Origin of the sequence: Myxococcus sp. AB036A, from assembly GCF_006547355.1 — a bacterium.
Classification (GTDB): Bacteria; Myxococcota; Myxococcia; order Myxococcales; family Myxococcaceae; genus Myxococcus; species Myxococcus virescens.
Genome location: NZ_VHLC01000035.1, coordinates 1 through 56,671 on the forward strand (window position 1 = coordinate 1; position 56,671 = coordinate 56,671).

50 protein-coding genes (1 of these 50 cut by a window edge) are annotated in these 56,671 nt (G+C 69.5%); 27 read left to right on the plus strand and 23 right to left on the minus strand.

Translation table 11 applies throughout. The features are described from left to right. Together FL344_RS16475 and FL344_RS16480 are read left to right on the plus strand one after the other, a co-directional pair. Positions 1-632: GlsB/YeaQ/YmgE family stress response membrane protein (locus tag FL344_RS16475; RefSeq protein ID WP_141619198.1), on the plus strand; the 632-nt coding region annotated here is incomplete at its 5' end. Between the two features lie 227 nt (positions 633-859). Further along, on the plus strand, positions 860-1,540 hold the full coding sequence (locus FL344_RS16480; RefSeq protein WP_228565102.1) for a hypothetical protein: 681 nt from the start codon (positions 860-862) through the stop codon (positions 1,538-1,540). Here the strand turns inward: FL344_RS16480 and FL344_RS16485 are convergent. Both FL344_RS16485 and FL344_RS16490 read right to left on the minus strand, forming a co-directional pair. After that, the gene (locus FL344_RS16485; protein WP_141619200.1) at positions 1,537-3,066 is read right to left on the minus strand and encodes an MBL fold metallo-hydrolase; all 1,530 of its coding nucleotides are present in this window, start codon (positions 3,064-3,066) and stop codon (positions 1,537-1,539) included. The genes FL344_RS16480 and FL344_RS16485 overlap by 4 nt on opposite strands. Further along, the gene (locus tag FL344_RS16490) at positions 3,063-4,358 is read right to left on the minus strand and encodes an HD domain-containing protein (protein WP_141619201.1); all 1,296 of its coding nucleotides are present in this window, start codon (positions 4,356-4,358) and stop codon (positions 3,063-3,065) included. Before FL344_RS16490 ends, FL344_RS16485 begins: the two co-directional genes overlap by 4 nt. A 133-nt stretch (positions 4,359-4,491) precedes the next feature. On the opposite strand from FL344_RS16490, the gene FL344_RS16495 reads away from it, so the two are divergent. The 3 genes from FL344_RS16495 to FL344_RS16505 all read left to right on the plus strand — a co-directional run bounded on the left by FL344_RS16495 (position 4,492) and on the right by FL344_RS16505 (position 7,513). After that, positions 4,492-5,571, plus strand: a complete 1,080-nt coding sequence (locus FL344_RS16495) for an ATP-grasp domain-containing protein (RefSeq protein ID WP_141619242.1) — start codon at positions 4,492-4,494, stop codon at positions 5,569-5,571. Then, positions 5,483-5,950, plus strand: a complete 468-nt coding sequence (locus tag FL344_RS16500) for a GNAT family N-acetyltransferase (protein WP_011555903.1) — start codon at positions 5,483-5,485, stop codon at positions 5,948-5,950. Before FL344_RS16495 ends, FL344_RS16500 begins: the two co-directional genes overlap by 89 nt. A 63-nt stretch (positions 5,951-6,013) precedes the next feature. Continuing rightward, positions 6,014-7,513, plus strand: coding sequence for a transglutaminase family protein (locus FL344_RS16505; RefSeq protein ID WP_194863134.1), 1,500 nt, complete (start codon positions 6,014-6,016; stop codon positions 7,511-7,513). 22 nt (positions 7,514-7,535) lie between these two features. On the opposite strand, the gene FL344_RS16510 is transcribed toward FL344_RS16505, so the two are convergent. After that, the gene (locus FL344_RS16510) at positions 7,536-9,626 is read right to left on the minus strand and encodes a thioredoxin domain-containing protein (protein WP_141619203.1); all 2,091 of its coding nucleotides are present in this window, start codon (positions 9,624-9,626) and stop codon (positions 7,536-7,538) included. Between the two features lie 115 nt (positions 9,627-9,741). Between FL344_RS16510 and FL344_RS16515 the strand changes: the two genes are divergently transcribed. Beyond that, positions 9,742-11,109, plus strand: coding sequence for a glycosyltransferase family 39 protein (locus FL344_RS16515; protein ID WP_141619204.1), 1,368 nt, complete (start codon positions 9,742-9,744; stop codon positions 11,107-11,109). 178 nt (positions 11,110-11,287) lie between these two features. Continuing rightward, positions 11,288-12,367 (plus strand): aquaporin, encoded by a 1,080-nt coding sequence (locus FL344_RS16520; RefSeq protein WP_141619205.1) that lies wholly within the window; start codon positions 11,288-11,290, stop codon positions 12,365-12,367. On the opposite strand, the gene FL344_RS16525 is transcribed toward FL344_RS16520, so the two are convergent. The 3 genes from FL344_RS16525 to FL344_RS16535 are packed head-to-tail and all read right to left on the minus strand — an operon-like array spanning position 12,364 to position 14,947. Next, positions 12,364-13,071 (minus strand): TenA family transcriptional regulator, encoded by a 708-nt coding sequence (locus FL344_RS16525; RefSeq protein WP_141619206.1) that lies wholly within the window; start codon positions 13,069-13,071, stop codon positions 12,364-12,366. The genes FL344_RS16520 and FL344_RS16525 overlap by 4 nt on opposite strands. After that, entirely contained in the window at positions 13,041-13,961 is a 921-nt protein-coding gene (locus FL344_RS16530) for a GNAT family N-acetyltransferase (RefSeq protein WP_141619207.1), read from the minus strand. The genes FL344_RS16525 and FL344_RS16530 overlap by 31 nt, the downstream gene beginning before the upstream one ends. Next, positions 13,958-14,947, minus strand: a complete 990-nt coding sequence (locus FL344_RS16535) for a DUF3419 family protein (RefSeq protein WP_141619208.1) — start codon at positions 14,945-14,947, stop codon at positions 13,958-13,960. The genes FL344_RS16530 and FL344_RS16535 overlap by 4 nt, the downstream gene beginning before the upstream one ends. A gap of 26 nt (positions 14,948-14,973) precedes the next feature. Between FL344_RS16535 and FL344_RS16540 the strand changes: the two genes are divergently transcribed. Both FL344_RS16540 and FL344_RS16545 read left to right on the plus strand, forming a co-directional pair. Then, positions 14,974-15,906, plus strand: a complete 933-nt coding sequence (locus FL344_RS16540) for a fatty acid desaturase (protein WP_141619209.1) — start codon at positions 14,974-14,976, stop codon at positions 15,904-15,906. Further along, positions 15,899-16,789, plus strand: coding sequence for a phosphatase PAP2 family protein (locus FL344_RS16545; protein ID WP_141619210.1), 891 nt, complete (start codon positions 15,899-15,901; stop codon positions 16,787-16,789). The genes FL344_RS16540 and FL344_RS16545 overlap by 8 nt, the downstream gene beginning before the upstream one ends. A gap of 101 nt (positions 16,790-16,890) precedes the next feature. Here FL344_RS16545 and FL344_RS16550 read toward each other — a convergent pair whose 3' ends face one another. Next, positions 16,891-18,156: an MFS transporter gene (locus FL344_RS16550; protein WP_228565104.1), complete on the minus strand. Its 1,266-nt coding sequence runs from the start codon at positions 18,154-18,156 to the stop codon at positions 16,891-16,893. Positions 18,157-18,588: 432 nt separating this feature from the next. Between FL344_RS16550 and FL344_RS16555 the strand changes: the two genes are divergently transcribed. Genes FL344_RS16555 through FL344_RS16565 form a run of 3 tightly spaced genes read left to right on the plus strand, consistent with a single transcriptional unit; the run spans position 18,589 to position 20,657 of the window. After that, on the plus strand, positions 18,589-19,197 hold the full coding sequence (locus tag FL344_RS16555; RefSeq protein WP_228565105.1) for a CAP domain-containing protein: 609 nt from the start codon (positions 18,589-18,591) through the stop codon (positions 19,195-19,197). Between the two features lie 12 nt (positions 19,198-19,209). Further along, positions 19,210-19,800, plus strand: coding sequence for a DUF350 domain-containing protein (locus tag FL344_RS16560; protein ID WP_141590266.1), 591 nt, complete (start codon positions 19,210-19,212; stop codon positions 19,798-19,800). Next, positions 19,797-20,657: a hypothetical protein gene (locus tag FL344_RS16565; protein ID WP_141619212.1), complete on the plus strand. Its 861-nt coding sequence runs from the start codon at positions 19,797-19,799 to the stop codon at positions 20,655-20,657. The genes FL344_RS16560 and FL344_RS16565 overlap by 4 nt, the downstream gene beginning before the upstream one ends. 12 nt (positions 20,658-20,669) lie before the next feature. Here FL344_RS16565 and FL344_RS16570 read toward each other — a convergent pair whose 3' ends face one another. After that, positions 20,670-21,437 carry a tRNA(His) guanylyltransferase Thg1 family protein gene (locus tag FL344_RS16570; protein WP_141619213.1) on the minus strand — a complete coding sequence of 256 codons (768 nt, stop codon included), beginning with the start codon at positions 21,435-21,437 and terminating at the stop codon, positions 20,670-20,672. Next, positions 21,427-21,897, minus strand: coding sequence for an ATP-binding protein (locus FL344_RS16575; RefSeq protein WP_228565106.1), 471 nt, complete (start codon positions 21,895-21,897; stop codon positions 21,427-21,429). The genes FL344_RS16570 and FL344_RS16575 overlap by 11 nt, the downstream gene beginning before the upstream one ends. A gap of 267 nt (positions 21,898-22,164) precedes the next feature. Here FL344_RS16575 and FL344_RS16580 point away from each other — a divergent pair, with 267 nt between their 5' ends. Further along, the gene (locus FL344_RS16580) at positions 22,165-24,471 is read left to right on the plus strand and encodes a S8 family serine peptidase (protein WP_141619215.1); all 2,307 of its coding nucleotides are present in this window, start codon (positions 22,165-22,167) and stop codon (positions 24,469-24,471) included. Positions 24,472-24,550: 79 nt separating this feature from the next. Here the strand turns inward: FL344_RS16580 and FL344_RS16585 are convergent, their stop codons facing one another. Then, positions 24,551-25,597 (minus strand): DNA gyrase subunit B, encoded by a 1,047-nt coding sequence (locus tag FL344_RS16585; RefSeq protein WP_228565107.1) that lies wholly within the window; start codon positions 25,595-25,597, stop codon positions 24,551-24,553. Between the two features lie 140 nt (positions 25,598-25,737). Here FL344_RS16585 and FL344_RS16590 point away from each other — a divergent pair, with 140 nt between their 5' ends. The 5 genes from FL344_RS16590 to FL344_RS16610 all read left to right on the plus strand — a co-directional run bounded on the left by FL344_RS16590 (position 25,738) and on the right by FL344_RS16610 (position 33,536). Next, positions 25,738-27,657 (plus strand): AAA domain-containing protein, encoded by a 1,920-nt coding sequence (locus tag FL344_RS16590; RefSeq protein WP_141619217.1) that lies wholly within the window; start codon positions 25,738-25,740, stop codon positions 27,655-27,657. Between the two features lie 213 nt (positions 27,658-27,870). Beyond that, positions 27,871-28,050, plus strand: coding sequence for a hypothetical protein (locus FL344_RS16595; protein ID WP_225888111.1), 180 nt, complete (start codon positions 27,871-27,873; stop codon positions 28,048-28,050). A gap of 77 nt (positions 28,051-28,127) precedes the next feature. Continuing rightward, entirely contained in the window at positions 28,128-28,982 is an 855-nt protein-coding gene (locus tag FL344_RS16600; protein WP_141619218.1) for an alpha/beta fold hydrolase, read from the plus strand. Positions 28,983-29,212: 230 nt separating this feature from the next. Next, on the plus strand, positions 29,213-32,209 hold the full coding sequence (locus tag FL344_RS16605; RefSeq protein WP_141619219.1) for a choice-of-anchor D domain-containing protein: 2,997 nt from the start codon (positions 29,213-29,215) through the stop codon (positions 32,207-32,209). Between the two features lie 115 nt (positions 32,210-32,324). Continuing rightward, complete coding sequence (locus tag FL344_RS16610; protein WP_305021755.1) at positions 32,325-33,536, plus strand: serine/threonine-protein kinase; 1,212 nt, start codon at positions 32,325-32,327, stop codon at positions 33,534-33,536. Between the two features lie 8 nt (positions 33,537-33,544). On the opposite strand, the gene FL344_RS16615 is transcribed toward FL344_RS16610, so the two are convergent. The 4 genes from FL344_RS16615 to ttcA form a co-directional block, all read right to left on the minus strand. Beyond that, positions 33,545-33,907 (minus strand): GFA family protein, encoded by a 363-nt coding sequence (locus tag FL344_RS16615; RefSeq protein WP_194858554.1) that lies wholly within the window; start codon positions 33,905-33,907, stop codon positions 33,545-33,547. A 65-nt stretch (positions 33,908-33,972) separates the two neighbouring features. Then, entirely contained in the window at positions 33,973-34,797 is an 825-nt protein-coding gene (locus FL344_RS16620; protein ID WP_141592748.1) for a phosphate/phosphite/phosphonate ABC transporter substrate-binding protein, read from the minus strand. 12 nt (positions 34,798-34,809) lie between these two features. Further along, positions 34,810-35,634, minus strand: coding sequence for a TerB family tellurite resistance protein (locus tag FL344_RS16625; RefSeq protein ID WP_141592749.1), 825 nt, complete (start codon positions 35,632-35,634; stop codon positions 34,810-34,812). Then, positions 35,613-36,467: a tRNA 2-thiocytidine(32) synthetase TtcA gene (ttcA, locus tag FL344_RS16630; protein ID WP_011555929.1), complete on the minus strand. Its 855-nt coding sequence runs from the start codon at positions 36,465-36,467 to the stop codon at positions 35,613-35,615. The genes FL344_RS16625 and ttcA overlap by 22 nt, the downstream gene beginning before the upstream one ends. Before the next feature lie 65 nt (positions 36,468-36,532). Between ttcA and FL344_RS16635 the strand changes: the two genes are divergently transcribed. Together FL344_RS16635 and FL344_RS16640 are read left to right on the plus strand one after the other, a co-directional pair. Then, complete coding sequence (locus FL344_RS16635) at positions 36,533-37,702, plus strand: ribonuclease D (RefSeq protein WP_141592751.1); 1,170 nt, start codon at positions 36,533-36,535, stop codon at positions 37,700-37,702. Between the two features lie 88 nt (positions 37,703-37,790). Continuing rightward, complete coding sequence (locus FL344_RS16640; RefSeq protein ID WP_228565112.1) at positions 37,791-40,523, plus strand: M1 family metallopeptidase; 2,733 nt, start codon at positions 37,791-37,793, stop codon at positions 40,521-40,523. A 2-nt stretch (positions 40,524-40,525) separates the two neighbouring features. On the opposite strand, the gene FL344_RS16645 is transcribed toward FL344_RS16640, so the two are convergent. Continuing rightward, a complete protein-coding gene (locus FL344_RS16645) occupies positions 40,526-41,167 on the minus strand; it encodes an O-methyltransferase (protein ID WP_141619223.1) in 642 nt (213 codons plus the stop codon). 99 nt (positions 41,168-41,266) lie between these two features. Here FL344_RS16645 and FL344_RS16650 point away from each other — a divergent pair, with 99 nt between their 5' ends. After that, a complete protein-coding gene (locus FL344_RS16650; protein ID WP_225888113.1) occupies positions 41,267-41,620 on the plus strand; it encodes a hypothetical protein in 354 nt (117 codons plus the stop codon). A 1-nt stretch (position 41,621) separates the two neighbouring features. Here the strand turns inward: FL344_RS16650 and FL344_RS16655 are convergent, their stop codons facing one another. The 5 genes from FL344_RS16655 to FL344_RS16675 all read right to left on the minus strand — a co-directional run bounded on the left by FL344_RS16655 (position 41,622) and on the right by FL344_RS16675 (position 48,151). Then, positions 41,622-42,044: a hypothetical protein gene (locus tag FL344_RS16655; RefSeq protein WP_141592754.1), complete on the minus strand. Its 423-nt coding sequence runs from the start codon at positions 42,042-42,044 to the stop codon at positions 41,622-41,624. Between the two features lie 225 nt (positions 42,045-42,269). Further along, positions 42,270-44,522, minus strand: coding sequence for a tetratricopeptide repeat protein (locus FL344_RS16660; RefSeq protein WP_141619224.1), 2,253 nt, complete (start codon positions 44,520-44,522; stop codon positions 42,270-42,272). A 161-nt stretch (positions 44,523-44,683) separates the two neighbouring features. Beyond that, complete coding sequence (locus FL344_RS16665) at positions 44,684-45,760, minus strand: hypothetical protein (protein WP_228565108.1); 1,077 nt, start codon at positions 45,758-45,760, stop codon at positions 44,684-44,686. A 199-nt stretch (positions 45,761-45,959) separates the two neighbouring features. Beyond that, a complete protein-coding gene (locus FL344_RS16670; RefSeq protein ID WP_141619225.1) occupies positions 45,960-46,532 on the minus strand; it encodes a hypothetical protein in 573 nt (190 codons plus the stop codon). Between the two features lie 125 nt (positions 46,533-46,657). Further along, positions 46,658-48,151 (minus strand): carboxypeptidase M32, encoded by a 1,494-nt coding sequence (locus FL344_RS16675; protein WP_228565109.1) that lies wholly within the window; start codon positions 48,149-48,151, stop codon positions 46,658-46,660. A gap of 70 nt (positions 48,152-48,221) precedes the next feature. Here FL344_RS16675 and FL344_RS16680 point away from each other — a divergent pair, with 70 nt between their 5' ends. Beyond that, complete coding sequence (locus FL344_RS16680) at positions 48,222-48,764, plus strand: hypothetical protein (RefSeq protein ID WP_026114254.1); 543 nt, start codon at positions 48,222-48,224, stop codon at positions 48,762-48,764. A 10-nt stretch (positions 48,765-48,774) separates the two neighbouring features. Here the strand turns inward: FL344_RS16680 and FL344_RS16685 are convergent, their stop codons facing one another. The 3 genes from FL344_RS16685 to FL344_RS16695 all read right to left on the minus strand — a co-directional run bounded on the left by FL344_RS16685 (position 48,775) and on the right by FL344_RS16695 (position 52,252). Then, positions 48,775-50,109, minus strand: a complete 1,335-nt coding sequence (locus FL344_RS16685) for a cell wall metabolism sensor histidine kinase WalK (RefSeq protein WP_141619227.1) — start codon at positions 50,107-50,109, stop codon at positions 48,775-48,777. Next, complete coding sequence (locus tag FL344_RS16690; protein WP_228558320.1) at positions 50,106-50,489, minus strand: hypothetical protein; 384 nt, start codon at positions 50,487-50,489, stop codon at positions 50,106-50,108. Before FL344_RS16690 ends, FL344_RS16685 begins: the two co-directional genes overlap by 4 nt. Positions 50,490-50,626: 137 nt before the next feature. After that, a complete protein-coding gene (locus tag FL344_RS16695; RefSeq protein WP_141592761.1) occupies positions 50,627-52,252 on the minus strand; it encodes a peptide chain release factor 3 in 1,626 nt (541 codons plus the stop codon). Between the two features lie 113 nt (positions 52,253-52,365). On the opposite strand from FL344_RS16695, the gene FL344_RS16700 reads away from it, so the two are divergent. The 5 genes from FL344_RS16700 to FL344_RS16720 all read left to right on the plus strand — a co-directional run. Further along, positions 52,366-52,761, plus strand: a complete 396-nt coding sequence (locus FL344_RS16700) for a RidA family protein (RefSeq protein WP_141619228.1) — start codon at positions 52,366-52,368, stop codon at positions 52,759-52,761. 72 nt (positions 52,762-52,833) lie between these two features. After that, positions 52,834-53,796, plus strand: coding sequence for a hypothetical protein (locus FL344_RS16705; RefSeq protein WP_141619229.1), 963 nt, complete (start codon positions 52,834-52,836; stop codon positions 53,794-53,796). Positions 53,797-53,839: 43 nt separating this feature from the next. Next, positions 53,840-54,529, plus strand: coding sequence for a response regulator transcription factor (locus FL344_RS16710; RefSeq protein WP_043613108.1), 690 nt, complete (start codon positions 53,840-53,842; stop codon positions 54,527-54,529). After that, a complete protein-coding gene (locus tag FL344_RS16715) occupies positions 54,526-55,917 on the plus strand; it encodes a cell wall metabolism sensor histidine kinase WalK (protein ID WP_141619230.1) in 1,392 nt (463 codons plus the stop codon). Before FL344_RS16710 ends, FL344_RS16715 begins: the two co-directional genes overlap by 4 nt. Positions 55,918-56,046: 129 nt before the next feature. Beyond that, a protein-coding gene (locus FL344_RS16720; RefSeq protein ID WP_194863135.1) for a helix-hairpin-helix domain-containing protein crosses the window boundary here: on the plus strand, positions 56,047-56,671 show its 5' portion. 278 nt of this gene lie beyond the right edge of the window; the window shows 625 of its 903 coding nt (coding positions 1-625); it begins with the start codon at positions 56,047-56,049; the stop codon falls past the right edge of the window.

The window sequence follows — 56,671 nt, forward strand, 5'->3', positions numbered from 1 at the left end:
CCCTGGTTCCAGCCCCGGGCGGCTGGGACGCGCCGACGCGCCGCGACGACGACGCCGAGGACGACTCCCGCACGGGCCAGGAGACGGAGGGCACGACCTCCGTCAATGAACAGGCCCTTCCTGGCAGAGCCCACTCCCGCGCCACGGACCCCGTGCCACGGGTGGCCGTGGAGTTCCTGGGTGGCGCCGGTGGCGGCATCATCGCGGGCTCCCTGGGCCTCCTCACGGGCTTCTTCGTGGGTGCGTCCACGGTGGGCTGCGACGAGTGCAGCATCGTCGCGGGCGTCGGTGGATTGACGGGGGTCGTGGTGGGAATCCCGGCCGGGACCTGGCTGGGTGGAAAGCTCATGGGCGGCCGGGGCACCTTCCTCGCTACCGCGGGCGGCAGCCTCATCGGCTGGGGCGGCGCGCTGATCGGCTCCGCCCTGCTGGGCATCGGAGACAACGAACCCGGCGGCGCGGTGTTCCTGCTGCTGCTCCCCGTGGTGGGCGCCGTGGCGGGCTATGAGCTGTCATCGCCGGGGGAGGAACGCCCCGCGCTCACGCGCAAGGCCCCGAGCACGTTCCAGGTGGTCCCCGTCGCCGGGATGGGCGAACGCGGGCCTCGCCTGGGCCTCGCCGGGAGCTTCTGAGGCGAAGCACCCCAGGGCAGCTGCGCACCTCGGGAGCTCGCTGTTCGGAAATGTCGGGACTTTTCGCCGCGCCAAAGTCCCGACATTTCCGAACAGCGCCCCATGGAACTCGCCCCAGACCCGCGAAGCAGTCCTCCTGAGGCGCGCCGTCCGTTCAGCGCGAAACCCATCAGGGAGGCGATGGCATCCGTGCCCGCGCCGTGCTCTCACTCCGAGCACCAGCGCCCATGCACTCCCATCCGAACCGCCCCATCCTGCTGACGCTCCTGCTGCCCGCCCTCGCGCTCGCCCAGCCAATGGATGACGCGCCGCGGATGCCAGAGCCCGTGACGACCACGCAGCAGCGGCCCGCGGTGGGCCGTCCGTCACCGGCATCCAGGCCGCCGGCCTCTCCCCAGATGTATCCGTCCCAGGATGCACCGTTCCCGCTGGGCGCGCGCCTGGTGGGCGAAACGGTGGGCGGCGCGCTGATTGGCGCCTCTGGCCTCGCGGTGACCTTCCTCGGAGGCGTCCTCGTGTCGGACCAGGTGTCCTGCGGCTACAGCGAGTGCCGGTCCGGGAGGAACCTCAGCCTCATCAGCGCTTCGATTGGAATGGGGCTCGGCGCGGCGTCAGGCGTGTACCTTGGAGGCTCGCTGATGGATGCACGCGGCGGATTCCTGCCCACGCTGCTGAGCGGACTGGTGGGAACGGCCGCGCCATTGGCCGTCGTGGCGCTGTCGGACGAAGCGTCCTGGGCGGTCCTCACCGCCACCTTCGCCGTGCCCGTGGCGACGTCCATCCTCGCGTTCGAGCTGTCCCATGGCGCCTACGAGCGGCGACGCCAGCAGGAGCGCCCCGTGGTGCTGGTGCCCACGGTGAGCCTGGCCCCGGGGGGCGGGGCGATGGGGCTCGCCGGCCGCTTCTAGGCGCGGAAGTACTGGAGCGACTCCTCACGCACGAGGCCTTCCTCCACCAGCTTCTCCAGGGTGGCCAGCGCGCTGCGCTCCGCGAGGGGATGCAGCAGCGGCGGCGTGTCCGCGTAGGCCAGGGACACCACCTGCGCCAGCGTGGCGCCGTTGGGTGGCACGGACTGAAGGATGAGTGCCTCCCGCGCCGCCCGGTGGTCCAGGTACTCCTGGAGCTTCGCGGGCCCGTCCGGAATCGGTGAGCCGTGCGCCGGGTACAGCGTGCTCACGGGCCAGTCCCGCAGCCGCGCGAGCTGCGTCAGGTAGTCCCGCATGTGCCCCTCCGGCGGGTCGATGACGATGGTCCCCACACCGGCCACCATGTCCCCCACCACCGCCGAGCGGCTGCGCTCGTCCACGAGACACACGTGCCCCTGTGCATGCCCCGGCGTGTGCAGCACGCGCCAGCGCTGCGGCACCTCGCCCGCCAGCTCCAGCACGTCACCGTCCTCCAGCAGCCGCTCCACGGGGAAGTCCAGGCGGTCCGCCGTACGCGCGTGGCACCACAGCGGGATGCCCAAGCGTTCCTTCACCGCGCGCGCGCCGCCCACATGGTCACCGTGATGGTGGGTGAGCACCACCGCCACGGGCCGCAGCCCCTCCGCCTTCAGACCCGACACCAGTGACAGCAGCTTCGCGTACTGCTTCACGTCCGCGGCGCCCGGGTCCACGATGAGCAGCTCGCCGTTGCCCAGCACATACGCGTTGGTATGCGCGGCCGGCGGCAACGTGGGCGTCTCCAGCGCCACCACGCGCACGCCCTGCTGGAATTCGATGCGCTGCGAGACGTAACCCGGGCAGAACGGAGGCGACGCCAGGCGCGCCAGGACGTCGGACGCATCCGTGAAGGAGCCCAGCACCTGGAAGGCATGCACCGCGGGCGGGTGCAGCAGCGCCGTGCCATCTCCCCACCGCGCCAGGGCATCAGCGGGCGTCACCCAGGCGCCCTCCGCGAGCTCGCCGGGCCACCACTCCGCGCGCGCGTGGGCGGGCATCTCCACCAGGTAGAAGCGCGTATCGAAGCGCACGGGCAGCGCCGGCGGCGTCACCCACCGGCCCGCGGCCCGGAAGTCATCCGCGTGCAGCGACAACCCCTCCGCCTTCAACAGAGCGCCCCACCCCAGCGTCCCGTCCAGGAGCGCCTTGCGCAGCGACGCCACCTTCGCGGCGGATAGCGCCTCGGCGCCGTGGGCCACCAGCACGCCTGTCTCCTCGAAGAGCTCGCGCGCCGCGGCCGAGCGCAGCGCCGCCTCCTCTCCGCTGGCGCCCGCCACTGGCACGTCCGCGTCGGCCGCGTCCAGCTTGCCGCCGGGAAAGGCATAGAAGCCGCCCGCGAAGCGAAGCGCCTTGCCGCGCTTCACCCAGAAGACCTCCACGCCCTCCCCCGCGCGCCGGTACAGCAGCGCCACGGAAGAAGGGCGGGCCTCCACCGGACTGTGGGGCAGCAGGTCCAGGCCCAGGCCCAGACTGGGAAGACGCTCGCTCATGACTCCACCGCCTGGCCGAGTACCCGGCCCATCAACGCATGTGCCTTGTCCGCCTGGTCTGGCCGGACGTACAGCCGGACGAGCCGCACCGCTCCACTGTAGCGTTGATACAGCGGCGTGTAGCGCGCCACCTCGGTCAGCCGGCCGGTGGAGGCGTCGATGATGTACAGGCTCGGCCCTCGGCCAGATGGCCCGGAGGTGTACTTGCTGAGCACGTTCTGGGACTCGACGACGTAGTGGTCGAACTTGTGGGACACCAGCGCGCTGCGTAGCACGTCCAGGTCGTAGCCCGTGTCCCGCTCCGTGAACTGCGCCAGCAGCTTGTAGCCCTGCCGCTGGCTGATGCGCTGGGCCCACGGATTCTTGGAGCGGCGCAGCGTGTACCAGAGCGCCGAATCATCACAGAGCAGGAACTCTTCCGGATCCGAAGGAATCTCGAACTCGCCGGGCGACTCCTCGTAGTAGCGCCGCAGCATGTAGTCGAAGTTCACGGAGGTGTGGTGCAGGTACACCGACACGAACATGTGGTAGCGGCTGAGGAGGAAGTCCTCGAAGGCGAAGGCCGCCGCCCGGCTGAGGGCGAGGTAGGCCCGCCCGTCCTTCATCGCGGGATTGAGGTTGCTGACAATCCAATCCATGTCGTACCGGCCATAGTTGACGCCTGTGTAGAAGGAGTCGCGCAGCAGGTAGTCCATGCGGTCCGCGTCCAGCTCGCCGGAGACGATGGCGCGTAGCAGCGGCGTCCAGTCCACGCCCTGGTGCGTGAAGCCCGGGTCCTTCGGTGGCTTCGCGCCCGACACCAGCGCCACCGCCGCCATGGGCGTAATCCCCATGCCGCCGAAGTGCTTCTCGATGATGGGCGTCAGCGAGCTGTCGAGGAGGATTTTCGCCGTGTAGTCCTCGTGCGTGGCCAGCTCACCCTCCGCGGTGCCGTCCAGCCAGGATGGCAGGCGCAGGAGCGAGCGCTTCGGGGCGATGCGCTCCGAGGCATGCGACAGCGGCATGTGCCCCAGGTCATGGCAGAGGACCGCCAGACGCACCGCCGCGCAGAAGCGCTCCCGCACGTCCTCCGGCAGCGACGAGCGGGCGGCCACCGCGCCGAACACGCGCGAGGCGACATGCATGGCGCCCAGGGAATGGATGTGGCGCGTGTGCGTGGCCCCGGGAAAGGCCAGGTCCCCGAAGCCAAGCTGTCGGACATACCGCAGCCGCTGGTAGTGCCGGCTGTCGATGACGGCCTTCTCGGGGTCGCTGACCGAGATGGTGCCGTGGATGGGGTCACGGATGCGCATGATTCCCTTTCCATACTCCTGGATACCCCCTCGGGAGGCATCAAACGTACCGCGAACCTTTCCGGGGGGCAGCCGGCCTCACGTGCGGACTGTGATGGAGGCAGGGGACGTGGTAACCCTTCCGCACCACCGAATGCACATCATCCTGCTGCACAACCGCGACCACGACCTCCTCGAGGACGACCCTGGGCGGGAGGCCCGGGAGGATGTGGTCCGTGTCGTCTCCGCCATGGCGGATGCCCTCAACCGGGGCGACACCCTGGCCGAACCGCTCGCCATCGAAGGTGACCGGCTCGACTTCATGGACACCCTGCGCCGGTGCCAGCCGGACCTGGTCGTCAACCTCTGCGAGTCGTTGGCGGCCGACAGCCGGGGCGAGATGGCCATCCCCTGCCTGCTGGACGCGCTGGGGCTGGCCTACACGGGCTCGAGCGCGCTGTCCCTGGGGCTGGCGCTGCACAAGCCCAAGGCGAAGGAAGTCCTCACCGCGCGCGGCGTGTCCACGCCGCCCTTCCACGTGGTGGAGCGCCTGGAGGATGCATTGGCGGTGGACCTGCCCTGGCCGCTCATCGTCAAGCCCGCGCGGGAAGACGCCAGCATGGGCGTGACGTCGGAATCCGTGGTGCACGAGCGCGCCGCGCTGGTCCGCGCCTGTGACGCGGTGCTCCGTGAGTTTCATCAGCCGGCCCTGGTGGAGCAGTTCATCCCTGGGCGGGAAATCTATGTGCCGCTGCTCGGCAACCGGCCGCGCCAGGCGCTGCCCCTGACGGAAATCGTCTTCGGCCGTACGTTCGAGGACAGACCCAACATCGTCTCCTACAACGCCAAGTGGGAGGCGGCGTCGGCGGAGTACCGGGACACCACCAGCGGATTGTGCCGGCTGGACGCGAACCTGGAGTCCCGTTGCGTGCAGGTCGCGCTGGAAGCCTTTGCAGCACTGGACTGTCAGGACTATGGACGGGTCGACCTTCGGGTATCCCCAGAGGGCGTGCCCTACGTCATCGACATCAACCCCAACTGCGACCTTCATCCGAGCGCGGGGTTCGCCAAGGCCGCCCTGGCCGCCGGAATGGACTATCCGGCCCTGGCGTCCCGGCTCGTGGAGGTCGCGCTCGAGAGAGCACATGGACATCCGTCCCATCGAAGAAAAGGATCGGGCGCCAATCGCCGCCCTGATTCGAAAGATCGAAACCTTCTCGCCGCAGGAGGTTGAGGTCGCCATCGAGCTGGCGAACACCACGCTCACGCCGGGCAACACGGACTACGCCATCATCGTCGCGGACCGCGACGGCGAGCTCGTGGGCTACATCTGCTACGGCCCCACGCCGATGACGGAGGACACCTACGACCTGTACTGGATTGCGTCCGCACCGGAAGTTCGCGGTCAAGGCGTAGGCGCGGCGCTGGTGTCCGCCATGGAGGGCGACCTGCGCCGCCGCAACGGACGCCTCATCCGCGTGGAGACGAGCGCCACCGAGGCCTACGGCCCCACGCGCGGCTTCTACGCCTCCATGAAGTACGGCGAGGAGGCCCGCATCCGGGACTTCTACAAGGTGGGGGACGACCTCATCATCCTCACCAAGCGGCTGTAATCCCCACGCCGCGAGGCCGGGCGGGTGAAGACAACGGCCCCTTCACTCGTTAGAAGGGGCACGATGACTCGCACGCACCGACCGACCTTGCTGGCCCTCGTGCCCCTGTGTGCCCTGCTGGTGGGCGCACCGTCCGCGCTCGCGAGGGCGCCCGCCCCGGCGGCCAAGGCCACTGCCACACTGGCTCCCGTCTCCGACGTGGTGAAGGCCGCCCGGCCCAAGGGCGGCGAGTACTTCGGCCTGTACCTCATGGACAAGAAGGTCGGCTGGCTCTTCACCGACCTGGAAGTCCTGCCGGGCCAGCCCGCGCGGGTGAAGACGACCAACCAGCTCGTCTTCAAGGCCATGGTGGGCTCGCGCGTGTCGGAGCGCATGCATGACGAGGAGCGCATCTACGAGGCGAAGCCCGGTGGGCGCCTGCTGTCCTTCGTCGTGAAGCAGACCGGTGACGGCGGCACGCAGACGCTGGTGGGCACGGCCACCTCGGACGGCTTCCAGGTGGTGCGCAAGCGCCCGGGCCGCCCCGACGAGACGCTGCCCAAGCGGCCTCCGACGAAGGAGCGGGTGGAGGACGCCGACCCGCCGCGCGTGGCGCTGCTGCGCAAGGCGAAGGTGACGGGCTTCTCGTTGGATGGAATGGACCTGGAGTCCTACGGTCTCTCCACCACCGTGGAGCCCGAGGAGCAGCGGACCATCAACGGCGTGCAGGTGAAGCTGGGCAAGGCCATCACCGTGTCGGAGAAGGAGAAGGTCCCCGTCGTTTCGTACATCACCCAGCGCGGGGAGATGGTGCTGGTGGACTACGGCACGACGATGCAGGCCCGGAAGGAGACGGAGGCCGTCGCGAAGCGGCTGGACCTGGTGGAAGTCTTCGGCCTCACCCGCGTGGTGCTGCCCAAGCCGCTGCCCGAGTCCGCGCGCACCGTGCCCGGCCACGTCACGCTGGTGGTGCAGGGCCTGCCCGCGAAGTTCCAGGAGCAGACGTACCGCCAGCAGTTCAAGCCGCAGCCGGACGGCAGCGTGGAGGTGACGCTGTCCGCCGTCGCGCCCAAGACGCGCAAGCCCCTGCCGCTGAAGGACCCGGAGGGCGGGGAGAACCTCAAGTCCACGCTCATGGTGGAGAGCGACGCGCCGGCCATCCGCGAGCTGGCGAAGCAGCTCGTGGGGACGGAGAAGGACGCGTACCGCATCGCCCAGAAGGTGAACACCTGGGTGTACACCAACCTGGAGAAGGACTACGGCGCCAGCGCGGACCGGGCCACGGACGTGCTGAGCCAGAAGAAGGGCGACTGCACGGAGCACTCGCTCCTGTCCGTGGCGCTGCTGCGCGCGGCGGGCGTGCCCGCCCGCCGCGTGGACGGCGTCATCTACATGGTGAACCAGGACGGCGTGCCCGCCCTCTACTGGCACGAATGGGTGGAGGCCTTCGTGGGCGAGTGGACCCAGTTGGACCCCACCTTCAACCAGGTGGTGGCGGACGCCACGCACTTCGCCTTCGGCAAGGAAGGCAACGCCGAAATCACGCCGCTCATCGGCGCGCTGAAGGTGACGGCCGTCAAGTGACGCAGGCCGTGCCGGCCCCTGCTCAGGGGCCGGTGAGCGCCGCCAACCGCTGGGCCAACACGTCCGGCTCGGTGACGGGCAGCTCGCAGACGAAGCCCCGGCACAGGTAGGCGGCGGCCCGTCCCTTCACGGGCTCACGTCCTTCGAAAGTCCCTTGCAGCAACGCGGGCACGGGCTGCCCTGGCGCCTTCCAGGCCAGCGCCACCGTGGGCGCGAAGGCACGGTCCATGGCGGCCCGCAGCGGCGCCACGTCGTCGGGCGCGCCCGCGACGGTGACGGACGCCGCGCCCTCCAGCAGCGCATCCGCCGCCAGGCCCAGGTAGCCGTAGCCCATGGTGTTTCGCACGAGCCCGTCGTGCATCCGCGCCACGTAGCGCTCCGGCAACTCCAGGTGCCGCTTGTCACCCGTGAGCGCCGCCAGCTCCACCTGCGCCTCCGTCAGCGTGGAGGCGCCGGACGGGAAGGCGTTGTCGAAGAGGCCATACGTCGCCACCACCAGGTCCTTCTGTCCCCGGGGCGCGGTGAGGTACGCCGCCTTCTCCGCGTCCCAGAAGAGGTCCACGGCCTGGCGCACCAACGCGTCCGCCGCCTCCAGGTACTTCACGTCGAAGGTGGCCTGGTAGAGCGCGGTGAGGCCCGAGGCCAGGTCACCGTAGTCCTCCAGGAAGCCGTCGATGCGCACCTGTCCCTCCTGGTACGAGCGCGCCAGCCGCGTCCCGTCCCACGCCTTTTCCAGCACGAAGTCCGCGGCGTCCGCCGCCCACTTCGCCCACTCCGGCCGGCCGAAGACACGCGATGCCAACGCGAGCCCGCGAATCATGAGCCCGTTCCATCCCGACAGCAGCTTGTCGTCCCGGCCCGGCTTCACCCGCCGCTCCCGCGCGTCGAAGAGCGTCTGCTTCGCCGCGGCCAGCTCGCGCTCCACGGCGTCTTCGGAGACGCCGCGCTCCCGCGCCAGCTCCGACACGGGCACCACCACCTCCAGCACCGTCGCGCCATGCTCGAAGTTGCCGCCGGGCTTGATTCCGAAGTGACGCAGCACCAGCTCCGCCTGCGCTTCCGGCAAGGCCGCGCGGACCTCCTCTGGGCGCCAGACGAAGAACTTCCCCTCCTCGCCCTCGCTGTCCGCGTCCTGCGCCGCGTAGAAGCCGCCGCCCGCGTCGGTCATCTCGCGGCGCACGTAGGCCACCGTCTCCTCCACCACCTTGCGCCACAGCGGGCGCGGCTCCACCTGCTGCGCCTGCGCGTAGAGGTGCAGGAGCTGCGCGTTGTCGTAGAGCATCTTCTCGAAGTGGGGCACCAGCCAGCGCGCGTCCACCGAGTACCGGTGGAAGCCGCCTCCCAACTGGTCATAGATGCCGCCCAGGGCCATGCGCTCCAACGTCAGGAACACCGCGTCCTTCAACGGCGCGCCCCCGCCTCTTCGCCACGCGCGCAGCATCAGCGCGAAGTTCATCGGGTTGGGGAACTTGGGCGCGCCGCCGAAGCCCCCGTGGACCGCGTCCACCTGCTTCGCCATGCGCTGGCCCATGCCCACCACGTCCGCCGCCGTCAGCACCGCGGGCGCGGCCTCCAGCCCGTAGGTGGCCAGCTCTCCGAGCCCCTCCTCGAACTGGGCCGACTGCCGCTGCACCTCGTCCTGCTTGTTCTCCCACGCGTCCCGCAGCGCCATCAGCAACCGGGGGAAGCCCGGGCGGCCATAGCGGTCCTGCGGCGGGAAATAGGTGCCGCCGTAGAAGGGCTTCAGGTCTGGCGTGAGGAACACCGTGAGCGGCCAGCCGCCGCCCTGTCCCATGAGCTGCACCACGCCTTGATAAATCTGGTCCAGGTCTGGCCGCTCCTCGCGGTCCACCTTGATGTTGATGAAGCCCTCGTTCATCAGCCGGGCCGTCTCGGGTGACTCGAACGACTCGTGCGCCATGACGTGGCACCAGTGACAGGCGGAGTAGCCCACGGACAGCAGGATGGGCTTGTTCTCCGCCTTCGCCTTCGCGAGCGCCTCTTCCCCCCAGGGGAACCAGTCCACGGGGTTGTGTGCGTGTTGGCGCAGATACGGAGAGGGTTCCCGGGCCAGACGGTTGGAAGTGTCAGCTGACGGAGGGGGCGTGGCCATCGGGACTCCAGGAAGAGGAATGCCTGTCGAGATACGAACCCGCGCGAGGGCGGGCAAGCCGAAAGCACTGGAGGGATGGTGGTCAACAGAGGGGCGGACGGAGTAGGTCGCCGCCGTGTCTCCGCCGTCTCCCGCCTCGACGGGCCTCAGTCTGAAGACCTGCGTGGCGCTGCTCGGCGTGGCGATGGCGGCGCGGCTCGCCCTGGTGCTGGGCACGGACGTCTACTTCGACACCGCCTATTACTGGCAATGGGCCCGCCAGCTCGACTGGGGCTATTTCGACCATCCACCGTTGGTGGCCTGGCACATCGCCCTGCTGGGCATCGAGGGCACGGCGATGCTGTGCGGCGTGGGGACGGTGGCCGCGGTGTGGCGGCTGGCGCGCGACGTCCATGGCGACGCGGCGACGGCCTGGCGGGCGGCGGCGCTGTGGAGCGTCGTCCCCGCGGGCGCGGTGGCCGGCGTGTGGCCCACGCCCGACTCGCCCCTGCTCCTGTTCTGGACGCTGGCCCTGTGGGCCCTGTGGCGGGAGCGATGGGTCCTGGCGGGACTGGCCGGAGGGTGCGCCCTGCTGTCGAAGTACCCGGCCGTGCTGCTGGGCGTGGCGTTCCTCATCGCCACGGTGCGAGCGCGGCGCATGCCCTGGGGCGCGTGGCGCACGGCGACGCTGGCGGGCGCCTTCTTCGCGCCGGTGGTGTTCTGGAACGCGGGCCATGACTGGGTGGGCTTCGCCTTCCAGCTCAGCCATGGCCTGGGCCGCGACTGGCGCAGCGGTTGGAGCACCTTCGGCGAGTTCCTCGCGGGTCAGCTCGCCCTCGGAGGCCCCGTGCTCTTTCCCCTCGCGCTGGTGTACGGCGTGCGCGGTCCGCGCGAGCACTTCCTGCTGCGCATGGCGGCCTGCGTCCCCCTGCTCTTCTTCGGCTACGCGTCGCTGCGCACCCGAGGCGAGGCCAACTGGCCGTCCGCGGCGTACCTCGCGGCCTGCGTGGGCGTGGCGGGCATGCGGCCCGTCTGGCAGCGCGCGGCGGCGTTCAGCGGGCTGGCGGTGGTGCTGGTGGTGGGCTCGCACCTGCTCTTCCCCGTGCTCCACTTCCGCCGGGACAGGACGCTGTGGCGGACGCACGGCTGGAGCGTGCTGCGCGAGCTGGCCACGCCGCAGCGGTTGTTCCCGGAGCTGACGCCCGACAACGTGGCCGCTGTCTACGCGCCCAACTACCAACTGGCGTCCCAGGTAGCCTACTACGCGCGGCGACTCACGAAGACGGGGGCACCGGCCCGCTTCAGCCAGTATGACCTCTGGGCCGACCCGGCCGTGATGCCCGGGCAGGACGTGCTGTGGGTGAGCGAAGGCGGAGCGCAGCCCCCCGAGGCGCTGACCTCTCGCTTCACCACGGTGGAAGGCCCCGTGGAGCTCTTCGGTGACTTTCGTGGGCGGCGGTTGCACACCTTCCAGGTGTGGCGGCTGCGAGCGCGCAAGCCCTGAGCGGCGACAACGGGCGCAGCGCCTCCACGTCTGGTGAACCGGCCTTGTTCACCGACGGGCAGTCTGGCCCCCTGCCTTTGACGGTGCCACGGGTGAGCCCTAGGTTTCCGGTTCCAGGTGCGGTGGAGGAGCCGATCTCCCAGGGGCCCGCGGACCTGCTTCCAGGAGGGGCTTCGCCGTGACGCACGCATTCCAGTCCCCTGCCGCGCCGGATGACGTGGCCCGGATGAACCGCTCCCGGCGGCTCGTGGTGGAGGCCCTGGGCTGCGGACTGCTCGTGGTCGCGCTGGAAGGCGCCCACCACGGCGCCGAGCACCTGGGCGTGAGCGCCACGGATGGACGCCTCTTCATGTCCCTGGCGGCGGGCGCGGTGCTGGCATGTCTGGCCTACGTGCTTCAACCGCTCACGGGGGCGCACTTCAATCCCGCGCTCACCTTCGCGGATGCGCTCGAAGACGGCACACCGTGGCGCGACGTGCCGCTGTACGTGCTGGCGCAGGTGGGCGGCGCCGTCGCGGGCCGGTGGGTGGCCCACGTCATGTGTCATGAGCCGGTGCTCGTCGGCGCGAGTGAGCCCACGGCCAGCCTGGCGCAGTTCGTCACGGAGCTGGTGTCCACCTTCGGCTTGCTCGTCATGGTGCGCGGCTGCGTGCGGAATCGCCCTACCGCGATTCCGCTGGTCGTCGCCGGCTATCTGGCCGCCACCGTCTGGTTCACCGACTCCCGGGCCCTGGCGAACCCAGCGCTCATCCTCGCCCGGGCGTTCAGCACCCGCCCCAGTGCCATGCACTCCATGGACGTGGAGTCCATCATCGCCGCGCAACTGCTGGGCGCCGCGCTCGCGGTGCTGCTCTTCCGCTGGTTGCAGCGGACGCCGCGAATGAAGCAGGCCCGCGTCTGGTCCATCGTCTTCGAATGCTCGCGGCCAGAGGTCGCGCAGCAGGCCGTGGGCATCTTCAACCACCTGGCCTCGCCCCAGCGCGCGCGGGCCACGACGCAATGGCGCGCTGGTGATGACACGGACCTGCCGCCGCTCATCGTCCGGCTGGTGCTCGCGGGAGAACCCTCCGAGCCATCACACCCTGACGGTGTCTCCTGGCAGTTGCGGGTCCCAGCCGACGCGGTGGCCACCGAGGAGCCCCGGCTCCGCACGGAGCTCCGAGCCCCCATCCGCCAACTCCTCCGAAACCGGGGCTGGCTGCGGCTCCATGCCGTCGGAGACGCGGCGCGGGAAGGCCCCAGTGGGCCGCGGCCCTAACCCAGCCGGCGGTGACGCGCCCGGAACAGCGCGTCGTACAGCCTCAGGAAGAGGTGCCCGCCCAACGCCAGGCCCTGCTCAATCTCGGCGGCCCCCGCGTCCGTCTCGTAGGGTGCATCCAACTGCCGGTAGAAGCCTTCCGCGTGCTCCTCGTCGAGGTCCGCGTGCGTGGGGTAGTGCACCACCTCGCCGTGCTGGAGCCAGCCCCGCGCGACGATGCCGCGGCCCAGGTCCAGGGAGATGCCACTGAACAGGTCCTCGATGATGCCGAACACGGCGAGCCCCGTGAGCGGCCCCTCGAACGCGGCGATGCCGGTGAGCGCGACGTTGAAGGCACGCACCTCTGGCCAGGTCACATGTCGCTCCACGCGAGCTGTCTCAACGCCCAGGCGCGAGAGGAGCAGGTGGAACGTGCGCTCGTGGCCGTGAGCCAACGTGCCGCGTCCGTGCTCGTCGAAGATGTTCTCCACCAGCGGCAGCCGCTGGTGGGGCTGAGGCAGCCGGCTGGCGAGCATCGCCATGGGCCTGGAGAAGTGCGCCACCGCGGAGGAGAACTGGAGCTGCGTTTCGACGAAGTCCTCCCGCGCGAAGGTGCCGTCTCTCAGCGCGCGCAGGTAGGGCGCATCCAATGCGTTCCACTCCGCCTTGAGCCCGGCGATGTGCTGACGCAGCTTCAGATTTCGGATGAGGGAAGGTGCACCCATGCTGGCGCTCTGACAGGAAAGGAGAGGTCGAGAGAATAGACGGTGCACACCGAATCAGGAGCGATGCCCGCCTCTCGCAGCCAGTGGACGTGGTCCTCCAGCCGCTCGTCGATGCTGAAGCAGGCGAGCGCCTCCTCCCCGAGCGCCGCCAGCTCCACACCGCAGGTACGAAGGTACTCGCCCCAGCCGTGCGTCCAGGCTTCGGGTGGCGCCGACAGGTGGACCAGGGGCCACGGGCGACCCGTGGACAACCGCTGAAGGTCCTTGGCCCCCGCCGTGGTGCACCACCCCGCCCCCTCCAGCGCCCTGGCGGGCGCGGGCCCCAGGCGGAGCCCTGCTTCCGTGGGGCGCGGGGGTGCACTCCGCGTCTCCAACGCCTGAAGCCGAGCGGGCGGCACGAAGTAGAGCGCGAGCTGGCTCGTGGGGCGCCCCATGCGCAGCGGATTCCACCCACGGGCGATGCGCATCACGTCGCCCCGGGCGCCGCGCATGGCCGCGCCGTAGAGGAAACGAATCCGGCGCAGCGGGGGGATGAGGAAGAGGTGCTTGAGTCCCTGAAGCAGGAGCTTCGTGGAGAGCCCGGAGCCCCGCGCGTGCTTCGCCAGCTTGAGGTCGCAGATGTAGAGCGCGTCCACCTTCCGCGTCCCGTGCCACACCGGACGCAAGACCCCCGTCACGGAGCCGAGCAAGTCGTCGCCACGGAGCGCCAGCAGGAAGTACGCCTCGCCCATGGAGGAGAAGAACGGGTGGTAGCCGGGCCCATGGTCGGTGAAGAAGTGGTCGGCCCCATCCGCGAGTGGATAGAGGATTTCACGCTCCAGCAGGCGCAGCCGCTCGACATAGGGCCCGAGCGAGTCGGGCCGGGCAACGATGAAGCGCACGTCACTCATGGGCTGTCTGGCACGCGGAAGCCGACCTCGATGCGCTCGTAGAACAGGCTCCTGTCCCTGGCAAGCAGCTCCGCGCCGAGCGCGTCATCGAACTCGAAGGCGGGCTGGAAGAAGCGGCGAAGGTCCCGGCGGTTGTTGAGCTGACGGATGAGGACGGCGCAACCGGGCCGCGCCTCACGCGCGAGCAACCCCGCCCACTCCGCCACCAGCGCGTCCTCCGACCAGTCGAAGATGTTGGAGAGCGAGATGACGTCGAAGCGGTCCAGGCGCGGCACATCCGGCAACGAGCCCTGGACGAGCGTCAGCGCCAGCGGGCCTTCGGCCCGGAGATACTCGGGGGCATCCTCACGCAAGTACCTGCCGAGCAGCACGTGCTGGAGGAAGGGATTTCGAGGCGCATCCTCGCGCTGGAGCCCGCGTTCGAAGACCGCCTGGAAATAGCCAGGATACGAGCCGGGCTCGGCATGCTGGGTCGCGGCGGGCCCGAACATGGTGTTCAGCAGCGGCGCCGCCAGGGCCAGCTCGAAGGCCACGGGCCAGTAGGGCGAAGCGAACCAGCGGGCACAGTCCTCCCGGCGTTGTGAGGCCGTGGTGGCTGGCGCGAAGAAGGCGGCGAGTTCGTGCGCGGGCGCGACGAACTCCTCGATGAACCGGCGGAGCGTGCGAAAGAGCCCCTCGAATTCGCCGCGCTGATTCAGGGCCGTGGTGTCCTCCTCTTCCACGCTGTAGCGCGCCAGCGGAAGGCGGCCGAGCCCCTCCGCCTTCTCCCGGACATGCGCGAGCTGACGCGGGTTGAAATCGAAGCCCACCAGCTCGAGCGCAGGATGGCGCCGCGCCAGGGTGAGGAGCGTGCAGCCTCCCGAGGCCACCGCGAGCACGGCCCGCGCCCGCGTGCGTTCGACGAGCGCCAACTCCAGCGCGGCGTCCTCCCGGACAACGGCGAACTTCAAGCGAAGGGGCGGCGTCGAAACCAGGCCAGGTTCCATGGCATGGTTCTACCCCGGAACTTCCCATGCCGCTCGCGACAGAATCCCTCACCCCTTCGCAGTTGCGTGAATTGGAGCAGGTCGATGCGCGGCACGTTCCGCGGCTCGCCGTGTTCCTCATGCTCTACCTGGGCGCGGCGGCGCTGTCCGTGGTGCTCGCGGCGCGGGACGCGGCCTGGACAGTCTGGCTCGCTCGCGCCCCGCTGTACCTCATCGCCGCGGCGTCGTTGCATGGCATCAGCCTGTTCACCCACGAGGCCGTCCACGGTGGCCTCGCGCGGCGGCCCTGGTTGAACCGGCTGGGTGGCATCGCCTGCGCGCTCCCGGTGTTGCAGAACTACGCGGCCTACAAGGTGCTGCACCTGAAGCACCATGCCGACCTGGGCGGAGGGAAGGACCCGGACCATTACGCCAACTACACGGGTCGGCGGTGGTTGGAGTTGTTGATGCATGTGGGCCGGCTGCTGCTCGGTTATCCCGCCTACATCACGATGATTCCCATCCTGGGGTGGCGACAGGGAACGGCCGCCGAGCGCCGATGGGTGCTGTTCGAAGTGGCGCTGGCCGTCGCGGGCCTGACGGCCGCGGTCATCTTCATCCCCGGACAGGTGCTGCTCCATGCCTGGGCGATTCCGATGCTCCTCCTCAACACCCTGGTCAACGTCCGGGGCATGAGTCAGCACACCTTCCTGCCAGAGAGCACGCACCCGGTCCGAGGCTCCCGGACCATCCTGTCGAACCCGGTGACGCGCTTCTTCATGTGCAACGAGAACTACCACCTGGAGCACCACCTGTATCCCCGCGTGCCCTGGTACAACCTGCCCGCGCTGCACCGGACGCTGCGCGCGGACCTCGTCGCGCAGGGAGCCCCCTTCATCCCGTCCTACTTCTCGTTCGTGCGCGGCGTCCTCTCCGGTTCGTTCATCCGAGGGGCGAAACCCGCCACGCCCGATGCCTGAGCGGCTGTACCCGCACGAAGTCCTGCTGGCGGCGTTCGGCATCGCCCTCTCGACGGCGCTGGTGTTCGTCGCGGGAGTCTCCGCGGCAGCCACCGTGCAAGCAGTTGGCGGCACGGTGCTGTTCATGGCCAGCGTGGTGCTGCTGGCGCGACTGAACGCAGTGGCTCATGTCTTCCGGGCACGGCTGCTGCTCGCCTACCTCGCGACGTTCTTCTTCTATGCCTCCGTGAAGCAGGCCGTCCCCGCGCTGGGGCTCGTGACGCGTGACGCCTGGCTCCTGTCCGCTGACGTGTTCCTGTTCGGCATCACCCCGGCCGCCTGGCTCCAGCGGTGGAGCACGCCCTGGGTCAACGAGTTCTTCAGCGCCAGCTATCTGGCGTTCCACGGATACCTGCACCTCGCCATGGCCTGGGCGCTGGTGGGGCCGCGTGCGCGGGCGGAGCGCTTCTTCATCGACGTCTTCTCCGCCTATGTCCCGGGCATCGCCGGCTACTACCTGATGCCCGCCATCGGCCCCGTGGCCGCCTGGCCGGAGCTGTTCACCCTCCCCATCGAGGGCGGCTGGTTCACGCAACTGAATGCCGCCGTGGTGGCGAGCGGTTCGTCCACCTACGACCTCTTCCCCAGCCTGCACACGTACATCACGCTGGTGCTGCTCGAACACGACCGGCGCCAGCACCCGTGGCGATTCCGGCTGATGGTGCCCGTCGCCGTGGCCATCCTTATGTCCACGCTGGTGCTGCGTTATCACTATGCCGTGGACCTGCTGGCGGGCGCCGTGTGGTTCATGGTGTTTCGCGCCTGCTTCCCCCGGCTTCAGGCCCGCTGGGAGGCGCGGACGGCGCTATCGAAGCGCGCAGCGCCGGCGGTAGGCATCGGGTGACAGTCCGGTGCGCGCCTTGCGGCAGGAATGGACCGTGGTCATCTACCGGGGCAACCCGGTGGGGCTGGCGTTCGTGAAAGGCAAGCGCCGCGTCTGAGGCGTCAATCCGGTTCGCGCGTTGCGGCGCTTGTCCGCAGCGCGCCCGGAAGCCGCCACGCCACCACGACGGTCGCGAGCATTCCCCCCGCCCCCACCACCAGCAGCGTCACTGGCGCGGACGTCGCGTCCAGCAACAATCCTCCCGCGACGTAGGACAGCCCCGCCGCCACACCAATGGCGCCGTAGAAGTTGCCGAACACCCGCCCCCGCATCCCAGCCGGAACCCAGCGCTGGATGAGCGTGTGGCTGGCCACATCCATGGCGGCGATGCCCACACCGCGCACGGCCTGCATCGCGAACGCCGCGGAGACGGCCCAGGCCAGGCCGGTCAGCAGGTTGCCCAGGCTGCTCACGGCGAAGCCCAGCACCAGCATCACCGGCATCGCCGCCACCGCGCCCAGCCGCGCCATCAGCGCGTAGCCCGCGACCAGACCCAGCCCCACCGCGCCCAGCAGCAACCCCACCGCCGAGTCCCCTGCCTGGAAGGTGTCCTTCGCGAGCAACACCAGCGCCACGTCATCCACGCCGTTGAAGGCCACCACGGCGCAGAAGCCCAACGCGACGACGCGGGCCACCCGCGCCCGCCAGAGGTAGACGAGCCCATCCCGTGCCTGCTGGAACAACGACACGGGCGGCGCGGCGCCGTCATGCGCGGGCGGCACGGACGGCAGCGCCACCAACAAGCCCGCGGACAGGAAGAAGGACGCCGCGTCCACCAGCAGCACGCCCTGGAGCCCCACGAGCGGAAACATCGCCGCCGCGAGCAACGGCCCCAACGCTTCGGCGGCCTGCGTCCCGAAGCCCACGCTGGCGTTGGCGGCCTCCAGGTCCTCGCTCCGCACCAACGCGGGCACCACCGCCCGGGAGGCGGGCTGGAACACCTGTCCGGCAATCGCTCGCGCGGCGACCAGCGCCAGCAGCACCGGCAGTGGCGGCATCGTGAGCGCGATGAGCACCAGCAGCGCGCCCTGGAGCAGCTCGCAGGCAATCATCACTCGCTTGAGGTCGAACCGATCACTGATGGCCCCGGTGAGCGGCCCCAGCAAGGCGGGTGCGAAGTCCCCCACGAGCAGCAACAGGGAGACAGCCAGCGCCTGCCCCGTCTGCTCCGCGACGTACAGCATGAGCGCCACCAGGCTGAGCGCATCACCCGTGAAGGAGAGGACTCGCGCGCCCCACAAGGCCCGGAACGCCGGGTGGTGACGCAGCAACGGCAGGGCCCCTGTCCCGCGCTCGCTGGTGTTTGAATCACTCGCTGGAGCCGACATGCGCCGCGCGTCTCCATCCTTCCGGAATCAGGCGCTGACACCGTAGAGGAGACGCGTGGCGGGCTTCAATTCCCCAGCCGCGGACAGACGGGCATCCGGCCCGGTTCGCCGTGGTGGGGCAGCGCAGCGCGGACACCCACGGCACCCTCACCAAACTGGTGCGCCCAGGCAGCGTCCGGCTCATGTACACCGAGATGGAAGTTCTTCGTCCCGACCGCTGCACATTCCATGGCGTGGGAATTGTCCCGGATGAAGAGACTGTGCCCACCACGGAAGACTTCGCGACGGGCAGAGACGCAGCGCTTTTGAAGGCCATCGACGTGCACCAGACACACGAGCAGGCGCTCGCCGGAGAGAGTGCGGACAGCGCCTTTCGGTGCGGGCGTGTGAAGCGAGAGGATGGCGCTCCACACCCCGTGGAAAGGAGCAGTCATGAACTCACGTTTTCTTGCTGTCGCTGTCCTGGGTGCCGCGATGTTCACCGGCTGTGGTGAGCCGGAGACCACCCCTGAGACGCCCGCTGGAGAAGGCGTTGTCATCCCGCCAGTGGAGACGCAGGAAGGGTCCGCCACTGTCACCGCCGCCGCGTACTGCGACGACGTGACGACGTGGAATTCGGCGTGGACGGCCCTGGAAGACCAGGTGCTCGTGCTCGTCAACGAGCGCCGTGCCGCTGGGGCCGTCTGTGGCGGCGTGGCCAAGCCGCCCGCGCCCGCGCTCAGCAACAACCCCCAGTTGCGGTGTGCGGCGCGCAAGCACTCCAAGGACATGGGCACCAACAACTTCATGAGCCACACGGGCTCGGACGGCTCCACGCCCTGGCAGCGGATGAACTGGGCGGGCTACACGTACCGCAACGCCGCGGAGAACATCGCGGCCGGCTACTCCACGGCCCTGGCCGTGGTGAATGGCTGGATGACCAGCACCGGGCACTGCAACAACATCATGAACCCGGCGCTGCTGGAGATTGGCGTCGGCTACTTCAACGCGCCGAGCAGCACGTACCGGCACTACTGGACGCAGACCTTCGGCCGGCAGTAACACCGGGCTAGAATGCGAGGCCGGGCGCTCATCCAGGGCGCCCGGCTCGCCTCGCTCGTCATGGACTTCCTCCTGCTATTCGTCGGTCTCATCAAGGTGGTGTTCGGCGGCCTCGTCGCCGCGCTGGGCATCTGGCTCGCGCTGCGTGGACTGAGCCGCATCCTCGGCACCAACCCCGCGGAGGAGCTGCGCCAGGGCAACGTTGCCGCCTGCCTCGTCCACGCCGCCAGCCTGGTGTCGCTGGGCCTGCTGGTGCAGCACGCGGTGCAGGCCACGTCGGACGCGCTGGACCTCACCGTGCAGAATCCGCCCCTGCATCTGCTGGTCGTGGGCCGGCTGGTCGCGGTGGCCGTCCTGCACGTGGGGCTGTCACTGGGCGTGGGCGTCACGGTGCTCGGCACGGGCGTGCTGCTGTTCGACCGGATGACGCCGGGCATCGACGAGCTGGCGGAAGTGCGCAAGGGCAACGTCGCGGCGGCGCTCATCCTCTCCGCCATCCTGCTGGTGCTGGCGCTACTGACCGCCCCGGGCCTCCAGGCGGCGCTCAACGGGCTCATCCCCTTCCCCCAGCTCCCTGAAGGGACGCTGCGCGCGCCCGCGTGAAGACGTTCTTCAAGTGGATGCTCGGCGTGGTGGGCCTCGCCAGCTGCTTCTGCTGCTGCGGCCTGGGCACGCTGGGCCATCTGGCGGGCATGGACATCGCGCCACCAGAGCCCGGCCATCCCAGAGGCGCCCGCGCGATGGATTTGGGACTGGTGCTGCTCCCGCCGGGCACCTCACCGCAGCGGGCTCGTGATTACGACTGGCGAGCGGACAGCATCCAGCCCCCCGAGCACCACGTCTCCTACGGCCTGGGGACGGCGCTGGCCCAGACGCTGGCGGATGAACACGCGGCGCTGGGCCGCCGGCTGCACTACCGCTCACTGGGCAGGGAGCGCTTCTCGTTCAACGCACCGCCCGGCTGTAGCGCCGACATGCGCTGCATTTACGAGGAATTGATGCGCACCAACGCCGAGCCCGTGCGGAGGCTGGGTGACACCTTCGTCGCCTCCATCCGCGAGCGGAGGCTGGATGCCGCGCAGGCCACGCAGCTCATCCTCGGCTTCGTGCAGAGCATCGACTACGAACTGCCGGAGGACGAGGCCTTCGGCATCGTCCCGCCGGCGCTGGTCCCCGCCGAGAATCGCGGCGACTGCGACTCCAAGGCGGTGCTCGCGGTGATGCTGCTCCGGCAGGCGGGAGTCGACGCGGTGGTGCTGTACTCCGACCCGCTGTCCCACGCGGCGGTGGGCGTGGGGCTGCCCGGCAAGGGCACGGCGCTGCGCTACGCCGGGCGCAGCTACCAGTACGCGGAGGTCACCGCCCAGGGCTGGCCGCTGGGCATGATTCCGCCCCAATACGACAAGCCCCGGCTGTGGAAGGTGCTGCCCCTCAACGGCGGCCCGGACACCGCGGGCTGACGCCCCTGGGCATCAGTCCGCCTCGGCCCCGGGCGCCGCGAGCAGGCCCCGCACCAGGTGCTCGTAGGCCTCCTTCATCGGCAGCTCGGAGTCGACCTTGAGCCGCCGCCGGAGTGTCTGGGTCCGCCGGCCATCCCGTGGGTCCACGCCCTCCTTCTGGTACGCCTCCCACCACACCCCGCTTCCACGCCGTTGCCACAGGGGCACGTCGTTGAAGTTGATGCCTCGCTGGAAGAGCAGCTCGTTCTTGTAACTCACGGGCTTGCCGTCCAGCTCACGGGTGGCCTGCGCCGCGCTCCGGCCCTCCTTGCGCAGCGTCCAGTAGCACCAGCCATGCAGCGAACACCGGCTGCCGTCCGCCTGTCGCCAGAGGAAGTAGTCCAGCACCGCGCGCTCCGAGGCGCCCAGCCATGCGCGGCCGTCGAACACCGCCGGGACACCCGCGGCGTGCGTGAAGGTGGCGCTGGCCAGGCCCGCCGCCAGCGACACCGCCTTCTCGACGGAGCGGTCGAAGAGCGCCCAGTCCGGCCGGAAGAGCACGGAGATTTCGTCGCTCTGCGTGTACGCGTAGACGCCTTGGAGTTCCTCCAGCATCACGCTGGCGGTGCGCACCATGAACTGGTGGAACACCGGGTCGAAGGGCTTCTCGTAGCGGGCCTCGGTGAAGCGCGAGAAGCCCCGCCCATCCACGCGCAGCACCACCCAGGCGCCCGGCAGCATGCGCTGACCGTGGAACACCTCGCCCTGCCTTGCTCGCGCCGCCAGTTCATCAGGGTCCATCGGGTTCCTCCATCCAGGGTTGGACGCGAATGCCACCGTCGGCGTCCAGCGTCACGTAGAACAGTGCGTCGAAGCCCTCCTCCAGCCGGGGCCGCTCGAGCTGCTTCACGGTGGCACGCAACGCCACCTCCGGCACCCGGGCACGCCCTTCACGCAAGGCATTGCGCGCCAGGCAGTCCTCCAGCTTCGACGCGAAGTAATAGCCAATGATTCGGGCCTGGTACTCGCGCCCCAGGGCGATGAGTGGCGCGCGCACGTCAGCGGAGGAATTGGTGTTGTCCACCACCACCGGCCGGCCCGCGGCCAGGGCCTCGGCGATGTAGCGGCGCTGGCGGGCCTCCTTGCGAACGGCGTGAGGCCACAGGTCCTTGCTGACGTGCACGTGCGTCGCAGCGAAACGCTGCCGGTAGAGGCTGCTCTTGCCCGAGCCCTGCAGGCCTACAAAGAGAACCAGGTCCATGACGTGCGGCTCCGGACGCCTCCGCATGAGAGGGCCTGACAGCGACGGTCCCCAGCCATAACGCTGCCACGCGAAAAAGACAGTCAACCCGACGCATCTGTCGCGTCCACAGTGTCATCCAAACGTCACGAATGCCTGTCATTCCAATGGATTCCCAGACTTGGGCATGCATTGACACACTCGCCTTAAGCAGACTAACAAGCACATCTCTTTTTTCGAGGATTCAAGCGTCGTGCAGCACGGAAGTCCCTCTCAAGGAGACCCGCCATGCGTATGCCGTCCTCGTTGTCCCCGCTGTCCCTCCTGGCCCTCGGTTGGGGCTTGTCCGCGCCAATCACGGCGCTTGCCGCGAACACGCCAGACCTGCGCCCCGGCATCATCCGGAGCACCGCGGCGCTGGGCCCCGCCCGGGTCCTCACCGGCGCCGAGGTCGAGAAGGCGCGCCTCGCCACGGGCATCGACCGCGCGGCGAGCGGCACGTATGCCCTTGCCACGGGCGCCGGGCATGTCTTCCACCGGACGGCCCAGCCCATCCATGCATTGAAGACGCTCGACGTGCCGCGTGCGTCGGTGCAGCTCCATACCTGGCAGGAAGAGACGGCGGACGGCCGCCGCCAGGACTTCTTCGCCTACAGCCAGGGCGGCGTGGCGTTGCTGGGCCGCGTGCAGCCGACCGAGTACCTGGTGCGGCTGGAGCACGCGCGCTTCGACCCGCTGAAGGGCGCACAGCCCCTGGTCGCGGGCGTGCTCACCGCGGATGCCAGCAACACCCTGCACCTGGTGCAATTCCACGCCACGCCCCTGCCGGAGTACCGCGACGCCATCAAGGCCGCGGGGGGCAAGGTGCTGCGCTTCCTCACGGACCACACCTTCCTGGTGGAGATGAACGCCAGCACGCACAAGCGCGTTGCCGGGCTGCCCTATGTCCGCTGGGTGGGCGCGTACCATCCGGAGTACCGGGTAGAAGGCGTGCTGCGCGAGTCCCTCCAGGGCCGCGCGCTGAAGCTGGAGCCACAGCGCTACTCCATCATGGTGGGCGAGCGCGGCGCGGCGCGACAGGGCGAGGTCGCCTCGCTGGTCCGCACGCTGGGCGGCACGGTGGAACTCATCGAAGCGGGCGGCCTGCGCGTGGAGGCCACCCTCACCCAGTCCCAGTTGGAGCGGCTGATTCGCTCCAACGCCGTGCAGTACGTCGACCGCTGGGGCGGTCCGGGTGAGCTCGACAACAACAACGTCCGCCAGGTGGGCGGCGCGACCTACCTCGAAGGCCTGGAGGGCTTCAGCGGACAGGGCGTCCGCGGCGAAATCTTCGACACGGAGCTGCGCACCACGCACCAGGAGTGGGCGACGCCTCCCCTCATCCACAGCACGTCCACCACGGGCAGCTTTCACGGTACCGCCTGCTACAGCATCAACTTCGCCCGGGGCGTGGACGGGAACGCGCGCGGCCTGGTCCCCTCCGGACAGGGCATCTTCTATCGCTACAACGAGTCCTCCCAGTTCGGCGGCGCCAAGTCTCGCTATGACATCAACCGGGAGCTCATCGACCCGGCCGGGCCGTACCGCGCCGTGTTCCAGACGTCCAGCGTGGGCAGCGCGCAGGTGACGAGCTACACCACCATCTCGGCGGAGGTGGATGACTACCTGTTCCAGTACCCCATTCTCAGCACGCAGTCACAGAGCAACACCGGCAACCAGAACTCGCGGCCACAGGCGTGGGCGAAGAACATCGTGTCCGTGGGTGGCATGTACCACTACGACGACGCTGACCGCGGGAATGACCGGTGGAACGGCGGCGCCAGCGTGGGCCCGGCGGCGGACGGCCGCCTCAAGCCGGACCTGTCGTACTACTACGACCTCATCCGCTCCGCGTCGAACACCAGTAACACGTCCTACACCAACTTCGGCGGCACCAGCGCGGCCACGCCGCAGACGGCGGGACACTTCGGCCTGCTGTTCCAGATGTGGCACGAGGGCGTCTGGGCGGGCTTCGGCGGTGGCGTGGATGTCTTCGCCAGCCGTCCGAAGATGGCCACGGCGAAGGCGCTGATGATCAACATGGCGCACCGCTACAACTGGCTCGCGGGTGGCTCCAACGGCGACCTGACGCGCGCGCGGCAGGGCTGGGGTACCGCGGACGTGCGGCGCCTGTATGACCGCGCCGCCGTGACGAGCATCATCAACGAGACGGACACACTGCTCCCGCTCGGCACGAACACGTACAACGTCACCGTGGCTCCCGGGGAGACGGAGCTCAACGTCACCATGGTCTACACCGACCCCGCCGGCACGGTGGGCGCGGCACACGCCCGCATCAACGACCTGTCGCTGCGCGTGACGTCCCCCGCCGGTGTCGTCTACTGGGGCAACAACGGCCTGACGGCGAGCAACGTCTCCGCGGCGGGCGGCGTGTCGAACAAGGTGGATACGGTGGAGAACGTGTTCCTCACCAACCCCGCTGCCGGCACGTGGACCGTGGAGGTGATTGGTGACGAAATCATCGAGGACACGAATCTGGCGACGCGCGTGCTGGACGCGACCTACGCGCTGGTCGTGAGCGGCGGCAAGATTTAGCAGGCCAGGGTTGAGCTGACGCAGGCGCCGGGCCGGTGTTCCCTTCGAGGGAGTGCCGGCCCGGACTGTTTCTGGAGGGCTACCGCGTGCCGCTCGTACGCCGTGCCAGGAGTGCCGGCGTCACCGGGTGCTCGCGAAGGAGCTCGATGAACAGGGGCTGGAGCTGCTTGCGGATGGCCTCCTCCAGGCCAGGGATGGCCAGCAACTCCTTGGTGGGGCCCGCGAAGACCATCTGCCTCCGGGGTCCACTCACGGCGACGATAGCCGTCAGTCCCTGGGCCACCCGCTCCCAGGGGAATGCGCCCCGCGTCTCACCTGAGAGCTTCGCCAATGCACCCCGGAGCGCCTGGGTGACGCCCTTCACGTGCGCGCCATGCCGCACGGTCCGCACGGCGTTGGCAAATGACAGCAATGTGCTGCCATCGTCTTCGCACCACTGCAATGCACACTGGACGCGCAGTCCGTCCCAAGTGAAGTCGAAGGCGATCGGCTCGGGGTGGAGATGGGGCCGAGCCTGAGTGAGGACGTGAGCCCACTGCGCCACACCGCCAGGCAAGTGCCACAGCGTGCGCTCTCCCCGCTGGAGGTCGGCGAAGCTGACGCGCAGCCCAGGAGCGAGCGCCGCCAGCTCGTTGCAGCGACGGGAAAGGCGAGCCCTGTCGAAGGCGAGCACCTCGAAGATGGTCGCGTCCGGAACGAAGTGGACGCGTACCCCTCGCTCCGCGGAGACAGGCATTGGCGCCATCGGCGTCACTGCCGCCCCCTCTCCCTGGGGATGGCCGTGCTCGCCCATCAACCGCCACTGCCGCCCGTCCGCCCAGATGTCCACCTGGTAGCGTGAAGACAATCCCAGGGACACGACGAGCATGCTGTCCCAGCCCCAGCCATCCCCCGGCGGCTGCCCCAAGAAGCCCGCGCCCGTCGCCTCTCTGACCAAGTTCTCGGCGGTGACGGTACGACTGGTGCAGAAGAACGCGATGGAACCATCCCCTCCCACCTCCAACACCACGTCCCTGCACTCCCCACGGCGAGCTTCTTCGTAGGCAACGTCCAGGAGGAAATAGACGAGGTGGTGCAGCCCGTACTCGCCAACGTCACCGCAGTACATGCCGGGACGCTTGCGCACGTTTTCGACAATGCCCCCAGGCAGATGCATCCCGAGCATCCCGTCATTCTACTCCAGCCTTTGGGCTCCCTCTCGCACTCCAGAACACGCGGACGTCCGTCCCGCTGGCCCTGGCCCCGCCCCGGTGGCATGACAAGCCCATGGCCCGTGACGTCTCCTTCTTCGACCAGCTCGGCTCGCTCCTCGCCCAGGAACGCGAGGCCGAGAAAGCCCGCCTGGCCGCGCTCGCCCAGAGCCTCACGCTGCATGAGCGGGAGGAGCACGGGCTGTCCGTCCTGGACCTGGAGTCCATCGAGGAGGAGGTCGGCCTGGGAGGCCGCTTCCTCGTCACCCTGGGCCGCGCGGACCGCCGCCCCCTGCCTACCCGCCTGCACAACGGCGACCTGGTGGCCGTGCTGCCCCGCCGCGCGGAGGTGAAGGAGCCTGCCCGCGCGCTCATCTCCCGCGCCACCGCCACGCGCATCCAGCTCGCCTTCGACCGCTCCCCGCCGCCCTACGTCCACGAGGGCCTGTTGCGCCTGGACATCGTCCCCAACGACGTCACCTATGACCGCCTGCGCGCCGGCCTCCAGCGCATCAAGGCCCTGGACAAGGGCGCCGAGCGGCACAAGCGCGAGGTCGTCCTGGGCAACGAGCCGCCCCGCTTCGACAAGCCCCGCGAGTTCGAGCCCACCCGCCCCCTCAACCCCGAACAGCAGGACGCCACTGCCCGCGCGCTCGCCGCCGAGGACTTCTTCCTGGTCCACGGCCCCCCGGGCACCGGCAAGTCCACCGTGCTGGCCGAGGTCGCCGCCCAGGCCGTGGCGGACGGAAAGCGCCTGCTCTGCACCGCCGCCAGCAACGCCGCCGTGGACCACCTGTTGGACCTGTGCCTGGACAAGGGCCTGCGCGCCATCCGCGTGGGCCACCCCGCTCGAGTGGCCGCCCGGCTCCAGGAGCACACCCTGGACATCGTCGTGGAGTCCCACCCGGACCGCGCCGTCTCCCGCGACCTCTTCGACGAGGCCTTCTCCCTGCTGGGCTACGCGCGCCGCCAGCGAAACCAGGGCCGCAGCCGCGAGCGCTTCGCCAACGCCCGCGCGTCCACCTCCGAAGCCAAGGGCATGCTCGACGAGGCCCGCGCCCTGGAGCGAAAGGCCGTGAAGTCCGTGCTCGCCAACGCGGACGTCATCTGCGTGACGCTCTCCAGCCTCGACTCCGGCGTGCTCGCTGGGCAGCAGTTCGACCTGGCGCTGCTCGATGAAGCCACCCAGGCCACCGAGCCCCTGGCGCTGCTGGGCTTCCTCCGCGCGCCCCGCGTCATCCTCGCGGGCGACCCGCAGCAGCTTCCGCCCACCGTCCTCTCCCAGGAGGCCGCGAAGGCCGGCCTGGGCGTGAGCCTCTTCGAGCGCCTGCTCAAGGACCACGGCGACGGCGTCAAACGCATGCTGCGTGAGCAGTACCGGATGAACGCGCGCATCATGGACTTCCCCTCACGGGAGATGTACGGCGGCGAGCTTCGTGCTCACCCCTCCATCGCGGACCGCACGCTGGACGCCGTCCTCACACCTGGCGCGGACGTGGATGCGCCCCCCGTGCTCTACCTGGACACCGCGGGCAAGGGCTTCGACGAAGAAGTCGAGCCCACCACGCGAAGCCTCTTCAACCCCGGCGAGGCGGGACTGGTGGAAGCCCGCGTGCGCGCCCTGCTCGCCGCCGGACTGGCCCCCCGCGAGCTGGCGGTGATTACGCCCTACAGCGCCCAGGCCCATCAGCTCCGCGAGCGCATCGAGGCGCTCAGCCCCGAGGTGGAGGTCGACACCGTCGACGCGTTCCAGGGCAGGGAGAAGGACGCCATCATCGTCTCCCTCACCCGCTCCAACAGCGAAGGGCAGCTCGGCTTCCTCACCGACCTGCGCCGCATGAACGTGGCCCTCACCCGCGCCCGCCGTCACCTCTTCGTCGTGGGCGACTCCGCCACGCTCAGCGGGCACCCCTTCTATGCCCGCTTCGTCGAGGGGACCCAGACCCACGGCGGCTACCGCTCCGCCTGGGAATGGCCTGACGCCCAGGACACCTGACACCTCGGGTTGTAACAGGGTAAAGGCAGACCCGCCCTGGGGCACTACGCAATCTATGCGAGGCTTTCCGGCCAAATTTGTCGCAACTGTGCACAATTTTTGTCACCCCGCTCCAAAGGTGGAGCGGGGCAGTGCCGGAAATTCGGGCCTTTGAGGCCACTCTCCTGTGCGGCATGAAACATGCTCTTCCCCGCGGCGGGGAGGAACCGCCACATGTCCCAGCAGGCGAATGTTACGAAGGAAAACGATGTCTGGGTTCTCCGTATCGAGAAGGACAACGGCAAGCAGCAGGAGTACCGCTGCGCCACCGAGAATCAGGCGCGCCAGCTCGCGATGATTCTCTCTCGGCCCGACACGGGTGGACCGCCGCGACAGCCCGCTGGCCCCCGCTGAACACGCGCCGCGTCCGGGCGTGGATGACGGTTCTCCCGGGCGCGTGAACCGGGTAAGGCACGGGGCAGGAGGCTCCCGTGTCCGACGCGCTCGAATCCCTCTCTGTTGATGCCGAAGGCCTGGCGCTGCATGTCCGGCAGCGCTCCGCGCCCGACGCGCCCGCCGTGCTGTTCCTGCATGGCTGGCTGGACCATTCCCACAGCTTCGATGCCCTCATCCCGCACCTGCCCCGAACGTGGCGGTTGGTGCTGCTCGACTTTCGGGGCATGGGCCGCAGCGCCCACGTGGGTCCCGGCGCCACCTATCAGTTCAGCGACTACGCGCTCGACGTGGAGGCCACGTTGGACGGGCTGGGCCTGGACGCGGTGCACCTCGTGGGGCACTCGCTGGGCGGCATCGTCTCACAGGCCTACGCCGCCGCCCGTCCGGGGCGTGTGAAGAGCGTGACGCTCATCGAAAGCCTGGGCCCCGCTGGCGGGCCCGCGGAAGGCGCACTGGGCCGGCTGCGCAGCGCACTGGATGACGCGCGCCGCCCGCCCAATCGCAAGCGCTACCCCACCGTGGATGCCGCCGCGGCGCGGCTGCTGGAGAACAGCCCCACGCTGACGCAGGACGCGGCGCTGTACCTCGCCCGGCACGGGACGGAGTCCTACGAGGGCGGCTTCGCCTTCACCTTCGACCCGCGCCACCGCCGCCGCTTCGGCATGGGCTACGACGAGGCCCAGTGGATGGCGCTCCAGGCCGGCGTCACCTGCCCGCTGCAGCTCATCCTCGCCACCGGCGGGCTGCGCCACGATGACGGCCTCATGCGCAACCGTACGCAGGCACTCCAAACCCTCGCCCATCCGCCGCTACACCTCCCCGGCGGGCACCACGTCCACATGGAGCAGCCCGAAATGGTCGCGGAGGCGCTCATTCGCCTCATCCACTGACACTCACCCACACTTCCTCACCGCCAGAAGGACGGGAAAGTCTTTCACCCTCCAGAGTATCGCCCTTCCTCTTTGCCAACCTGATGACACCCACATCACGCCAACCTCCTGAAATCAGGGAGACGCTCCTTCGCTCCCTGGGTTGGTACGTAAATTGATGGAGGAGCAGGGGGCGGATCACTCACCGGGCACGGGGCGGTGGGTGTGGGGAGAAGGGTGGGGATCGGGAAATGAGGATGGGGCTGACAGGGCGTGGGCTCACACTGGCGTTGCTCGTAACCATCGGGACGGCGTGCCACGAGGGGAAGGAGACCCGCGCGGTGCAGGCCACCGCGGTAGTGGACACGGACCTCCTCGACTTTGGCGATGTGCCCGTGGGCGAGTGGCGGGAGCGGGAGGTCCGCATCCGCAACGTCGGGTACGTGCCCTTCTCCGCCCTGGACGCGCTGGGTCTGGCCAACAACCCGTCCTATGAAGTGGAGCTGGGCGAAGGCGCCGAGCGAGTGCTTCCGGGCGAGTCCCACGTGGTGCACGTCCGCTTCCACCCGCTCACCGAAGGCCTGGCGACGGAGACGGTGCACGTCAAGACGGACGCCAACCAGGGCGCGGAAGCCCAGGTGCAGGTGATGGGCATGGGCACGCCCACCCCCATCGGCGTGGAGCCGCCCTTCCTGGATTACGAGACGCTCGAGGTGGACAGCGAGCGCACGCTGGAGGTCACGGTGACGAATCCCGTGGACCTGCCGCTGACGCTGACGGTGGCGGGCACGCACCCGGACCCCTTCTCCGCGGACACCATCACCATCCCCCCGCTGTCGTCGCGCAAGGTGAGCACCAAGTACCTGCCCCGCGCGCTGGGGAACATGGGCGCGCGCCTGGAGATTCTCTCTTGTGAGGGCTGCACGCCGTCCACCGTGGAGCTGAAGGGCAACTCGGTGGCCTCGGCCTTCGTGTTCGACCCGGCGCCCGTCCCCTTCGATTTGATTCCGGTGCATGAGCGCACGCAGTCGTACACACGCGCGCGCAACGTCACCTGGCGCCCCGTCACCATCGAGCGGCTGGTGACCAGCGACCATGCCTTCGTGCCGATTTCCCGGCCGGAGGGCTCCTCCGTTGGCCCGGGCGAAGTCGTCGAGATGCAGATGGAGTTCGCAGCGCGCTACTCCGGGCCCAACGTGGGCGACCTCACGGTGCACTACACGTCCGACAAGGCGCGCAATTCGCAGGTGATTCTGGACGCGCGCGGCGGCCGGCCCACGCTGGCGGTGACGCCGGTGTCGCTGGACTTCGGCGAGGTGCCGGTGGGCGGCAAGGTGGAGCGCGTCATCCGCATCTCCAACGCGGGCACCAACGGCCCCCTCCAGTTCGTCGGCGTGGCGGCGGGCGGCGACAGTCCGCAGTTCAGCGTGGACGTGCCCACGCGCGGCACCGAGTCCTATCCGTGGAGCGGCGGCGTCTGGCCCGTGCTGGAGGCGACGCCCGGGCTGCCCATTGCCCCCGGCACCGACGCGCTGGAGCTGAAGGTCTACTTCGAGCCCACCGCGGTGGGCACGTGGACGGCCGCGCTGCGCGTGCGCTCGGATGACCTGTTCAACCCGGAGCGCGAAATCATCCTCACCGGCCGCTCGCGCGCCACCGCGCCGTGCGTGTACGAGCTGACGCCGCAGCCGGTGATGGACTTCGGCAACGTGACGCCGGGCCGGGGTGCGGTGCTGGGCTTCCATTTCCGCAACCCGGGCAGGGCCGAGTGCGCCGTGAAGAACATCCACATCAGCAACAACGGCGGCGGCGTCTTCTTCATGCCGGGCGGCCGGCTCACGGGCGGCGTGGTGCCGTACGACGCGGGCTTCAGCGCCATGGTGGCCTTCCGGCCGCAGGCGGAAGGGGACTTCACCGGCGAGCTGCAGTTGACGGTGAGCAACCCGGCCGCGCCCATGGTGCGCCTGCCCCTCAAGGGCGTGTCCCGGCAGAGCTGCCTGGTGGCGACGCCGTCCTTCGTGGACTTCGGCCCCATCCGCTACGACTGCGCCGCGGCGCCCCGGAAGACGTACGTGGCCAACCGGTGCAGCAGCCCCGTCACGGTGACGGGCGCGGACATCGGCAACGGGACCAGCAACCAGTTCTCGCTGGTGATGCCCATGACGGCGCCCGTCACGCTGGCGCCGGGCGCGGGCTTCGAGCTGGAGGTCGGCTACGCGCGCAACGTGCACGGCCAGCACTTCAGCCCGCTGTACCTGCGCACCCCCAATGAGCCTTCCCCCTTGCTCGTGCCGCTGCTGGCGGAGACGAACCACGAGGGCATCCAGGTGGACCGCTACACGCAGGGCACCGACAGCCAACTGGACGTCCTCTTCGTGGTGTCCAACACCACCACCATGCAGCAGTACCAGGACCGGCTGAAGGAGGCGATTCCACAGTGGCTGCAGGCGGCCCAGACGAACGGCGTGGACGTGCGCGTGGGCGTCACCAGCACGGGCCTGGTGGCCCGGGGTCCGCAGTGCGGCGGTGGTGCCAACGGCGGCGAGGCCGGGCGCCTCTTCCCGGTGGATGGCAGCCGGCCTCGCGTGGTGTCCGGCTCCAGCGCCACCGCGGTCGCGGACATCCAGGCCAACCTGAGCGTGGGCATGTGCCACAACCTGGTGCAGGGCCTGGAGACGATGCGCCAGGCGCTCTCCGCGCCCCTGTCCGAGCAGATGGATGACCCGCGCACCCCGCAGGCCAATGACGGCAACTCCGGCTTCGTCCGCGCGGCGGCCCGCATGGCGGTGGTGGTCCTGGCCGACGAGGACGACAACTCCGGCTTCGGTCCGGAGAGCTACATCCAATTCCTCCAGACGCTGAAGGGCACGGGCATGTCCCACCGCAGCCAGCTCTACGGGCTGGTGCCCACCGACCCCGGCTGCGCCACCGCGGGCAGTGGCTCGGCCCGCTTCACCGCCGTGGCCCGCGGCACGGGGGGACAGGTGGCCAACGTCTGCGGGCAGAACTACGGGGGGCTGCTGGAGCAGGTCATCCAGCGCGCCGGAGAGCCGCAGGCGGACTTCCCGCTCACCGCGGCGCCCACGGGCCTGGGGGAGATGGGCGTGCGCGTCCAGGGCCAGCCGGTGCCCGCGACGCAGTGGGTCTACGACGCGGAGCAGAACGCCATCGTCTTCCAGCCCGGGGCCATCCCCCTGGCCGGCCAGTCGGTGGAGGTCCGCTACCGCAGCGTCTGCGCGGTGCCGTAGGCCCGGCGGGGAGGTCCGGGGCACCCCGGCCAAGACAGGGAAGTGCGGTGTTACAGGAAATGATGCACCGTGGACTTCCGTGTCCCCACCCGGCGCGGCTATCGTGGCGGACGTCGTGGAAACATTCGGCCGCTACGAGCTGCTTCGGAAACTCGCCATCGGCGGCATGGGTGCCGTCTACCTCGCCCGGCAGAAGGGGCCGGTGGGGTTCCAGAAGCTGCTGGTGGTGAAGCGGCTCCTGCCCCACCTGTCCGAGGACGACGAGTTCATCGACATGTTCCTGGACGAGGGGCGCATCGCCGCGCACCTCAACCACCCCAACATCGCGCAAATCTACGACTTGGGAGACGTGGACGGGCAGTACTTCATCGCCATGGAGTACGTGCATGGCGAGGCCGTGGGGCCCCTGGGCGCCCGGGCCCAGCAGCACGGCATCACCATCCCGCTGGGGCTCAAGTGCCGCATCATCGCGGACGCGGCCGCCGGCCTGGACGCGGCCCACAACGCGCGCAGCCCTTCGGGCCGGAAGCTGGCGTTGATCCACCGCGACGTGTCCCCACAGAACGTACTGGTGGGCTTCAACGGCGGCGTGAAGCTCATCGACTTCGGCGTGGCCAAGGCGTCCGGGAAGCTGTCCCAGACGATTGTCGGCACCATCAAGGGCAAGCACGCGTACATGTCCCCGGAGCAGGCCCGTGGTGAGCCGCTGGACTCGCGCTCGGACGTGTTCGGCCTGGGGACGGTGTTCTACGAGCTGCTGACGCAGCAGCGCCTCTTCAAGCGCGAGACGGAGCTGGCCACGCTCAAGGCGGTGGTGGGAACGAAGATTGTCCCTCCGTCGGAGGTGGTGCCGGAGATTCCCAAGGCGCTGGACGCCATTGTCTTCAAGGCGCTGGCGCGCAAGCGGGACGAGCGCTTCTCCACGGCCGGCGAGCTGCAACTCGCGTTGGAGGAGTTCCTCCTCACGGAGAAGCTGCACGCGACGACGGCGCACCTGGCGGCCTTCATGCGGGACATGTACGCGGAGGAGCTGGAAGAGGACCGCTTCGCCACCGAGCCCACCGTCATCAACTTCGACCTGCGTCAGGCCGCGAGGGCCCAGTCCCCCCGGCCTCCGGCGCGTGCGAGTGGGGGCTCCTCCTCCGCCGCGTCGCCCGTGAACGCCGGTCAGCCGCGGCCCGCCGCCCCGGCCCGGCCGCCAGCCGCCGCCGCGCCCGGAGCGAAGCCCGCCCCGGCGAAGCCCGGCCGGACGCAGACGACGGAGGCCGCCCCAGCGAAGCGGCCTCCACCGAAGGGCCCCGGCGGACAGGGCGACGGCGGCAAGTAGCCCGCGGGCTAGAAGCTCTTTCCGTCCACCTTCATCACCTGCAGGCCGTCCAGCTCGATGCCGTCCAGGCAGCGGACGTTGATGGCGCGCATCTCCTTGCCGTCCGGCATCGTGCCCTTCCCGAAGGAGCGGACTCCGCAGGTGTCACAGAACAGGTGGTGAATGGACTTCTTGCCGAACTGGTAGTCGGTGATGTGCTCAGCCCCCTTCTGGAGGTTGAACTGCTCCGCGGGGGCGAAGCCCAGCAACATCCCCGTCTTGAGACAGATGGAACAGTTGCACGACACCAGCGGCTGGCTCAGGTCCAGGCTCACGTCGTAACGGACCAGACCACAGTGGCAACCACCCTCGTAGCGCTTGGATTCGGACATGCGCGCATCCTGCCCCAATGCGCGCGGGAAGGGCGGCACGAAACGAGGACGCCTGGCGGCCGAGGCTACAGGCTGGCCAGCGCAACGCGGTACAGCGCGCGGTAGCCCATGCGCGGCGCGGATTCGAAGCGCTCCGCGTTGAAGATGTCCTTCAGCAGCGCCTGCCCATCCGGCGACGTCTGGAGGCTCAGCAGCGTGGACTCCAGCGAGCTCACCAGCTGCGGCTGCAGCCCCATGGCCACCGGGACACCGTCGTTGGGGGCCTCGTCGGTGTACGCAATCAGCTCGAAGCGCCGGCCGGCGCCCGCGCCCAGCACGTCCTCCACGCCGGTGGCGAACGTCAGCCCCGTGGACGCCGGTGGACAGAAGACGCTGGTGACGTCCGCCTTGCCGTCCAGCACCGACTCCAGCGCGCCCTGGTACGAGCCCGCGAAGTGCTGCGCGAAGAAGGCCCGCGTCGGCTCCAGGCCCTGCGTCTTGAGGTAGGCGGTGGGCAGCAGGTAGCCCGCCACCGAATCCCGGTCCACCCAGGTGGCGGTGGTGCCCTTCAGCCGCTCCACCGTCAGCCCCGCGCCCGCCCGGCACACCAGGGCGGACCGGTAGGACGACATGCCCCGGCGCACGCCGCGCACCACCACCCGCACGCCCATGGCTTCCATGCGCGCGCAGACGAAGGGCGGGGCCCAGGCCGCGTCCGCGCGGCCGGAGAGCAAGTCCTTGGCGAGCGTCTCGTAGCTGGACGCGACGCTCACCTCCACCAGCTTGCCCAGCGCGCGCTGGAGGAACGACGCCAGGCGGTCCGCGCGCTCTCGCGCCGTATCGCTGCCCAGGGAGGGGGGCAGCCCGAACCGGAAGGAATGCCGGGGCGTCGAGGGGGCTTGCAGGGTCATACGAACCCCTAACTACCCCTCCCTGCCCAGTCGCGCCACTTCATCGTCAGCCAGGCCGAAGGTGGCCTGGAGCATATCCAGGATTCGCTGCTCGGGATGGCTCGGGGCGCCCCCCGCGTGGGCAATCTTGATGGCCAGCCGGAAGGCCTTCACCCGCTGGGCGTGCGTCGTCAGGCCGTGGGCCAGCACATGGAGCCGCTGGGGCAGACCCTCTGCGGCCAGGGCCGTCACGGACTCGCTGACGAAGCTCTGGGCGCGCTCGGGGCTGACGTTCTCGAAGAGGGGGTCCGCCGCGAAGCTCTCCACCAGCGCCCGGGCCTCGGCCTCCTGGAGCTTCCCGTCCGCGGCGCTCACCAGCACCATGACCTCCGCGAACAGCCGCTCCAGCGGCTCGCCCAGCGCTTCCGCCAGACTGCCGCCGTTCTCGATGACGTCGATGATTTGCGCCACCTCGTCCTCGGAGATGCCCAGCGCGGCCTGGAACGTCTTGAGCAGGCCCAGCTCGTCCCGCGTGGCGCGCTGGTCCGCCAGGGCCACCGCCGCCGCCAGCCCGAAGGCCAGCATCCGGTTCTTGTGGTCCGGCAGCCGGCGCCGCAGCGACGCGAGCACGTCATCCAGGTTCTTCGCCTCCGACAACCGCGCCGCGCTGGTCTCCACCAGGGCGTTGAGCTCGTCCGGGCGGGTGCCCTCGAACTCCGGGCGCTCCAGCACGCGGCTGAGAAGCGTCTGCATCTCCCGCTGCGAGACGCGCCCGTCGGCCATCGCGGCCAGCAGCATCGCCTCCACCAGTGCGCCGTTGCGGTCGTTCCGCGCCTTCACTGCCTGCTCTCGAGCCATGGGCTGGCGCTCCCTTGCGTGTCCTTCGGTTCGGTCGTCGTGGCCCCTTCCTCGCTGGCGTGCAGCGGGTCGGGGTTGAGCGTCTTGTCCAGCAGGTGACTCGGCCGCACGTTCGCCATGGCGTTGAGGACGCTCTGGCGGACGTTGGGAATCTCCTTGCCCAGCTCCTCCATCAGCCGCTGCATCCGCTTGCGCTGGAGGTTCTCCTGCGTGCCGCACAGGTCGCACGGGATGATGGGGAAGGCCATCAACTCCGCGAACTTCGCGATGTCCTTCTCCGGCGCGTAGCACAGCGGGCGGATGACCACGTTGCGCCCGTCGTCGCTGCGCAAGAGGGGCGGCATCGCCTTGATGGAGCCGGCGAAGAAGAGGTTGAGCAGCAGCGTGTGGATGAGGTCGTCGCGGTGGTGGCCCAGGGCAATCTTGGTGCACCCCAGCTCCACCGCCGCCGTGTAGAGGATGCCGCGCCGCATGCGCGAGCACACCGAGCACTGCGTCTTCCCCGGAGGCGTCTTCTCCAGGACGATGCTGTAGGTGTCCTCCTTCAAGAGCTTGTACGGGTAGCCCTCACGCTGAAAGTACGCCTCCAGCTTGTCCGCCGGGAAGCCGGGGTGGCCCTGGTCCAGGTTCACCGCCAGCAACTCGAACTTCACGGGTGCGCGACGCTGGAGCTCCCGCAGGAGGTGCAGCATCGTGTAGGAGTCCTTGCCTCCGGACACGCCCACCATGATGCGGTCCCCGTCCTCAATGAGGCGGTGGTCCGCGATGGCTCGGCCCATGTGGCCAAGCAGACTCTTTTCCAGGCGCTGGACGTCGTTCATCGGCGCGGCCATCCTAGCGGCGGCCCGGGAAAAAACACCTCAATCCCAAGGCCCGGTCCGCTAGCCTGCCTCCCGCAATGCCGACCTACCCGCAAGGTGCCGTTGACGTAGTAGATGCCTCAGGAGAAGAGCGCGCGACCCGCACGCTGGAAGCCGCGCGCGAAATCGCCGTGGACCTGGAGGCGGACTCGATGCACGCCTTCCGCGCCCGGCTGTGCTTCCTCCAGCTCGCCACCGACGACCAGGTCTTCCTGCTGGACACGCTCCAGCCGGGCGTGGTGCCGGGCATGCTCGCCCCGCTGATGGCCGACCCGGCGCGCACCAAGTTCTTCCACGCCGCCCAGGGTGACCTCCAGTTCCTCGCCGAGGTGGGCGTCCGAGTGCAGGGCCTCTTCGACACCCACCGGGCGGCCACCCTGCTGGGGTGGCCCAAGGTGGGTCTGGCCGACCTCGCCCGGGAACGGCTGGGCGTGGAGCTGCCGAAGGAGCACCAACAGTCGGACTTCTCCATCCGCCCCCTGCCCCCGGCCATGCGGGAGTACATCGCCAATGACGTGCGCTACCTGTGCGAGCTGGGCCGCCAGGTCCGCGACGCCTGCCGCGAGGCCGACATCCTGGAGGAGGTCCTCCTGGACTGCGCCCGCCTGTGCGACGAGGCCGCGGCGCGCCCCGACGTGGGCGCGGACTTCAAGCCCAAGCTGCCCCGCGCCGGGCTGAATCCCACGCAGATGACGCTGGCCCACGCCATTGCCCACGCCCTGCACCGCAAGCGGCTGGAGTGGGCGGAGAAGGACAACGTCCCCATGGGGCGGATGCTCTCCAACATGGCGCTGGGTGACATCGCGGTGAAGCTGCCCACCAACCCCAAGGAGCTGGCGCGCATGGCCGGCGTGCGGGGCTCCTTCATCCGCTCGCACGGGGAGGAGCTCCTGGCCGTGGTGCGCGAACTGCTGGAGAAGTCGCGCCGGGGCGAACTGGCGCCGGAGCGCGAACCCAAGGGCCCCAAGGACGCCAACAAGCGCAAGCGCGAGGAGGCCCTCAAGACCTTCCGCGTGGAGAAGGCCACCGAGCGCAAGGTGACGCCCAGCGTGGTGTTGACCAATCCGCTGATGGACGCGCTGGCCTCGCAGCCCCCGAAGGACGTGGAGGCGCTGACGCAGGTGCCCTACTTCGGTGAGAAGCGGGTGCGGCTGTACGGACCCGCGCTCGTGGAGCTGCTGGCCGCCTACCCCGTCCTCAACGCCTGAAGTGAAAGTGGGGCCGCGACCTGCTCGCGGCCCTGGCGCCAGTCATGGAGAATGTCCGCCCGCGCGCCCCTTCCCGCCGCGGATGGAGATGCTCCCGGTGCGGTGCCGACACTTCATCTATCCGCTGCTCGTCCTCTGCTTCGGCGCATGTGTGGGCTCGCGGCCCCAGCCCGTCCCCGCTCGGTCCGCCCCCGCTCGCCCCGTCACGCAGGCCGTGACGCTCGAGGAGGAGGCCCCCGTCCTCACCCCGCCGGGACTCCGGCTGTCTCCGGCCGTGCGGCCCGTGCGGCAGACGGTGACGCTGGAGCTGGACCCGCGGCGGGAGATGTTCAGCGGGACGACGGACATCGAAATCGAGCTGCCCCAGGCCACGCACGAGGTGTGGCTGCACGGGGAGGAGCTCTCCGTGAAGGACGCGGCCTTCATCGTGGCGGGCGCGCGGGTCAAGACGTCCACGCTGCCCATCGGCGACATGCTCGTCTTCCTCCCACGTGAGGCGGTGGGCCCCGGCACCGTCATCCTGCGCGTGGCGTACACGGGCCGGGCGCGTGCCCGGGAGAGTTCGGGCGTCTACCGCGAACAGGACGCGGGGCGCTGGTACACGATGACCCAGTTCCAGCCGCTGGCCGCGCGGCGCGCCTTCCCCTGCTTCGACGAGCCCGCCTTCAAGATTCCCTGGCGGCTCACCCTGCGCGTGCGCGAGGAGGACGGCGCCTTCGCCAATTCACCGGTGGAGGCCGAGACGCACGGCCCGGATGGATGGAAGACGGTGCGCTTCCAGACAACGCCCCCGCTGCCCTCGTACCTGGTCGCCTTCGCGGTGGGCCCCTTTCAAGCCGTGGACGCGGGCGTCGCGGGCCAACACCGCGTGCCGGTGCGGATGCTGGTGCCGCAGGGCCGCGCCGCGGAGACGGCCTGGGCCGCGCGGGCCACGCCCCCGCTGCTGGAGCACTTGGAGACGTGGTTCGGCACGCCCTACCCCTACGCGAAGCTGGACGTGCTGGCCCTGCCCGGCACGCAAGGGGGCGCCATGGAGCACCCCGGCCTCATCACCTTCAGCGCCCCGCTCATGCTGGGCCCCGTGGAGGGGGACTCCCTGTGGCGCCAGCGCTACTTCGCGCTGACGCAGGCGCATGAGCTTGCGCATCAGTGGTTCGGCAACCTCGTGACGCCCGCGTGGTGGGACGACCTCTGGCTCAACGAGTCCTTCGCGGACTGGCTCGCCTACAAAGTCGTGACGCAGTGGAAGCCCGAATGGCGTGGTGACGTGCGCCGCGTGGAGGCGCGGGGTGATGCCCTGGTGGAGGACCGGCTCGTCAGCGCGCGCAGTGTCCGGCAGCCCATCCAAGCGCCGGGAGACGTCCACTCCGCCTTCGACGGCATCACCTACAACAAGGGCGCCGCGGTGCTGGCCATGTTCGAGTCCTGGGTGGGCCCCGACGCCTTCCAGCAAGGCGTGCGGCACTACCTGGACACCCACGCGAGGGGCACCGCCACCACCGCGGACTTCTTCGAAGCCCTCACCCAAGCCACCGGCAAGGACGTGGCGCCCGCCTTCTCCTCCTTCCTGGACCAGCCGGGCGCGCCGCGCGTCGCCATGACGCTGGAGTGCCCCAAGGAGGGACCGCCCCGGCTGGCCCTGGAGCAGCGGCGCTATCTCCCTCTGGGCTCGCCGGGCGGACGCGGCGGGGAACAGGTGTGGCAGGTGCCGGTGTGCGTGCGCTACGCCGCCGGGGGCACGGAGGGCCGCGCCTGCACGGTGCTCTCGGAGTCCACAGGCACGCTGGCCCTGGATGGCGCGAAGGCCTGCCCGGACTGGGTCCACCCCAACGCGGAAGGCCGCGGCTACTACCACGCGCTGCTGCGCGGTGACGCGCTGGAGCGGCTGACGCGGCAGGGGGGCCGGGGGCTCAGCATCGCCGAGCGCCGCGTCCTGCTGGATGACGCCGAGGCCCTGGTCGCCAGTGGCGAGCTGGACGTGGCGCAGGCCCTGACCCTGGCCACGCGCCTGCTGCGAGCGGACGACCCGGACCTCGTCATGGGCGCGGCGGCCCTGGTCGCCAGCGTGCGGGATGACTTCGTCCCGCGAGCCGCGTGGCCGAGCCGCGCGCGCTTCGTCCGTGGCCTCTTTGGCGGTCAGGCTCGCCAGTTGGGCTTCGTGCCGCGTCCGGGCGAAAGCGACGACGTGCGCATGCTGCGGCCCCGGCTGGTGTGGATGGTGGCCCAGTCCGGCGAGGACGCCCTCCTGCGAACGGAGGCCCGGAAGCTCGCGCTGCGCTGGCTGGACGACCGGCGCTCCCTGTCCATGGACGCGGCGCAGGGCGTGCTGGGCGCCGCCGCGGCCTCGGGGGATGCCGTCCTCCACCAGCGCATGCTCGAAGCCCTGCGCACCACCACGGAGAGCCGCGAGCGCGACCTGCTCTTCACCGCGCTGGGAGGCTTCCAGGACGCCGCGCTCGCCAGCGCCAGCCGGGCCCTGCTGCTGGCGCCGGACGTGGACACGCGCGAGGCCCTGCCCATCCTCTTCCGGCAGTTGGAGGAGCAGCCCACCCGCGCGGGTGCGTTCGACTTCCTGCGCGAGCACTTCGAGACGCTCCGGGAGCGGCTGCCGCGGGACATCGCGCCCTGGCTGCTGGGCACCGGCGGATTCTTCTGCGACGCCGAACACCGCGCGCGGTTCGCGGCCTTCTTCGCGCCCTACGCGCCCACCTTCGAAGGGGGTGAGCGCGCCCTGGCGCAGGCGCTGGAGCGCGTGGACCTGTGCATCGCCCAGCGCGAAGCCCTGCGCCCCGGACTGGAACGCTTCCTGCGCCGCTACTGACGTCAGCGCTTGCGCGCGAGCATCATCCCGTCACGCACCGTGAGCAGCACGTGCTCCACGCGAGGGTCCGCCGCCACCTTCGCGTTGAAGTCGACAATCGCATGGTCGCTGGGGCCCTCTGGCTGGAGCACCCGGCCCGACCACAGCACGTTGTCCGCGATGATGAGCCCGCCCGGCCGCAGCAGCGGCAACACCGCGTCCCAGTAGGCGGCGTAGTTCGGCTTGTCCGCGTCGATGAACGCCAGGTCGAATGACCCCTGGAGCGTCTTCAGGGTGTCCAGCGCCGGCCCCATGCGCAGGTCGATTTTCCGTCCATGCGGACTGCGCAGGAAGAAGGCGCGCGCCACATCGGTGGCCTCGGGGTTGATGTCGCAGGTGATGAGCGCCCCATCATCCGGGAGCGCCTCCGCCATCATCAGCGCCGAGTATCCAGTGAAGGTGCCGATTTCCAACACGCGCCGCGCGCCGGTCAGCGCGACCAGCATGCGCAGGAAGGTGCCCTCCACGGACCCGACCTGCATGTTGGGGGAGGACATTCGCGCATACGTGACATCACGGAGTTCATCGAAGAGGGGCGCGGGTGCCGTGGTGTGAGCGTCCGCGTACGCCTCGATTTCGGGAGGAACGAGGGTGAGCTTGGGCATGTCCCATCGATTAGCACGTACCGCGGGGCCCCCCACTTCAGGTTGCCGTCAGACGCCTCGTGCATAACTTTGTCGTCGCTCTGGATGGAGGAGGTCTCGATGCTGGCAGCCAGAATCGGTGGTGCGCACGCGGATGTGTCCCGGTGCATCGCCGCGAGCCTCCAGTGTCAGGTTTCCTGCGAAGAGGGCATGGCCCGCCGGGTCGCCCGAGGGGAGCCGCTGTCCGGCGAAGTGGTACGCCTGCTTCGACAGTGTGCTGAACTGTGCGAACTGAATGCACGCGCGCTCCAGAAGGAGAGCCGGCTCGCCCGGCGCACCGCGAGCCTGTGCTTCGACCTGGCCAACCTGGTAGCCCGGACCGCGTGGCTGGACGCGGAGGACCGCGATTCGTACACGCTCGCGCGGGACGCGCTGCAATTGGCCCGCGCGTGCAGGCCTCTGCTGTTCGCCTGAGTCAGAAGCGCAGGTGTGGACTGAGCACCAGCGTGGGGCCCGCGCCTGTACAGATGTTGTCCGCAGGCGCCTTGTTGATGTCGCAGCGCTGGTAATAGCCACCCAGGGTGACGCCCAGCGGCCCATGGATGCGGACGTCCATCCCGGCCCCCGCGGCCAGTGCGAGATGCGAACCGGTGTACAGGCGCGGAACAAAGGCATCTGTATCGATATTGGTGGAGGTGCTTCGCCCCACGCGGAGCGCCACCCAGGGTGACACACGCCGGTCCCGCAAGAAGCGGTAGCGCGCCTCCGCGGCAATGCCCCGGAAGGCGCCCCAAGGATACTGTCGGATTTCGGTGTTCCCAGGAGACCCGTCGTCCAGATCCGCGGCAGGGTACGTGTTGAAGGTCCGGCCCCACTGCAACGCGAGGCCGACTTCCAAACCGAGGGGAGTCACCAGGAGCAGGTGGGCGCTCAGGAGCCCACCTCGATTGGCGCTGTTTCTACCTGCAAAGAGTCCTCCGCCGCCGGAGAGCAAGACGCCCCACCTCGGCGACGACGGAGCCTCTGACCTTGCGATGCCAGGCAGCAACAGGCTGAACAATGGACGTCCACCCTCTGGCTGCTCGACTTCTGAATACTGTCGCCCGCGCAGTCGCGGGGGCGCTCACGCCGCCTGCTGGACGGGAATCTCAGACAGCATCTCGTTGAGCGCGTCGACCTGTTGCTGCTCGTGGCCCGGCTGAGCCTGGACGATGTCGATGGCGCGCTGGAGTACGCGCCGTGCCGCTTCGGGAGCGTCATGTTGGACGTGGAGGCGGGCCAGCTCCACGAGCTGCGGCACCAGGTATGGGTCCTGCGCTCCCGCCGCCTGCTCCAACCGCACCAGAGACTCCTGGAGCAGTGAATACGCATCCGTGTGGTTGCGCTCCTTCAAATCGAACGCGGAGCTCTGCAGGACGATGGCGCTCGCGAGCCGGTCCTGCTCCTCGTCCGTCGCGGCCAGGGGCGCCGGAGCCTCGTACCCTCGCGCTGTGAGTGTGCTGTCGAGCTCCTCCAGGACCTTGCCTCCCAGTTCGGCGGCGAGCGCCGCGGGGTCCGCGAACAGGCTCAGCGCCGGCTCACGCTCCTCGGGGCGCTGCCCCGGAATGCCCGCGACCCGAGCGACGCGCTCCGTCGGAGGTGGATGCGAGTCATAGGCATCCACGGGCCGGGAGAACAGCTCCTCCCGGATGAGCGACTGGAGCACCGGGGGCGTGTTCAGCGCGACCGTGTCCACGGTGCGAAAAAGGTCCCGCGTGGGCCGGCCGGCCTCCCGAAGCCGGAGCGCGACGACGAGGCCCCGGTCATAGGCGTCGCTGTTCTCCACCACCTTCGACAGCGCCGCGCCGAAGGCGTCGCCGCCGTACGCGAGCGCGGAGACACGGTCCGCCAGCAACTCCCGGCGGCGCCCATGGCCGGCGGTGATGCGCAGGTAGACAAAGAAGTAGGCGCGCAGGAACCAGCCCACCGGATTGAGGTTGCCTCCTCCCATGGAAAAGATGCTCTGGATGACCTGGATGACCTGCGTCTGGATGCGCGAGATGATGGGCGTCAGGCGCGTCTCGCCGTGCGAGAAGTGCCCGTACTCGTGCGCGAGGATGGACTTCAGCTCCGTCACCGTGAGGCCGCGCATCGCCCCCAGCCCCAAATGCAGGATGCGCTCGCCACGTCCCATCAGCACCCGGAACCGTCCGCCCGCCTCCCGCACGCCAATCCCCGTGCCCGCGTCGACCAGGACGCGGTCCACCTTGCGGGACTTCGCGACGTCCGCAACCTCCTCCAGGGCCCTGAACAAGGCGGGAGCCTCCGAGACGGCGAGCTCCCGGCCCTCTTCGCCCTGCTCGGGGCTGGTGAACACGCCGCGAAGGATGGCGAACAAGCCGCCCAGGCCAATCACCCCGATGACGATGAGCAGCTTCACGGGGACGACGGGCATCATGAACACCAGCAGCAACACGCCGCCAGCGATGGCCACCGTCAGCACCAGCATCATCGGCACGGACACGTAGAACAGGAGTGAAGCGAACCACAGGACGGCGGCATAGAGCCGGTCCACCCGGCGCTCCTGGTGCGTTTGCTCCGCGCGCAGCAAGTGGAGATTGTCCGACTGGAGCTGGCCCAATTGCAGCTTCGAGAGCGCGAGCCCCGCGCCCCACGAGAACAGCAGTGCGCCCCCCAGGAACAGCGCCATCCCCAGCGGGATCTGCCAGATGCGGCGCATCCAACGCTGCCGCGACATCTCTTCCTCGATGGCGGACATGAACGGGCTGGGCTCCGCTCCCAGCGCCTTCGCACGCTCGACCGCCTCCAGCGCCTCTTCCAGCGCTCCCGTTTCGGCCAACGCCGCACTCAGCGCCATGTGCGACATGGGCGCGTCCGGCGCGAGTTCCACCAACCGTCGCGCGTGTCTCAGCGCGACGGAAGCCTGCTGGCGCTTCATGTAGAGCAGCCACAACTGGTGGTGCGCCATGACATCATCGGGCCAGATTTCGAGGGCGGCGTTCAGGAGCGCCTGCGCCTCGACAGGCCGCTCCTTCCGAAGCTTGATGGCCCCCAAGGCGCTCAGGACATCGCCCCGGCGCGGTCCGTCGATTCCTTGTTCCAGGGCGAGCTTCAAGGACCTCTCGGCATCGTCGAGCTGCCCGAGGTTGAAGTAGTACTTTCCCGCGAGCCGGGAGACGCGAGGATTGTCCGCCGCCTCTTTCAGGAGCCGCTCGATGGCTGGCCCTGCATCGGCGGGAGACGCGCTCTGCGCGACCTCGAACGCCGAGTCATAGACAGTCTGGAGTTCCTCACTAAATGGGAAGAGCTCGGGCGGCTTCTGCTCCGTGCCGGGAGCCTGGAAGGCGAAGAACAGGGCCAGTACGAGCGCGTGCATGCAACCCTCGATGATGTTTCGCGTTCTAGCATGACGGGCAACAGCGCCACCGATGCCCCCGGACTCGATACACGGCCAGCGTCATGCACATGGGGCGCGAGAGGACTGATTCTCCTCCCGCGCCCCGGTATCACGTTCCAGCGGTCAAGATGACGCCGGAACTACAGGTCCAGCAGACGCGCCTGGAACCCATTGCTCCCCGTCGCCGTGAGCAGCACCAGCTGGCCGTTGTGCACGAAGACCCGCTGGGCCGCGCCCGGGTAGTACGCCGCCGAGAGGATGTCGAACCGGTGGTTGAGCACCCGAAGCTGCGTCCTGTCTCCTACCGTGTCGATGAGGTAGAGCCGCTCACCGTGGAAGGCGATGTCCACGAACGACAGTCCGATGCTGGTGCGATACGTCAGGTCCGTCGTGCTGAAGAGCAGTCCGCTCCCCGTCACGACGGCGGAGCCATCCGGCCACAGCCGCAGCGGCGCCTGCAGGTTATAGGCACCGTGATAGGGCGAGTCGATTTCAGCGCCCAGCGTGCCCGCCTCCATGTTCACCTGCACCCGGTTCAGGTCCTGTGGCGAGACGCCGCTGTCGGCGAAGTAGATGGTGTTGTTCGCCTCTGAGAACAGCAGGCTCACCGCGCTGTTTCTCCAGTCCGCCGCCGCGACCCGAGCGCCCGTGGCCCGCTGATAGAGCGCATGCGTACCCCAGGCCCCGGAGCCATCAATGGAAAACAGGTATCGGTCCGCCACCACCATGCGCGACACCGACGCAGGCGCCGCGGCGAAGAAGCGGGCCGTGCCACCCTCCGTCGAAGTGAAGGCGTCGATACGCCCTCCCGTGTAGGCCAGGTATGCGGTCTGACCGTCCGAAGCGACCGCCATCGATGTCGCATCACCCGTCCCGACGTAGGCGGACAGGAAGCTCCGGGTCGCCAGGTCGAGTCGACGGATGCGATCCGCGTTGCCGTCCAGGAAGTGGATGACGCCATCACGGGTCAGCGTCGCGTCCTGGTAGGAGAAGGCGAACTCGGCCCCGCCCAGCACGACGCCCGCATCCGGGTCCACGCCGCCATCACTGCCACCATCCGGCGTGGGCTCCCCCGTCTCCAGGCGACCCGAGATGTCGATACCACCCGTGGTAGCGCCCGGGCAGTTGACCGGGTTGCGCTGCAGCACAAGGCCCGCCGAAACCACCTCGCCAGCCACGACGTCGACCACAGCGCTGCCTGCGTACACCTCCAGCATGGACGCGTTATACGCAATCACACGCACTGCCCGACCGGTTCCCGCAGGCACCTCGGACACCTGCCCCCGGATGGCTGTTCCGTCCACTTGAAGCGGAACAGGCCCCGCTACAGTCGCTTCGATCGGCGGCGGGCACTGAAACCGCGACGCCACGGCCCGCTCCGGCAAGAGCGGGCACGCATTGTGTTCCCATGCCGGACTACTCCCACTGCTTCGCGATGTCCGCCTGAGTCGGCCGCGCAGGTGGCGGAACGTAATAGCGCGCCGGGTGGTAATCCCTGTCGGACCAGGTCACCCTCTTCCCGAACTCACCCACCGCGCCGCGAACCTGGCCTACCGGATACTGTCGCTCACTCCCGTCCGTGAAGGCCTCGGCGACACGCCCATCCTTGAAGACCGCCCGGAAGATGAGCGTCTCCTCGTGGCACCGAAGGCCCGTGTAGATGGGCTCGTAGCGGACACCGTCGGCACGGAGCAGGTGATACTCCAGCTTGTTGTACTTCTGGCCCGGCTCGAAGCGCCCCTTGCGGCACCGGGCCACCACCTCGGAGACTTCCTTCAAGAACGCCCGCGAATTGGCCGCCGCTTCCGGAATCAGCCCAGGGGAATGCGTGGGATTCATCCTCTCGATGGCCGCGTCGATGCTCTCATTGAGCAGCTTCGCCAGCGTCGGACTTGAGATGCTCCCTGGCTCCGCGGGTGGCGACAGGTACGGGGACAAGAAGAAGTAGGCGCCCACACCGATGGCCCCCGCGCCCCAGCCCAGCAGCATGGTTTTTCCAGGTTTGATTTGCGTCCCCCTTTGCCGTGTTGCTCCTCAGCTATCACAGAACGGACAGCCCAGGCACGAGGCGGCATGAATGCCACCTCCTGACTGACGCACGCGCGCTCAGCCTCTCAAAGCGAGACACCGTAGAGCGCGCCGTACTTCTCCTTCAGGTACGCCAGGAAGTCCGTGTCGGTGAGCCCCTGCCCCGTCACCTGCTTCACGCGCTCCTCCGCGGAGTGGCGGAAGCCATGCTGGTGCACATGCGTGCGCAGCCAGTCACGCAGGGGCAGCAGCTCACCCCGGCCCAGGTGCTCCTCCAACTCCGGCAGGTCGCGCTTCGCGGCGCGGTAGAGCGACGCCGCGTACAGGTTGCCCAACGAATACGTGGGGAAGTAGCCCAGCTCACCCCAGGCCCAGTGGATGTCCTGGAGCACGCCCTGCGTGTCGTCCGGCGGCGTGACGCCCAGGTACTTCTCCATGCGTGCGTTCCACGCGTCGGGCAGGTCCTCCACCGGCAGCTCGTCGCGCACCAGGAGCAGCTCCAGCTCATAGCGCAGCGCGATGTGCAGGTTGTACGTCACCTCGTCCGACTCGATGCGGATGAGCGACGGCCCCACCGCATTCACCGCGGCGTGGAAGGTCTCCACGTCGGTGCCGGACAGCGCCTCCGGGAAGGCGGCGCGCAGCACGGGGAAGTAATGCCGCCAGAACGGCAGGCCGCGGCCCACCATGTTCTCCCACAGGCGTGACTGCGACTCGTGCAGCCCCATGGAAGGCGCGGCGGCCAGGGGGGTGCGGTAGAGCTCGGGAGCGAAGCCCTGCTCATACAGGCCGTGGCCGGCTTCGTGGATGGTGCTGAAGATGGACGGGAACGGCGTGGCCGTGTCCACGTGCGTGGTGAGCCGCACGTCCAACGGGTGCGTGCCTCCGGTGAAGGGGTGGATGCTCAGGTCCTGCCGGCCCGCCTCCAAGTCGAAACCGATGTCCTTCAACAGCCGCAGGGTGAAGGCCCACTGCGCGTCCTTGTCGTAGTGACGGCCCATCAGGAAGGGCGCCACCGGCCGGCTCACCGCGGTGAGCTTGCCCACCATGGGGATGAGGTGCTCGCGCAGCGCCGACAGCACCGGCGTCAGGCGCGCCACGCGCATGCCCGGCTCATGGCCTTCCAGCAGCGCGTCATAACGCTCCCCGTCGTGTCCATACGCGTCCGCCTGCTCCCGGCGCAGCGACAGCAGGCGCTGGAGCGCGGGCTGGAAGACGGTGAAGCGCCTTGCCTGCCGGGCTTCCCGCCAGGCCTGGATGGCGTCGCTGATGGCCCCTGCCAGCGCTCGCACCAGGGGCGCGGGGACGCGCACCTCCCGCTCCCGCTCCCGCGTCAGCACCGTCACCATGGCCCGGGCGTCGTCGGACAGGTCCGCCTGCGAGGCGGCCTGGGCCAGGGCCTCCCCCAGCCGGGGGTCCACCAGGCGCTCGTGGTGCAGCCCCTGCAGGGTGGAGAGCTGATGGGAGCGCGCGGGACCGGCCTTGGAGGGCAGGTACGTCTCCATGTCCCACGTGGCCAGGCCGATGAGGCCCTGAAGGTCGCGAAGTTCCTGCATCCGGGTCAGCAGCCAGGTATCCATGCCCGGATTCATAGCCCGCTTCGCGCCGCACTATCGCGAAAGACGCACTCGGGAGTATGAGGGCTGCGCGATGGCCAACGTCATTCAGTTCTTCATGTCCCCCGACGACGAACTCGCCTTCTTCCGCTTCCTGGAGCGCTTCGTCCTGGAGGTGTACCCCCGGCGCGTCCCACAGGATTGGGAGACCTTCCGCGCGAACACGGAGAACCTGGAGCGGCTGCCCCCGGAGGACCTCTACATGGTGGCCTCCGAGCTGGGCGCGGCCATCGTCGACAAGGTGAAGCGGGGCCCGGACAAGGGCTACTGGCGCATCGACGAGGTGCGCTCGCCCGTCATCTTCATGGAGCGCTGCCGCACCAACGAAGAGGGCGAGCTGCTCAGCGGCAAGATGTGGGCGGAGCTGGACATCACCGCGCAGACGGGCCGGAAGAACGCGGCGCCCGACAAGTTCCGGAGCCTGTTCCTCGAGGTCGAGGAGTACATCAAGAAGACGTACCGCAAGGGCGATCCCAAGGGCTTCTTCGTGGGCCCCAAGACGGCGCGGCTCTGCAAGGAAGGGCTCGTGCTGCGCGACTCCGCCTTCCGCGGTGGCACGGTGTTGCCCTACAAGTAGCCGCGGCGCCTCAGGGCAAGGCCACGGGCAGGGTGAAGGAGAAGGTGCTCCCCTGCCCTTCGTGGCTCTCCACGTTGAGCGTCCCGCCGTGCGCGGCCACCAGACTCCAGGCGATGCTCAGCCCCAGCCCCGTGCCGCGTCCCGGTGAATGGCTGGCCCGCCAGAAGCGCTCGAAGAGGTGCGGAGCGTCCTCGGCGGGGATGCCGGGCCCGGAGTCCTTCACGAAGACGCACACCTTCGCCCCCTCCACCCGGTGGGCCCGCACCTCGATGGCGCCGCCAGGGGGCGTGAACTTGATGGCGTTGCTCACCAGGTTGGCCAGCACCTGGAGGATGCGCTCGCGGTCGGCGAGCACCGGAGGCAGCTCTGGCGCCAGCGCCACCGTCAGGACCTGCCTCTTCTCCAGCGCGAGCGGCCGGAGCACCTCCAGCGCCTGCGCCAGCAAGGCGTCCACGGGGAGGGGCTGGAGCGTCAGGGGAATGGGCGTGCCGCGCAGGCGCGCCCGGTCCAGCAGGTTGCCGATGAGGCTGCTCATCTGCTGCTCGGCGAGGACGATGTTCTCCAGATAGCGGCGCCGGCGGTGTTCCTTCTCCGGCGCCGTGCCCGCATTCAGAATCATCTCCGCGTTCATCCGCACCGCGAGCAGCGGCGTCTTGATGTCATGGGAGACGACGGTGAGCAGCTCGTCGCGCCAGCGCACGGCCTCCTGGGCCTGAAAGAACAGCGCCTCCGCGCGCTCACGCAGGCGAACTTCGCGGCGCAGGGCATGCTCCTTCGGCAGGGCCACGGCCAGGAGGTTCGCCACCGCGTCCAGCAGCGCCAGCCCGTCCTCCCCCAGCCCCACCGACTCCACGTGGAGCACGCCCAGGACGCCTTCCTTCGCCACCAGCGGCAAAGTAACCATCCCGGGAACCCGGGCCGGTTCCGCCTTGAACACGCCCTCGATGGCGTCACGCCCTTGCAGGCTCACGCGCTCCAGGCCCACGAGGTACGCGTACGCGGAGGCGGCATGCGCCACGGCCTGGGACGGAGGGGACTCCATGCGCACGGGCGAATGCCACGCCATCAGACAGGGCCGCTCCGGGACGGGCCCTCCGGACGCATCCACCCCCTCCAGCAGGAGCGCGACGCGGAGCGGCAGCCATCGGGAAAAGCGGTCCACCAGCGCGGGAAAGCTGGCCGCGACACCGTCGGAAGCGCAGAGCAGCTGGCCTACCTCTTGGAGCTGCGCCAGATGGCGGTGGGCCTGCCCCCGCTTTCGCCAGGCGCGACGGAGCCGCCGGCGGGAGGCTGGGACATCCGGGTGGGCGGAGTCATCCCCCGCTGGGCTCCGCGGCGCCTTCATCGGGGGGGCCTCGTCCCTTCCACGGCCAGCAGCTCCTCACGGAGCGCGGCGGAGAGGACCTCGCCCGTCAGCGCCCCGAGGACACGCAGCCACTCCTCGACCAGGACCACCAGCGACTCCTCCAGCCGTTCCGGGTCGAATTCAGCCACGACCGGATGCAGCCCCTCGAAGCGAAGACCTTCCGATGTGACGGCGAGCGCCGACAAGTGAGGATGGGCCTGGACGACCCGCTGGAGCACTCGCTCCAGGATGACCACCAGGGTGACCTCCCCCAGGGCCGAACGGCCACGGCGCCACAGCGCCTGGAAGCCACGCTCGAACAGGTCCAGGAGCGCGGGAGGAGACGGGCGCGGCAGCTGGCGTTGACGCCAGGCACGCACGACCTCGTGAGGTGGGGGGTGCCGCTCTGACATGCAGTGGGCCGGCTGCGGTGCGACGCGGAAAGCCCCCTTCGCTTAATGAAGCCCCTGGCGAAAGTCCACTCGCCCAGGGGCTGGTACAACCCGGCCGACGGGCCTCAGCCGCCCGAAGCCACGGGGGTGGCCTGCCGCAACTGCGGGGCCTCCGAAACGAACTTCAGCTCCGGGTGCTTGTCCTCGGCGTGCTGGAGCGCCCAGTCATCCCGGAAGAGCACCAGGGGCAATCCGTCCCGGTCCTGCACCGTCTGACGGTTGCCTTCCCAGTCGAACGCCTTCGGGTCGAAGTTGGCGCCCACCACCCAGCGCGCATGGCTGAAGGGCAGCCGGTCGAGCGCGATCTTCGCGCCGTACTCATGCTCCAGGCGGTACTGGAGGACCTCGAACTGGAGCGCGCCCACCACGCCGACGATGGGGTCCTTCATGCCCATCTGCAGCTGCTGGAAGATTTGCACCGTGCCCTCCTCGGAGAGCTGCTCCAGGCCCTTCTCCATCTGCTTGCGGCGGAGTGGATCCCGGCTGCGGACGACGGCGAAGAACTCCGGGCTGAAGCGCGGCACGCCCTCGAACTCCACGCCGGTGCCCTCCGCCAGCGTGTCGCCGATGCGGTACAGCCCCGGGTCGAACAGGCCGATGACGTCCCCAGGCCACGCGTCCTCGATGGAGGTGCGCTCGGCGGCCATGAACTGGCTCGGCTTGGCCAGACGGACGTCCTTGCCCAGGCGCGAGTGGAAGGCGCTCATGCCCTTCACGTACCGGCCGCTCACCACGCGCATGAAGGCGATGCGGTCGCGGTGCGCTGGGTCCATGTTCGCCTGAATCTTGAAGACGAAGCCGGCGAACTTCGGGTGGGTGGGCTCGCGCGGCCCCTGCGTCGTCAGGCGCGACGTGGGCGCGGGGGCCAGGTCCAGGAAGGCATCCAGGAACGGGCGCACGCCGAAGTTGGTCATCGCGCTGCCGAAGAACATGGGCGTGAGTTGCCCCGCATCGCTCTTCTCGCGGGTGAACTCGTCGCCGCCGATGTCCAGCAGCTCGATTTCCTCGTGCAGCTTCGCCAGCTCCGTCTCGGTGAGGACCGTCTTGATTTCATCCGAGTCGATGGCGACCGAGCGCTCGCTCACCTCGGACTCGCCGTGGGAACCCTCGGTGGAGAAGACGTGGACGACGCGGGCCTGCCGGTCATAGACGCCGCGGAAGTCCGGGCCCATGCCGATGGGCCAGTTCATCGGATAGGAGCGGATGCCGAGCACCTGCTCCAGCTCGTTCATCAACTCCAACGGCTCGCGACCGTAGCGGTCCAGCTTGTTGACGAAGGTGAAGATGGGGATGCCCCGCATGCGGCAGACCTTGAAGAGCTTCTTGGTCTGCGGCTCTACGCCTTTGGCGGCGTCGATGAGCATCACCGCCGCGTCCGCCGCGGCCAGGGTGCGGTAGGTGTCCTCGGAGAAGTCCTGGTGACCCGGCGTGTCCAGCAGGTTCACCGAGTGGTCGCGGTAGCTGAACTGGAGGACGGACGAGGTGACGGAGATGCCGCGCTCCTTCTCCAGCTCCATCCAGTCGGACGTGGCATGCCGCCGCGCCCGCTTGGCCTTCACGCTTCCAGCCAGATGGATGGCGCCGCCGTAGAGCAGCAGCTTCTCGGTGAGGGTCGTCTTACCCGCGTCGGGGTGGGAGATGATCGCGAAGGTGCGCCGTCGGGCGACCTCCCTATGGAGCTCGTTCGTCATGACCCGGGGCCAACTATCACGGGCGGTGTTTCCTTGCAGCTTGCAAGCGGCGCTTGCCGAACGGCCAGGGCCCCATGCAAGGCTGCCGACCCACACCTACCCTCGGAGCCCCCATGAAGCGCACCCAGCATTCCACTGGAACCCCGTGGGAGCCCCAGGTGGGCTACTCGCGCGCCGTGCGTGTGGGCCCCTTCGTCTCCGTGTCCGGGACGACGGCCACCGATGCCCAGGGACACATCGTGGGCGTGGGGGACGCCTACCTGCAGGCCCGGCAGACGCTCCAGAACATCCAATCCGCCCTGGAGGCCCTGGGCGCCCGGCTGGAGGACGTGGTGCGCACGCGCATGTACGTCGTGGACATCCAGCAGTGGGAAGCGGTCGGCCGGGCGCATGGAGAGTTCTTCGCCCACATCCGCCCCGCCACGTCGATGGTGGAGGTCAGCCGCCTCATCTCCCCCGAAATCCTGGTGGAGATTGAAGCGGACGCCGTCGTCGCGGACGGCGCATGAAGGCGCGCTCCACAGTCCCTCAACACTTCTCCCGCAAGGTGGGTCCCTCAACGCAGCCGAGGGGGTCCTCACGTGTCGAGCATCAGCAAGTCGTTCAAGAAGGCGGTGAAGAAGGTCAAGAAGACGGCAAAGAAGGCGGGTAACACGGTGGTGGATACCGCCAACAAGGCGGCCGATACCGTCACAGGGACTGCCGGCACGGTCTCCAACCAGGTGAGCCGTGAGGCCGAGCAGCTCGCCCGGGAAGTGGACACCCTCACCCGCGACACCGCGAAGCTGGCGGAGCAGGCGTATGCGGAGTCCCTGGCTGCAGGGGAAGCCGCGTGGAACGAGATGGTGGAGCTGTCCACCCGCTTCCTCACGGACGCGCTGAGCGACGTCGCCGAGGCGCTGGCCGAGGACGTCTACCGCAAGCACCTGGCCCTCCTCGAGAGCATGGCCGAGACGGGCTCCGCGCTGCTGACGAATCCCACCCGCCGCAAGGAGGTGGACTTCCTCGTGGGCCAGTCCTCCCAGAAGAAGAAGGACGAGGACACGAACAAGACAGTCAGCTCGCTGTCTCAGGACGAGTCGGTCCAGCGCACTGGTAACGAGGCCCGGAGCAAGGGGCTCGGGACCCTCTCCATCGGCAGCGGCGGCAGCGCGACCTTCGGCCTGGGCCCCGAGGGAAACGTCGGCATCGCCTTCGACCACCCGGGGCAGACGCAAGTCCGGGGCTTCTTCGGCATCGGGGGCGTCGCAGGCGCCACCAAGGGTATCTCGATGAACTTCCAGTTTGGCGCGTGGGCCGACATGCCCTCCAAGCTCGCCGGCCCCGTGCTCACGGTCAGCCTCGGCGCCGGCGTCGGCAAGTTTTGCGGTAGCGCCCAGGTCGTCTTCAAGATGCCCATCACCGAGAAGGAATGGACGGCCTTCGCCACGAGTGGCAGGCTCGACCTCGCGGGCCTCGTCATGTGCCTCGGCGCGGAAGTCAGCACCTTCGCCAAAGACGGCGTGAGCGCCACGGTCGGCGGCGGCTACACCTGGGTGTACTGAGCGACAGCGCTGACACGACGAGACCCACCTGGGGACCGTGTCCATGAACCCATCGGCGCGCATCCTGGTTGTGGAGGACGATGCCCCCATCGCCGCGGGCATCGTTCGTGGATTGAAGCTCGCGGGCTTCCAGGTGGTGCTCGCCACGGATGGCGTGCTCGCGCTCGAGATGGCCGAGCGCGAGCACCCCGACCTGGTGGTGCTGGACCTCAACCTGCCCGGACAGGACGGCTTCGAGCTGCTGGAAGCCTGGCGCTTCCGGCTCCGTGTCCCCGTCATCGTCCTCACCGCGAGACAGGAACTGGAGGCCCGGCTGCGCTCCTTCGGCCTGGGGGCGGTGGACTACCTCCCCAAGCCCTTCTGGATGGAGGAGCTGGTCGCCCGCATCCGCGCACGACTGCTTCTCCAGGAGGAGCGCCCGCGACGCGTGCTGCACTGGGACGATGTCAGCCTGGACCTCGACGCCCGCGAGGCGAGCCGCGAAGGCACCGGCGCCCTGCCCTTCACGCGCCACGAGTTCGATGTGCTCGCCTATCTCGCGGAGCGCCCGGGACGGGCCCTGACACGCGCACAGATTGCCCAGCACGCGCTGCCGCCCAGCGAGGAGCGCGATGACCGGACCGTGGACTCTCACATCGCGCGCATCCGCAAGAAGCTGGGGCCCGCGGGCGCGCGCATCCAGACGTCCTGGGGGATTGGCTACCGGTTCGTCCCCGACGAGGAGCCCCGGTGAGGCTACGCAACCGCCTGGCCCAACGCATCCTCGTGGCCTCGGCGCTCCTGGGCCTGCTGGGCACGCTGGGCGCGTCCTTCCTCGCGATTGTCCTGGGCGTGGATGCCGCGCTGTCGCATGGCGTACGGATGTCCGCCGCCCTGGCGCTCGCGCCCCAGGCTTCGGAGTGCCGGACGACACCGGGGTGGCGCTTCCGGAGCCCGGACGGCGTGGAGGTGGAGGCGTACGACCTTGCCCAGGTGGGGGCGGGCTCTCCCGGCGCACGGCCGGACCCCGAGCTGCTCGCGCGACTCGCCCGAGGCGAGCGTGAGCCCACCCTCTTCTACCTCCCGCTCTTCCGTCCGGACTCCACGTGGGCGGGGGCCTCACTGCTGAAGGTCGCGGAGTCCGGACCCTGCAGCCTCCTGGAGTTCCGCTGGCCGCTCATGGACGAGCGCGCCACGGTGGGCGGGTGGGTCCTCGTGGCCGCCGTCCTCTTCACGATGCTCGCGGCAACGCTGTCCACCTTCGTCGTCGTCCACCCCCTCCTCCAGCGCCTGCGCCGTCTGCACCGGGCGGCGGGGATGCTCGGGGCGAGCCGGTATCGCTCCGCGGCGGATGGCCAGGACGATGAGCTGGGCGAGCTGTCACGGGTGCTCGACGCCACCCATGCCCGTGTCCAGGAGGACGCCACCCGCATCGAGGCCCAGAAACACGCGCTGGAGCGACACCTGGCGGACGTCGCGCACGACCTGAAGACGCCCATTGCCTCGCTCCAATTGTCGCTGGAGCTGGCCTCGACGACGCCCACCGAGCCGACCGCGGCGCTCCTCCGCCAGGGCATCGAGGACACCGTCTATCTCACCTCCCTGGTGGACAACCTCCATCTCGCTTGCCAGCTCGGAGAGGGCATCGACCCGACGGCGGGCGACCCGCGCGTGGAGCTGGGGCTGACCGTGGAGCGCGTGGTGCGCAGGCTCCAGCAGCTCGCGCGGTTGCTGGGGCTGACCGTGGAGTGCTCCCGGCCCGACGAGGCGCTCTGGGTGCGCTGCAATCCCACGATGCTGGAGCAGGCCCTGGGCAACCTGCTCCACAACGCCGTCACGCACGGCGAGGCGGGGGGCCACGTCGTGGCCGTCCTGGAGGATGCGGAACCCGGGCGCTTCCGGCTCACCGTGCTCGACGACGGGCCAGGCCTCTCTGCCGAGGAGCTCGAGCGCCTGGGCGAGCGCGGGTTTCGCACGCAGGCCACGCGGCGCCGGGCAACCCGGGGCAGCGGGCTTGGCCTGTCCATCGTCCGCGAGCTGTGCCAACGCGTCGGCTTCACACTCGCCTTCGCGCCCAACCCGCCGCGCGGCCTGAAGGTCGTCATTGAAGGACCTCGCGCCTCCACGAACGAGCCAGGCTGAGCGCTTCTGTCGTGAGCGTGGGCTGCAAGCCGGCCGCCTTGTCAGCCGCCCGCCGAGCCCGGTGCCACGGCGCGACCTGCGCGACAGGGGTGGCCACCGTCTTCGACGCGCCCCACCTTGAAGGCAGCTATGGGCGTTGCCTGGAAGGACAACATTGACGTCGCGGATGCGCTGGAGCGCGTCGCGGACCTGCTGGAGGAGCAGGACGCGATGCCCTTTCGGGTCGGCGCCTACCGGAAGGCCGCGGACACCATCGCGAAGTGGCCTCAACCCGTGGCGGAGCTGCTGGCCGAGGAAGGTGAAGCAGGGCTGCGCAAGCTCCCCGGCGTGGGGAAGAGCATCGCCGCGGCGATGGCGGAGCTGATTCGCACCGGACAGCTTTCCCTGCTCCAGCGGCTGGAGACAGAGCACTCTCCGGAGCAACTCCTGGCCAGCGTGCCGGGCATCGGCGCGGGGCTGGCCCGCCGCATCCATGACGAGCTGAGCGTGCGGACGCTGGAGGAGCTGGAGCAGGCCGCACATGACGGACGGCTGGAGCGCGTGGAGGGCTTCGGCCCCCGGCGCAGCGAACAGGTGCGCGAGCTGCTGGGCGCACGGCTGGGCAGGGAGCGGCGCAGCGCCGCACGCCGGAGCGAAGGGCGGGATGAAGGCCCCCGGCCGGACGTGGGCGTGCTGCTCCAGGTGGACGAGGAGTACCGGCGGCGCGCGGATGCAGGCGAACTGCGCCGGATTGCACCGCGCCGGTTCAATCCCT

Bases quoted from the DNA above. Each gene is read 5' to 3' on its own strand.
- FL344_RS16500 (WP_011555903.1), top strand. From the start codon at position 5,483: ATGGACATCCGTCCCATCGAAGAAAAGGATCGGGCGCCAATCGCCGCC.
- FL344_RS16590 (WP_141619217.1), top strand. From the start codon at position 25,738: ATGGCCCGTGACGTCTCCTTCTTCGACCAGCTCGGCTCGCTCCTCGCC.
- FL344_RS16560 (WP_141590266.1), top strand. From the start codon at position 19,210: ATGCGAGGCCGGGCGCTCATCCAGGGCGCCCGGCTCGCCTCGCTCGTC.
- FL344_RS16665 (WP_228565108.1), bottom strand. From the start codon at position 45,760: ATGCTGGAGGTGTACGCAGGCAGCGCTGTGGTCGACGTCGTGGCTGGC.
- FL344_RS16570 (WP_141619213.1), bottom strand. From the start codon at position 21,437: ATGGACCCTGATGAACTGGCGGCGCGAGCAAGGCAGGGCGAGGTGTTC.
- FL344_RS16530 (WP_141619207.1), bottom strand. From the start codon at position 13,961: ATGAGTGACGTGCGCTTCATCGTTGCCCGGCCCGACTCGCTCGGGCCC.
- FL344_RS16580 (WP_141619215.1), top strand. From the start codon at position 22,165: ATGCGTATGCCGTCCTCGTTGTCCCCGCTGTCCCTCCTGGCCCTCGGT.
- ttcA (WP_011555929.1), bottom strand. From the start codon at position 36,467: ATGGCCGCGCCGATGAACGACGTCCAGCGCCTGGAAAAGAGTCTGCTT.
- FL344_RS16700 (WP_141619228.1), top strand. From the start codon at position 52,366: ATGAAGCGCACCCAGCATTCCACTGGAACCCCGTGGGAGCCCCAGGTG.
- FL344_RS16485 (WP_141619200.1), bottom strand. From the start codon at position 3,066: ATGAGCGAGCGTCTTCCCAGTCTGGGCCTGGGCCTGGACCTGCTGCCC.
- FL344_RS16615 (WP_194858554.1), bottom strand. From the start codon at position 33,907: ATGTCCGAATCCAAGCGCTACGAGGGTGGTTGCCACTGTGGTCTGGTC.
- FL344_RS16625 (WP_141592749.1), bottom strand. From the start codon at position 35,634: ATGGCTCGAGAGCAGGCAGTGAAGGCGCGGAACGACCGCAACGGCGCA.
- FL344_RS16635 (WP_141592751.1), top strand. From the start codon at position 36,533: ATGCCGACCTACCCGCAAGGTGCCGTTGACGTAGTAGATGCCTCAGGA.
- FL344_RS16505 (WP_194863134.1), top strand. From the start codon at position 6,014: ATGACTCGCACGCACCGACCGACCTTGCTGGCCCTCGTGCCCCTGTGT.
- FL344_RS16670 (WP_141619225.1), bottom strand. From the start codon at position 46,532: ATGCTGCTGGGCTGGGGCGCGGGGGCCATCGGTGTGGGCGCCTACTTC.
- FL344_RS16605 (WP_141619219.1), top strand. From the start codon at position 29,213: ATGAGGATGGGGCTGACAGGGCGTGGGCTCACACTGGCGTTGCTCGTA.
- FL344_RS16490 (WP_141619201.1), bottom strand. From the start codon at position 4,358: ATGCGCATCCGTGACCCCATCCACGGCACCATCTCGGTCAGCGACCCC.
- FL344_RS16575 (WP_228565106.1), bottom strand. From the start codon at position 21,897: ATGGACCTGGTTCTCTTTGTAGGCCTGCAGGGCTCGGGCAAGAGCAGC.
- FL344_RS16495 (WP_141619242.1), top strand. From the start codon at position 4,492: ATGCACATCATCCTGCTGCACAACCGCGACCACGACCTCCTCGAGGAC.
- FL344_RS16675 (WP_228565109.1), bottom strand. From the start codon at position 48,151: ATGGATACCTGGCTGCTGACCCGGATGCAGGAACTTCGCGACCTTCAG.
- FL344_RS16525 (WP_141619206.1), bottom strand. From the start codon at position 13,071: ATGGGTGCACCTTCCCTCATCCGAAATCTGAAGCTGCGTCAGCACATC.
- FL344_RS16550 (WP_228565104.1), bottom strand. From the start codon at position 18,156: ATGTCGGCTCCAGCGAGTGATTCAAACACCAGCGAGCGCGGGACAGGG.
- FL344_RS16645 (WP_141619223.1), bottom strand. From the start codon at position 41,167: ATGCCCAAGCTCACCCTCGTTCCTCCCGAAATCGAGGCGTACGCGGAC.
- FL344_RS16545 (WP_141619210.1), top strand. From the start codon at position 15,899: ATGCCTGAGCGGCTGTACCCGCACGAAGTCCTGCTGGCGGCGTTCGGC.
- FL344_RS16480 (WP_228565102.1), top strand. From the start codon at position 860: ATGCACTCCCATCCGAACCGCCCCATCCTGCTGACGCTCCTGCTGCCC.
- FL344_RS16685 (WP_141619227.1), bottom strand. From the start codon at position 50,109: ATGAAGGCGCCGCGGAGCCCAGCGGGGGATGACTCCGCCCACCCGGAT.
- FL344_RS16540 (WP_141619209.1), top strand. From the start codon at position 14,974: ATGCCGCTCGCGACAGAATCCCTCACCCCTTCGCAGTTGCGTGAATTG.
- FL344_RS16640 (WP_228565112.1), top strand. From the start codon at position 37,791: ATGCTCCCGGTGCGGTGCCGACACTTCATCTATCCGCTGCTCGTCCTC.
- FL344_RS16695 (WP_141592761.1), bottom strand. From the start codon at position 52,252: ATGACGAACGAGCTCCATAGGGAGGTCGCCCGACGGCGCACCTTCGCG.
- FL344_RS16595 (WP_225888111.1), top strand. From the start codon at position 27,871: ATGTCCCAGCAGGCGAATGTTACGAAGGAAAACGATGTCTGGGTTCTC.
- FL344_RS16620 (WP_141592748.1), bottom strand. From the start codon at position 34,797: ATGACCCTGCAAGCCCCCTCGACGCCCCGGCATTCCTTCCGGTTCGGG.
- FL344_RS16680 (WP_026114254.1), top strand. From the start codon at position 48,222: ATGGCCAACGTCATTCAGTTCTTCATGTCCCCCGACGACGAACTCGCC.
- FL344_RS16510 (WP_141619203.1), bottom strand. From the start codon at position 9,626: ATGGCCACGCCCCCTCCGTCAGCTGACACTTCCAACCGTCTGGCCCGG.
- FL344_RS16660 (WP_141619224.1), bottom strand. From the start codon at position 44,522: ATGCACGCGCTCGTACTGGCCCTGTTCTTCGCCTTCCAGGCTCCCGGC.
- FL344_RS16650 (WP_225888113.1), top strand. From the start codon at position 41,267: ATGCTGGCAGCCAGAATCGGTGGTGCGCACGCGGATGTGTCCCGGTGC.
- FL344_RS16555 (WP_228565105.1), top strand. From the start codon at position 18,589: ATGAACTCACGTTTTCTTGCTGTCGCTGTCCTGGGTGCCGCGATGTTC.
- FL344_RS16710 (WP_043613108.1), top strand. From the start codon at position 53,840: ATGAACCCATCGGCGCGCATCCTGGTTGTGGAGGACGATGCCCCCATC.
- FL344_RS16535 (WP_141619208.1), bottom strand. From the start codon at position 14,947: ATGGAACCTGGCCTGGTTTCGACGCCGCCCCTTCGCTTGAAGTTCGCC.